This is a genomic window from Chrysiogenes arsenatis DSM 11915 (assembly GCF_000469585.1).
Classification (GTDB): Bacteria; Chrysiogenota; Chrysiogenetes; order Chrysiogenales; family Chrysiogenaceae; genus Chrysiogenes; species Chrysiogenes arsenatis.
This window is the reverse complement of record NZ_AWNK01000007.1, coordinates 288,357-346,027: the sequence shown is the minus strand read 5'-3', so window position 1 is coordinate 346,027 and position 57,671 is coordinate 288,357. Positions and strand designations below refer to the sequence as shown.

At 45.6% G+C, this 57,671-nt stretch carries 46 protein-coding genes and 1 pseudogene (2 of these 47 cut by a window edge); 14 read left to right on the top strand and 33 right to left on the bottom strand.

The window, feature by feature from the left end; all coding sequences use genetic code 11:
* The 5 genes and pseudogenes from P304_RS0107025 to ftsZ form a co-directional block, all read left to right on the top strand.
* Window positions 1-222, top strand: the final stretch of a protein-coding gene (locus tag P304_RS0107025; RefSeq protein WP_027389965.1) for a pyridoxal phosphate-dependent aminotransferase. Its footprint begins 990 nt before the window's first position; the window shows 222 of its 1,212 coding nt (coding positions 991-1,212); the start codon falls outside the window, past its left edge; its stop codon occupies window positions 220-222.
* A gap of 39 nt (window positions 223-261) precedes the next feature.
* On the top strand, window positions 262-1,191 hold the full coding sequence (locus tag P304_RS0107020) for a D-alanine--D-alanine ligase family protein (protein ID WP_034764487.1): 930 nt from the start codon (window positions 262-264) through the stop codon (window positions 1,189-1,191).
* Window positions 1,181-1,930: a cell division protein FtsQ/DivIB gene (locus P304_RS0107015; protein ID WP_027389963.1), complete on the top strand. Its 750-nt coding sequence runs from the start codon at window positions 1,181-1,183 to the stop codon at window positions 1,928-1,930. Before P304_RS0107020 ends, P304_RS0107015 begins: the two co-directional genes overlap by 11 nt.
* Window positions 1,911-3,167, top strand: coding sequence for a cell division protein FtsA (gene ftsA, locus P304_RS0107010; RefSeq protein WP_027389962.1), 1,257 nt, complete (start codon window positions 1,911-1,913; stop codon window positions 3,165-3,167). Before P304_RS0107015 ends, ftsA begins: the two co-directional genes overlap by 20 nt.
* Window positions 3,168-3,191: 24 nt before the next feature.
* A pseudogene (gene ftsZ, locus P304_RS0107005) lies at window positions 3,192-4,295 on the top strand (cell division protein FtsZ); the annotation flags it as partial.
* 412 nt (window positions 4,296-4,707) lie between these two features.
* Here ftsZ and P304_RS0107000 read toward each other — a convergent pair.
* The 4 genes from P304_RS0107000 to P304_RS0106985 form a co-directional block, all read right to left on the bottom strand.
* On the bottom strand, window positions 4,708-6,024 hold the full coding sequence (locus tag P304_RS0107000; RefSeq protein ID WP_027389960.1) for a hypothetical protein: 1,317 nt from the start codon (window positions 6,022-6,024) through the stop codon (window positions 4,708-4,710).
* Between the two features lie 10 nt (window positions 6,025-6,034).
* A complete protein-coding gene (locus tag P304_RS0106995) occupies window positions 6,035-6,922 on the bottom strand; it encodes a tyrosine-type recombinase/integrase (protein ID WP_027389959.1) in 888 nt (295 codons plus the stop codon).
* Between the two features lie 93 nt (window positions 6,923-7,015).
* On the bottom strand, window positions 7,016-8,830 hold the full coding sequence (locus P304_RS0106990) for a methyl-accepting chemotaxis protein (RefSeq protein ID WP_027389958.1): 1,815 nt from the start codon (window positions 8,828-8,830) through the stop codon (window positions 7,016-7,018).
* Window positions 8,831-8,981: 151 nt separating this feature from the next.
* Window positions 8,982-10,067: an AI-2E family transporter gene (locus P304_RS0106985; RefSeq protein ID WP_027389957.1), complete on the bottom strand. Its 1,086-nt coding sequence runs from the start codon at window positions 10,065-10,067 to the stop codon at window positions 8,982-8,984.
* A gap of 190 nt (window positions 10,068-10,257) precedes the next feature.
* Here P304_RS0106985 and P304_RS0106980 point away from each other — a divergent pair, with 190 nt between their 5' ends.
* From P304_RS0106980 to P304_RS0106945, 8 genes are all read left to right on the top strand, one after another.
* Entirely contained in the window at window positions 10,258-11,103 is an 846-nt protein-coding gene (locus tag P304_RS0106980; RefSeq protein ID WP_027389956.1) for a hypothetical protein, read from the top strand.
* Complete coding sequence (locus P304_RS0106975; RefSeq protein WP_027389955.1) at window positions 11,100-13,004, top strand: secretin N-terminal domain-containing protein; 1,905 nt, start codon at window positions 11,100-11,102, stop codon at window positions 13,002-13,004. The genes P304_RS0106980 and P304_RS0106975 overlap by 4 nt, the downstream gene beginning before the upstream one ends.
* Complete coding sequence (locus P304_RS14515; protein WP_051321496.1) at window positions 13,005-14,453, top strand: GspE/PulE family protein; 1,449 nt, start codon at window positions 13,005-13,007, stop codon at window positions 14,451-14,453.
* 2 nt (window positions 14,454-14,455) lie between these two features.
* Window positions 14,456-15,667, top strand: coding sequence for a type II secretion system F family protein (locus P304_RS0106965; protein WP_027389954.1), 1,212 nt, complete (start codon window positions 14,456-14,458; stop codon window positions 15,665-15,667).
* A gap of 39 nt (window positions 15,668-15,706) precedes the next feature.
* Window positions 15,707-17,011 (top strand): ATP-binding protein, encoded by a 1,305-nt coding sequence (locus P304_RS0106960; RefSeq protein ID WP_084417600.1) that lies wholly within the window; start codon window positions 15,707-15,709, stop codon window positions 17,009-17,011.
* Entirely contained in the window at window positions 17,008-18,321 is a 1,314-nt protein-coding gene (locus P304_RS0106955; RefSeq protein WP_027389952.1) for a sigma-54-dependent transcriptional regulator, read from the top strand. The genes P304_RS0106960 and P304_RS0106955 overlap by 4 nt, the downstream gene beginning before the upstream one ends.
* A gap of 99 nt (window positions 18,322-18,420) precedes the next feature.
* Window positions 18,421-19,416 carry a tetratricopeptide repeat protein gene (locus P304_RS16155; protein WP_051321495.1) on the top strand — a complete coding sequence of 332 codons (996 nt, stop codon included), beginning with the start codon at window positions 18,421-18,423 and terminating at the stop codon, window positions 19,414-19,416.
* Window positions 19,355-20,506, top strand: a complete 1,152-nt coding sequence (locus P304_RS0106945) for a coproporphyrinogen-III oxidase family protein (protein ID WP_330216753.1) — start codon at window positions 19,355-19,357, stop codon at window positions 20,504-20,506. The genes P304_RS16155 and P304_RS0106945 overlap by 62 nt, the downstream gene beginning before the upstream one ends.
* Before the next feature lie 16 nt (window positions 20,507-20,522).
* On the opposite strand, the gene P304_RS16150 is transcribed toward P304_RS0106945, so the two are convergent.
* The 22 genes from P304_RS16150 to gatC all read right to left on the bottom strand — a co-directional run bounded on the left by P304_RS16150 (window position 20,523) and on the right by gatC (window position 42,868).
* Window positions 20,523-22,073 carry a hypothetical protein gene (locus tag P304_RS16150; protein WP_027389950.1) on the bottom strand — a complete coding sequence of 517 codons (1,551 nt, stop codon included), beginning with the start codon at window positions 22,071-22,073 and terminating at the stop codon, window positions 20,523-20,525.
* Between the two features lie 10 nt (window positions 22,074-22,083).
* The gene (locus P304_RS0106935; protein ID WP_027389949.1) at window positions 22,084-22,542 is read right to left on the bottom strand and encodes a hypothetical protein; all 459 of its coding nucleotides are present in this window, start codon (window positions 22,540-22,542) and stop codon (window positions 22,084-22,086) included.
* 1 nt (window position 22,543) lies between these two features.
* A complete protein-coding gene (locus P304_RS0106930; RefSeq protein ID WP_027389948.1) occupies window positions 22,544-23,329 on the bottom strand; it encodes a hypothetical protein in 786 nt (261 codons plus the stop codon).
* Between the two features lie 33 nt (window positions 23,330-23,362).
* Window positions 23,363-23,677 (bottom strand): hypothetical protein, encoded by a 315-nt coding sequence (locus P304_RS0106925; protein ID WP_027389947.1) that lies wholly within the window; start codon window positions 23,675-23,677, stop codon window positions 23,363-23,365.
* Between the two features lie 25 nt (window positions 23,678-23,702).
* Entirely contained in the window at window positions 23,703-24,545 is an 843-nt protein-coding gene (locus P304_RS0106920; RefSeq protein WP_027389946.1) for a CheR family methyltransferase, read from the bottom strand.
* The gene (locus P304_RS0106915) at window positions 24,542-25,978 is read right to left on the bottom strand and encodes a HEAT repeat domain-containing protein (protein ID WP_027389945.1); all 1,437 of its coding nucleotides are present in this window, start codon (window positions 25,976-25,978) and stop codon (window positions 24,542-24,544) included. Before P304_RS0106915 ends, P304_RS0106920 begins: the two co-directional genes overlap by 4 nt.
* Window positions 25,979-25,989: 11 nt before the next feature.
* Complete coding sequence (locus P304_RS0106910) at window positions 25,990-26,316, bottom strand: STAS domain-containing protein (RefSeq protein ID WP_027389944.1); 327 nt, start codon at window positions 26,314-26,316, stop codon at window positions 25,990-25,992.
* A 41-nt stretch (window positions 26,317-26,357) separates the two neighbouring features.
* Window positions 26,358-27,953 (bottom strand): SpoIIE family protein phosphatase, encoded by a 1,596-nt coding sequence (locus P304_RS14500; protein WP_051321494.1) that lies wholly within the window; start codon window positions 27,951-27,953, stop codon window positions 26,358-26,360.
* A gap of 305 nt (window positions 27,954-28,258) precedes the next feature.
* Window positions 28,259-28,552, bottom strand: coding sequence for a hypothetical protein (locus tag P304_RS0106900; protein WP_027389943.1), 294 nt, complete (start codon window positions 28,550-28,552; stop codon window positions 28,259-28,261).
* A gap of 15 nt (window positions 28,553-28,567) precedes the next feature.
* On the bottom strand, window positions 28,568-29,014 hold the full coding sequence (gene fliS / locus P304_RS14495) for a flagellar export chaperone FliS (RefSeq protein WP_034764481.1): 447 nt from the start codon (window positions 29,012-29,014) through the stop codon (window positions 28,568-28,570).
* A gap of 56 nt (window positions 29,015-29,070) precedes the next feature.
* On the bottom strand, window positions 29,071-31,770 hold the full coding sequence (gene fliD, locus P304_RS0106890; protein WP_027389942.1) for a flagellar filament capping protein FliD: 2,700 nt from the start codon (window positions 31,768-31,770) through the stop codon (window positions 29,071-29,073).
* 144 nt (window positions 31,771-31,914) lie between these two features.
* The gene (locus P304_RS14490; RefSeq protein WP_034764478.1) at window positions 31,915-33,549 is read right to left on the bottom strand and encodes a 30S ribosomal protein S1; all 1,635 of its coding nucleotides are present in this window, start codon (window positions 33,547-33,549) and stop codon (window positions 31,915-31,917) included.
* A 70-nt stretch (window positions 33,550-33,619) separates the two neighbouring features.
* A complete protein-coding gene (locus P304_RS0106880) occupies window positions 33,620-34,471 on the bottom strand; it encodes a 4-hydroxy-3-methylbut-2-enyl diphosphate reductase (RefSeq protein WP_027389941.1) in 852 nt (283 codons plus the stop codon).
* Complete coding sequence (cmk, locus tag P304_RS0106875; RefSeq protein ID WP_027389940.1) at window positions 34,472-35,158, bottom strand: (d)CMP kinase; 687 nt, start codon at window positions 35,156-35,158, stop codon at window positions 34,472-34,474.
* Between the two features lie 3 nt (window positions 35,159-35,161).
* The gene (gene aroA, locus P304_RS0106870; RefSeq protein WP_034764474.1) at window positions 35,162-36,436 is read right to left on the bottom strand and encodes a 3-phosphoshikimate 1-carboxyvinyltransferase; all 1,275 of its coding nucleotides are present in this window, start codon (window positions 36,434-36,436) and stop codon (window positions 35,162-35,164) included.
* 19 nt (window positions 36,437-36,455) lie between these two features.
* Entirely contained in the window at window positions 36,456-37,352 is an 897-nt protein-coding gene (locus P304_RS14485) for a prephenate dehydrogenase (RefSeq protein WP_051321493.1), read from the bottom strand.
* A gap of 37 nt (window positions 37,353-37,389) precedes the next feature.
* Complete coding sequence (hisC, locus tag P304_RS0106860; RefSeq protein ID WP_027389938.1) at window positions 37,390-38,493, bottom strand: histidinol-phosphate transaminase; 1,104 nt, start codon at window positions 38,491-38,493, stop codon at window positions 37,390-37,392.
* A 2-nt stretch (window positions 38,494-38,495) separates the two neighbouring features.
* Entirely contained in the window at window positions 38,496-39,593 is a 1,098-nt protein-coding gene (pheA, locus tag P304_RS0106855) for a prephenate dehydratase (RefSeq protein ID WP_027389937.1), read from the bottom strand.
* 108 nt (window positions 39,594-39,701) lie between these two features.
* On the bottom strand, window positions 39,702-39,890 hold the full coding sequence (locus P304_RS0106850; RefSeq protein WP_027389936.1) for a hypothetical protein: 189 nt from the start codon (window positions 39,888-39,890) through the stop codon (window positions 39,702-39,704).
* An 80-nt stretch (window positions 39,891-39,970) separates the two neighbouring features.
* Window positions 39,971-41,080, bottom strand: a complete 1,110-nt coding sequence (gene uppS, locus P304_RS0106845; RefSeq protein WP_051321491.1) for a polyprenyl diphosphate synthase — start codon at window positions 41,078-41,080, stop codon at window positions 39,971-39,973.
* On the bottom strand, window positions 41,081-42,541 hold the full coding sequence (gene gatA, locus P304_RS0106840) for an Asp-tRNA(Asn)/Glu-tRNA(Gln) amidotransferase subunit GatA (RefSeq protein ID WP_027389934.1): 1,461 nt from the start codon (window positions 42,539-42,541) through the stop codon (window positions 41,081-41,083). It abuts the gene before it with no gap.
* Window positions 42,542-42,580: 39 nt separating this feature from the next.
* Window positions 42,581-42,868, bottom strand: coding sequence for an Asp-tRNA(Asn)/Glu-tRNA(Gln) amidotransferase subunit GatC (gene gatC / locus P304_RS0106835; protein WP_027389933.1), 288 nt, complete (start codon window positions 42,866-42,868; stop codon window positions 42,581-42,583).
* An 89-nt stretch (window positions 42,869-42,957) separates the two neighbouring features.
* Here gatC and P304_RS0106830 point away from each other — a divergent pair, with 89 nt between their 5' ends.
* On the top strand, window positions 42,958-43,878 hold the full coding sequence (locus P304_RS0106830) for a PhoH family protein (RefSeq protein WP_034764470.1): 921 nt from the start codon (window positions 42,958-42,960) through the stop codon (window positions 43,876-43,878).
* Between the two features lie 157 nt (window positions 43,879-44,035).
* Here the strand turns inward: P304_RS0106830 and P304_RS16145 are convergent, their stop codons facing one another.
* The 7 genes from P304_RS16145 to P304_RS14455 form a co-directional block, all read right to left on the bottom strand.
* Window positions 44,036-45,958 (bottom strand): hybrid sensor histidine kinase/response regulator, encoded by a 1,923-nt coding sequence (locus P304_RS16145; protein WP_051321490.1) that lies wholly within the window; start codon window positions 45,956-45,958, stop codon window positions 44,036-44,038.
* Window positions 45,959-46,054: 96 nt separating this feature from the next.
* Complete coding sequence (locus tag P304_RS14475; protein ID WP_051321489.1) at window positions 46,055-47,704, bottom strand: PAS domain-containing hybrid sensor histidine kinase/response regulator; 1,650 nt, start codon at window positions 47,702-47,704, stop codon at window positions 46,055-46,057.
* Between the two features lie 20 nt (window positions 47,705-47,724).
* Complete coding sequence (locus tag P304_RS0106815; RefSeq protein ID WP_027389931.1) at window positions 47,725-48,897, bottom strand: hybrid sensor histidine kinase/response regulator; 1,173 nt, start codon at window positions 48,895-48,897, stop codon at window positions 47,725-47,727.
* Window positions 48,898-48,928: 31 nt separating this feature from the next.
* The gene (locus P304_RS16140; protein ID WP_051321488.1) at window positions 48,929-51,553 is read right to left on the bottom strand and encodes a hybrid sensor histidine kinase/response regulator; all 2,625 of its coding nucleotides are present in this window, start codon (window positions 51,551-51,553) and stop codon (window positions 48,929-48,931) included.
* Entirely contained in the window at window positions 51,550-52,392 is an 843-nt protein-coding gene (locus P304_RS14465) for a sensor histidine kinase (protein ID WP_051321487.1), read from the bottom strand. Before P304_RS14465 ends, P304_RS16140 begins: the two co-directional genes overlap by 4 nt.
* Complete coding sequence (locus P304_RS16135; RefSeq protein WP_051321486.1) at window positions 52,389-55,931, bottom strand: hybrid sensor histidine kinase/response regulator; 3,543 nt, start codon at window positions 55,929-55,931, stop codon at window positions 52,389-52,391. Before P304_RS16135 ends, P304_RS14465 begins: the two co-directional genes overlap by 4 nt.
* On the bottom strand, window positions 55,907-57,671 hold the 3' portion of the coding sequence (locus P304_RS14455; RefSeq protein ID WP_051321485.1) for a putative bifunctional diguanylate cyclase/phosphodiesterase. 44 nt of this gene lie beyond the right edge of the window; 1,765 of the gene's 1,809 nt are visible here — the last part of the coding sequence; its start codon lies off the right edge, out of view; the stop codon is at window positions 55,907-55,909. The genes P304_RS16135 and P304_RS14455 overlap by 25 nt, the downstream gene beginning before the upstream one ends.

Below are 57,671 nucleotides of genomic sequence, written 5' to 3'. Positions count from 1 at the left end.
CTCTATATTTTCCCGTCGATTGATTTGCGTCGTTTCCGCTTTAAAAACGATGAAGACTTCTGCTATCGTTTCCTGAGCGACAAAAAAGTTCTCCTTGTTATGGGACGCGGCTTTAACTATCTGAGTGAACGTCACTTCCGCGTGGTCTTCTTACCGCAAGTTGACATGATTCACGATGCGATGGATCGCTTGGAAAGTTTCCTACAAGAGAATTTAGTGTAAGATGTATTTTTTGCGTATTCAATGCACGGAGGTTAAGTAATGTCAGTTCCTTCGGAAGTGACGGTTGGGCTGCTGATGGGTGGTAATTCTCATGAGCGTGAGGTTTCATTGCGAAGCGGTGCGGGTATTGCCCAGGCGCTACGCGAGTATAACTACCGAGTCATTGAGCTTGATCCGTCAGACCCGTTTTTTTCCAGTAAGTTAGAATCCATTGATATTGCTTATAACACTCTGCACGGTTCAATTGGTGAAAACGGCGTTATTCAAGGGTATTTCGATATGCTGGGCATCCCCTACACTGGCACTGGTGTGATGGGGAGTGGCGTGTCGATGGACAAGGATATTTCAAAAAAAGTTGCGATCGGCTGTGGCATGTCAACGCCCAATTATTTTGTATATTACCAAGAACAAAGGGATTGTCATGCTCTGCCGAACACGTCACCGCTGGGATATCCAGTCGTTGTAAAAGCGGCGTGTCAGGGTTCGAGTATCGGTGTTGAAATAGTTGAAAATGACGCACAGTTTCAGCGCGCAATGGATATTTGCTTTGAACTTGACAGGAAAGTACTTGTAGAAGCATATGTTAAAGGATATGAGGTGACGGTGGGCTTTATTGGGAGAACCGCCTTGCCTCCTGTTGGCATTGTTCCGCATGAGCGGTTTTATAATTATGAAGCGAAATATTCACAAGGAAAAACGCAATACGATGTTCCCGCGCAGATTTCCTCAGAATTATGTTGCAGTATTCAGGGTCAATCTCAGAAACTGCGCCGCGCACTCGATCTTCAGGGGTGTTTTCGCGTCGATTTTATTATCGTCGATGAAGTTGCCTATTTTCTGGAGATCAATACAAATCCGGGTATGACCGCAACAAGCTTAATTCCGAAAGCTGCAGGGTTGGCAGGAATAAGCTACGCCGAACTTGTACACCGTAACATACTGGAAACATTGAATAAACGTGGATGTTAAGCGTCAAATTATTACTGGAATTATTGCAACATTCTTTTTTGGTGTCTTTGGGTTTGGTTTTTATTGGTTTTACTACCAAAGTGCCATTTTTGATCTCCGCGCGGTTGAGTTAAAAAACAACCATTTTGTTGACGAAGAAACTATTGCTTCGCTATTTACAAAATATGCCGGACAAGATATCCTTTCGCTCGATATCAATACTGTTGCTCAAGAGGTATCGCAAATTCCGTGGGTTAAGAGTGTAGCCATCTACCGTAAGTACACTGGAGTGCTGCGGGTGGTTTTAACGGAATTTAGACCGGGGTACAAGTTGCGCAATGATCACGGTGACGTGTATTATGTATCCTCTGATGGGTACGTAATGGAATTGCTCAACAACCGACTTGAACAAAAGCTGCAATATGACAACATACAGCTTCCTGTTATTCACTCAACGTACCAGCAGTTGTCATTCCGCGATATTGTTACGCAGACCCCGTTGCTCTATTCCATTGCACAACACCTTAATGAGCAACTTCTCAGTATTTACAATCTGCTTATAGATAAAAGCGGCATTGTTCTTGCTAATGATTGGCAGAGGGTTTATCTTGGTGATCAAAAATTCCCCGATAAGGTTCGCACATTGAAACATTTGGCAAATAACGTTCTTACTCCCTATCAGCGCTATAGAGTTTATTTAGAAAACGGTGTCGTTTATATTCAAGAAGGTGTGGTGGATGATGCCAAGAGAAATCGCTGAAAACACAAACATTATCGTTGGACTTGACATTGGCACCACCAAAGTATGTGTTGTAATCGCACAGGTTCGCTCCGACAATTCCATCAATGTAATTGGCACTGGAAGAGCTGAATCAAAAGGGATTCGCAAAGGTGTCGTAGTCAACATTGACCTAACCGTAGAGGCTATCCGTAAAGCCGTTAACGAAGCTGAACTTATGGCTGGTGTGACGGTTCGTGATGTTTTTGTAAGCATTGGCGGTTCGCATATTAAAGGGACAAATTCACGTGGTGTTATTGCCATTAAGAATCGTGAAGTGCGTGAAGAAGATGTCGTTCGCGTCATCGAATCAGCTAAGGCCGTTGATATACCGCTTGACCGTCAGATCCTCCATGTGCTTCCACAGGAATATATCGTTGATGGACAAGACTCAATTAAAAAACCAATGGGGATGAGTGGTGTCCGCCTTGAGGTTGAAGTTCATATCGTTACGGCATCACGTAGTTCTGTCGAAAACCTCGTAAAAAGTTGCAACCGAGCAGGCTTAAATATCTCTGGAATTGTGCTCAGTCAATTGGCTACCTCTCACTCCGTACTCTCTTCTGACGAAAAGGATCTTGGCGTAGCGGTCATAGATATTGGTGGCGGCACGACAGATATGGCAATTTTTGTTGAAGGGAGCATTTGGCATACGTGTAATATTCCCTTTGGCGGGATCAACATAACAAATGATATCACGATCGCTCTTCGAACCCCGCAAAAAGATGCTGAAAATATAAAGATTAAACACGGAAGTGCGTATACTTGTGACGAGCTTTCAAGCGAAATTGTCGAAGTGCCCGGTGTTGGAGGAAGAGATCCGCGAAGGCTTTCGAAGTATGTATTGAGCCAGATAATCGGACCTCGTGCGAATGAAATTTTTAGCGCTGTCAATAAAGAGATTCAAAACGCGGGTTTTGAGGATTTGATTGCCAGTGGTATTGTAATAACGGGTGGCGCTTGCAAAATGGAAGGTAGTCAGAAAGCGGCGTCAAAAGTGTTTGGCACTGAAGTCCGTATCGGCTCACCAACTAACTTTGGTGGCCTTGTTGACGTAGTAAGTGATCTTGAATATGCTACTGCGGTTGGACTGGTGCTCTACGCATGGTCGGAAAATTCTTCTTTTTATGCGGAAAATACTTCCAAAAGAGAAGAGCCTTCGCGACCTGGCCAAAGTGTTACGGGGAAGTTAAAGAAGCTATTTGGTGAGTTTTTCTAGTAACGTATACTCTCGGGGGAAACCATGACGTTAATTTTACCTGATGAAGAAGAGTTCAGCTCGCCAGGGGCTCGTATAAAAGTTATTGGTGTTGGTGGAGCTGGCGGTAATGCGGTGAACAACATGATTGATGCTCGACTCGAAGGAGTAGAGTTCGTTGTTGCCAATACCGATCAAAGGGCGCTTGGAATTGCAAAAGCGCCCGTCAAACTGCAAATTGGGTCAAAACTCACTCGTGGACTTGGCGCCGGCGCAAATCCTGAAGTTGGTAAAAAAGCAGCAGAAGAGGATATGGAGCGCATTCGCGAAGCGCTTGCTGGTGCCGACATGGTTTTTGTAACCCTTGGTTTGGGTGGCGGAACCGGAACTGGCGCAGCGCCAGTTATTGCTAAAATTGCAAAAGAACTTGGGGCTTTGACCATTGCTGTGGCAACTATGCCTTTTTCGTTTGAAGGCCGTCGTCGCCTGCAAGTCGCGCAAAAAGGGTATATGGAAATATCTGAATGGGCTGACAGTATTATTGCCATACCGAATCAACGCTTGTTTGAAGTATGCGATAAGAATATGAAAGTCACTGAAGCCTATCTCATGGCTGACGATGTGCTCAAGCAAGCCGTACAGGGGATTTCAGACTCGATTAACGTGGTTGGACAAGTTAATATCGACTTTGCTGACGTTCGCACGGTTATGGCCAACTCTGGCCTTGCCCTTATGGGAACTGGCGAAGCCGAAGGGGACAATAGAGCGGTCGAAGCTGCCCGTAAAGCTATTTCTAGTCCTCTCTTGAATGATATTAAGATTGCTGGCGCGAAAAAAGTCCTCTTAAACATTACGAGCAGTATGGACATCACGATGGTTGAACTGCAAGCTGTTACAAAGTTAGTAACTGAAGCGGCCGGAGATGCAGATGTGATATACGGCAATGTCTTCAATCCCGACTTACAGGATCGCATTAAAGTAACAGTTGTCGCTACTGGTTTCGAACTCCCACCTGAAAGTGGCATCCCTGGATACGTGAAAAACCATGCGAAAGAGCCTGAGGTTGCTGCCTCTACGCCAGCGCCAAGTACTCCTCGCGTTACGCGCATTGCTCCAGAGGCGCCTGCAGCTGTAGCAACTGCTCCAGCGCAGATGCCACCGACCAGTCAGGATGATGTGATGCCAAAAGCACAAAATACTTCTACTGAAATGCCGCAACATGCTGCTAAAAAATCAGTTACAGATGACTTCTCGCGGTCACTTTTTTCCGATGATGAAGGGCAAAACAACAGACAACCATTCGCAAGCTCTAATGACACAATGATTATTGATGATGTCACCCCTCTACGCACAACAGCATCGGCTCGCTCTCACGAAAATGGTGATGCAAACCGTGATCATAAACCAAAAATGAGTTCAGAATTTATCTCCATTAAAGAGATTCGTAAAAATCAAAGCACCGATATTAAAAATATCCATAGAATGCTTGGCGGTTCGGAAGAACACGATTATTACGACATTCCAACTTTTCTTCGAAATCAAGTAGATTAAAAAANTTTTTTTATTTCAACGTCAATGAGTTCAGTGCTGCATATCCTGCACAAACGCCACCCTCATTTTCTGTTGCTGGTTTTGTGCGAACTAAGTAACCAGCGATATCTGTGTTGATTGCTCCATGCATGGCATGCGTCAGTGTATACCAACCAATTTCACTGGCGCAAGGCACGGGAGGCTGTACTTTATTGTTTATAACTAATTGTGCATTATGCAACTCAGGATGTATTCGCTCCATTGCCACGTACGTTGAAAAATCTATTGATGGATCATTCAGTAAAGACGAAATAGCAGTACCAAAAAAATTATTTCCCCCACCTTCACGCTGTGGTTTTACAACAAAATTATCAGGGTGCCGAAAAACTTTTTCATAGGCATCCTTGTTGTCAAGGGGGCGAGTGTACACTGAAGTGGCGGCAAGATATTCTCGACTTTGATTACAGCTCAAGTGTGATTGCAATATGGACTCGTCGGTCAATACGGCCTGAATCACTTTCATGCCAGCGAGTTGATATTGCATGTCAGGAATTTTAATAGCATCAGAATTCTCTAGAAGAATTCTCCCCTGAATAGCCTCTTCACTCTGATAATCTTCCGGCGCATATCCAGCACGAAAATATGCTACGCCTACATGGAAGTTATTATAATACATATGTCCATGACGAAGAATGCCATACCTGCCGATATCTTCAAGGGTCGCCCGCACCGCACGTATTCCCGCTTGCCTAAAAAGTAATTTTTCGATAGCAAGCTGATCAAAAATATTTCTCTCATTGGGCTGAACAACCATAAGCAAGACGCTATTCGGAAAAGCATAATACTGAAACATATCGAGAAAGCACTGTGTAATTTCTTTTGCAATAGGATTTTCAAGAGGAAGACGCGATATCGCTTTCGTTGACTCGAGAAATGTATGAAAATTTACCATGCATTCAGACATCATGGGAAAGCTTACCGAGACCGTATTGAATTCTACCTGCTTCGGAGTGCCAGATGATGCAATAAAAAAATCATTTCTCCCAATTGCTTGTCGATAAGGCTGTGCATTCTCGGGGGAGCTGCGCAAGATACGCAACAGCACATTAATGAAAGGATCGTTCAGTAAAAGTGGCTCAAGATATTTCTCAAGGAATGCCTGAGGCAATGTCATAAGCAAATCGGCGTAAATTTGCGAGCTGTTTTTCATTGTATCTATGTTCAATTGAGAAACTAAATATGGATCAAGCACGATTGGCATGTGGGAAAGTTGGTCGTGCGTATCATACTTGAGTAATCCGTAGGTTATTGCCATATCAACCAATGGTGCATGGTCTGAGTGAGTCATCATAGTACTCCTATTCGTCAAGCAATTGAATTGTATCACGCAAAGATTCCGGAGAAACATGCGTATAGATTTGTGTCATCTTTACATCTGAATGTCCAAGTAGGTGCTGAATTTCAATCAATTGCGCTCTTTTTCGAACAAGATTTGTTGCGAACGTATGGCGCAATACGTGCGCCCCGCACTTGCGTTGTTCATTGCATTGTAGCGCTTTCAGTTCTTTTGAAACGAGATGCCAAATAATACGAGGGTTCATCGGCTTGCCACCTTTTTGCGAAAAAAACCATTCTGATGATATTTTTGCCATCCAGGGCAGCCAAAACTGCTCAAGTATTGTAACAAGGGTTTTGGGCAGCGGAATTACCTGTTGCTTGCCTCCTTTACGAGTAATCGTAATGGAAGAAGTTGTTTGCGAATAGTGCATTCTCGTCAACGTACAAAGCTCAGACGTTCGTATCCCTGTATATATGAACATGGCGATTATCGCTCGATTCCGGTCATTGGTGAAGTTTCTTTTGGTCTGCACCAGCATTTCGCGCAAGGTACTTTGTTCCGATACATCAAGACAGTGTGGCAAGTGATCTCTTCTTGACTGCTTGGGAAATAATAACTTTTCGGTCGGGTTTTTCTCCATTATTTGTTCTGTATGCAAAAAAGAATAGAATGATTTCAAAATTGCCAAAATAGTCGCATAAGTCGGCTTTTTTAAGTTCCCTGCTCGAGCGTACATATACGATCTTAAATCAATATGTGAAACGGAACTATATGCCAGTTTTTCTGAATCCAGATACGTGAAGTACTTCCGCAATTCGAACTGGTATTTTTCGATTGTTGGTGACGAGCACCCTTTTTCAAAACGTAAATAATTGGTGAAATTTTTTACGATCGTGACGTGCGACATGGTTACTCCATATTTGTAATGAAATAATCTATTTCATTACAAATATCATAAAAGCTAAAGAAACGGGTAGCAAAAAGCTACCCGTAATCAAATTTATTTAGAAATGAGCTGTAATCCTTTAGGCTTTGTACGGCCGGTGGTGCCGCCCAATTTATCGAGTAATTTCTGATCGAGATCAGGGCGCATTTGCTTCAGCGCGTTAACGCCAAAACCTCCACGTGCGACCCCCCAATGTTTTCCGTTCACGAAAATCGGGAACGAAACGTCCGTTAACACTTCGCCGGTATCTCGAATATAGGTTTGTTGTAAAATCCCTTTATCGTTCCGTGCACTTTGCTTTTCCATATCGGTCGTGAAGAAAATTCTCCGTGAGCGGTTATTCACGATATCAACATCTGGATTACCAGTCAGCGGCTTATTGTACTTGTCATTGTGCACAATATTGAGGCCATCACGGTTGATGATAATCAAGTATGCCATGGTTGCCTCATCAAATAATTCGCGCTGGATAGACGCAAACCCCTGCTCTAAAAGTTCCGTGAAAGGGGCGATATGTTTTGCGGGATTAACATTGGGCATTTTGCGGTATTCTGTCGAAAACAATTGGCTTTGTGATAGCTTGCCTGAATTGAGATACTCCTCCATTAAAGCGGTCGCATCATGTGATACTTCACGCACTTTTCTCCTGACTCCACTGGAGAAATCTGGGGTGTCAAAGCTTGAGGTCATTGCTAAAAGTTCTTCATTGGAAATGGTTAACATTCTTGTTTGTTCAGCAAAATCCATACTTAAATCGCGCAGCGATTCCGATTTATGCGAGATAACATCGAGTCTCTTGTAAATATCCCGCACGGTAGCAGACTGCTCTTCTACCGCAGAAGATATTGAGAGGGTACTTTCTGAAATCGAACTATTTAAATTGCCCATATTCTGGATAATTGAATTGATTTCGTTCACCGACTCTTGTGAGCTTACCACGGCATGTTGCGAGTTTGCTGTCGATTTTGCAGCCTGAAGCGATCCTTCACGGATAAGTCGGAGATTTTCAGAGATACCTGATGTTGCTTGCGTGGTTTTTTCGGCTAGTTTGCGAACTTCATCGGCAACGACAGCAAATCCACGTCCATGTTCTCCTGCACGTGCGGCTTCAATAGCAGCATTGAGCGCCAGTAAGTTGGTTTGCTCTGCAATTTCATTGATAGTGACGATAACATCGCCAATCTTCGCAGCAGATTGACTCAGTTCGTTAAGAGTTTTCACCGATTCATCGACCGACTTCGCAATTCCAGCCATTGCACCTACCACTGTTTTCGAATGACCAACAGCATTTTTTGAATAATTATCAGCTTCTTCGGTATTGCGCTGAAGATTGGCTATACTACGAGTGATATCCTGTACTGTCTGACTTAACTCTTCTGCAGCGCGGGCAACCGCGAGACTTTCTTGAGCGGTATCTTCGTTCGCGCTGACCGATTCTTCCGCACTCTTTGATAAACGGGCTGAAGCAATGGCCGTAATAACACTATGATCATTGATTTGCCCGATAACTTCGCGCAACTTACCATACATCAATTCGAGTGAACGCCATGGAAGAGCCCAGTAAGAGGAGGGAGCAGGAGCCCATGGTTTGCATAAATCACCATTATCTACAATTGGTCTAACTTGCTGGTTAAGGCACGCCATTGGGTAATCAACTCTTGATATCCACAGAACCATAATCCCGCCAAGCATCCCAGCGCAGGCAATTCCAAAACAGACGAGAGCTAGGAAAAAATTGTCGTGATAGAAATATCCTGAAAGCGGGTAAAAAATAACTCCGCAGAGAATTGAGAGCGCAAAGGGAAGAATTTGCCCAAGGGAACGGGTGTCGCCTGCATCCTTACCAAACAAAATGGCTAATTTTTTCATACTCTACCTCGCTACAATCTTTTTTCGGCTCAATCTGACCACCATTCTAGTCCATTATCCATAGAGATAAAACTATTATTTTACATTTCCAAACAGCATTCGAAATGACAATAGGTTCTTATAGTGACATAACGCAGGATTGATAATGATATCAATTATGAATAATATGAGAAGACTCCCGCAGAAGCACTTTCCTATCAGGCCAAGCCCGTATAATTGCTTGGACTAGTGTTGCCAAGGGAATAGAAAAGAAAATTCCCCAGAATCCCCATACCCCTCCAAACACTAATATGGCCACAATAATTGCTATAGGATGAATGTTGACCATTTCCGAAAAAAGTAATGGAACGAGGATGTTACCATCAAGGAACTGAATGATGGCGTAAGCAATCATGATGTAGAAAAACTGATCCCCAATCCCCCATTGGAAATATGCGATAAACGCAATTGGAAACGTTACTACCGTGGCGCCAACATATGGCACAAGCACGGAAAATCCTACCAGCAAGGAAAGAAGCATGGTGAAGTTTAAGCCAAGAAACTTAAACGTCACAAATGTAACTACCCACACAATAAAAATTTCTGTTGCTTTTCCACGGATATAGCTGGCAATTTTACTATTGACATCTTCCCATACCCCATTCAAGAGCGATCTTTCGTAAGGTAAGAAGCGGGTAAACCAAACGATAAGATTGTTTTTATCTTTCAACATAAAGAAAATCATTAAGGGCACCAATACAAGGTAAACAAGGAAAGCAATTGCTCCTGTAACCGATGCAAGTGATAAAGATACAATATGTTGGCTAATATTTCCAAATTCAGCAATGGTAGTTTCGATCAAGGAACGAACTTGTTGCGGACTGATAAATTCTGGGTACTTTTCAGGAAGACTAAGTAAGACGCTTTGTAAAGAAAGCACCATAGTAGGTAACTCACGCGCCAGTTGTGTAAGTTGGCGTGTCGCGACAGGAACAACAGTAAAAACAAACAACCCAATAAAACCCATAAAGAAAATAAATACGGTCACCACACCGAAATTCCGAGGCACCTTAAATCTCTGCAGGAAAGTAATTATACCGTCGAGTAGATACGCTAACACTAATGCGGCAAAGAATGGCATTAACAGATTTCCCAAAAAAATAACGATACTAAATCCTATGACTAGAGAAATGGTCAAGATCGCAACTTGGGGATTTGAAAAATGATCTTCGTACCAACTTCGCACTACTTTTAACATGGCGTTCCTTCTGCAAAACTTCTCTGCAAGGACGTTCATCCTTGTCGTTGTGCGCACGAATAATACATGGTTTCAAAAACGAATCCAAGGAGATAAACTGGCTGCCCATAGGCCATGAATGTAATTGCGAAAAAAACTGTATTTGTGTATTGTTTCTCCCTATGAGTACTGAAAGAAAAGGAAAACGCGTGTGAACCGATCAAAGAAACTTATTCATATCCTTATTTTTTATCTCGCTATCCCCTATTCAATTTCCTTGGTTATCGCCGAAGGTACCAATATTTATTTCCTTCAAAATACCCAATTCACTTCCGCCTCAAGTCAGCATTCATTTTCGTCTACTCAACCATTTTTAATGCCAGATGGTTTTCTTCGCATCAACCCAATGTCGCTTGCCTCTGCTCCACTAGTAACTGCAATAACACCCAATGCAGAAGAAGTTGCTGCTCAGGAAGCTGCCATAGCAACACCTGTTGCGCCGAAAGTTCCAATCACCTTGTTGGGAATTATTTGGCAAGCACCACCGAAAGAATCGTTTTTCTTTGCTGAACGGGGTGGCCACGTTGGCTATTACAAACACGGCGACTCGATTGATGGCCAAACAGTTGACCTTATCACCCCTGAAAACGTCCATTTTACTGGCGGTTTAATTCTTGAACCTTTCGAAAGCAAGGTCGAGCAATCGGTATCACAAGGCGCTGCAACAGACCAGGAAGTCACCTTTAATCGTGGACGCGCTCAGATCGAGCTGGCAGAAGCCCGAGCCATGATCAGCAATCCTAATTTATTGATGAGCAAAGTTGCTATACACCCGAGTAACGCAGGTGGATATTTTGTAAATTGGGTTGACCGCAGATCCGTCTTTGGGGCTGTGCTACAGAAAGGTGACATTATTAAACGTGTGAATGGAGTAGAGGTGACAACGCCACGCGATCTTTTCTTGATTCTTGAATCACTCGACAAACGGAATTTCTTTTCCATTGACATAGAGCGCGAAAAACAACGACAGACGGTCGTAATAGAGGTGAAACGATGAAGTGTTTTGTTTTAAGAAATTTGGCTAAGTGTGTTGTTGTTTCTTTGATTGTTTTTGGAATTGCATGGCAGACCGCATCAGCGAATACAAAGTTAAACTTCAATCAGGTTGACATTAAAGAGTTTATTAAATTCGCTGCCGACTATGCAGGGTTAAACCTTGTTTATAATGTTGATAATGTTAAAGGAAAAATAACCGTCTACTCTCCTGGTGATGCCAGCCGTGAAGATGTCTTACAAATCCTCGATACTATCCTTGAAATATATGGGTATGCCGCCGCACGCGATGGGAATATGCTGATTCTTACTGCAAATACAGAAGCCCCGCGCTATGCCGGTGCTGCCGTTGGCGCTATTGAAGAGGCAAGCGGTACACAAGTAATGTTCTTACGCACGACGTACCTCGCGATTGCAGATGTGGTGAATCTTATCAAGCCAATTGTATCGGCACGTGCTTATATTGCCCCTATCCCCAACCGGAACATGATGATGATCGTGGATAACACCACCAATGTCATGCGCGTGAAATCGTTGCTCGCTAAGCTCGACAATTTTGCCGATGATAACCGATTTGAAACACTTTCCCCCCAGCACTATTCATCCTTTGATATGGCAGAACGCCTGAAATTGCTTTTCCCCAAAGCCGGCATTAAAGACGCTGTTATTATGCCATTGCGTGAAGAAAATCGCCTCTACATATACGGTTCTGCTCAGGAAGTTGCCACCTTAAAGCGGTTGAGCGCACAAATGGATCAAGCATTTATTCAGCGTTCGAATGGGGTGTATGTAACGCCGTTAAAATTTGCCAATTCTGAAGAGGTGGTAAAAGTTTTAACGGCTGTTTTCAAAGAACTTACGAGTGCAGGGAAACCAGTAAATTTCACTGCCGACCTTGCCATTAACGCTGTGGTAGTCAATTGCGAACAAACAGATTATGACAATATCCGCCAAGTAATTGAAAAACTCGATCAACCGCAAAAGCAAGTTTATATTGAAGCCCTTGTTATCGAAACCAGCGTTACGCACTCTGATGCCTTTGGTGTTTCATGGACCGCTGGTGGTGGGGATAACAATAATGTTGCGCTGGGAAGCTCGAACATGTCAGGGGCTGGCGTATCGTCATCCGCTTTTGCTACCGAGCTTATGTCTGGCAAAATACCTTCTGTGCCTGCTGGACTCAGCCTCGGCTTTATTGGTAACTCTATAACCTATCAGGGGTTTACTTTCCCAACCATTACAGCCTTAGTGAATGCCTTAAAAACGAAGAGCTATATTAACATCCTTTCAAATCCAAAAATATTGACCATCAATAATCAGGAAGCAGAAATATTTGTCGGGGAAAACCGTCCATATGTAACCAGTGAAAAATTTGACAGCAACAATAATCCTATTCAAACGTATGAATATAAAGATGTCGGTATTCGTCTTCGTGTAAAACCACAAATCAGCCAAGATGGCATGGTAAAGCACAATATTTATCAGGAAATTATCAAAGTTGCGGCTCAGTCAGCCTCATCAACGCAACCAATTACGCTGAAACGTTCGACCAACACCAACGTTATGGTACCTGATGCTAACACAATTGTGATCAGCGGCTTGATTGATAACGATACAAATACTGTCAAACAGGAAGTCCCCTGCCTCGTAGATCTACCAGTGCTCGGATATGCGTTTCGTAACACGAGCGGATCGACGGACAAGAAAAATCTTCTCGTATTTGTTACGCCCTATATTGTTAATACGGCATATGATTCAGATATTGTTACCAAAACGATGCTCGATCGCTATGACGACTTCTATCAAAAAATTTATCAGGATGTTTTTGAAATCACTCCGGAGATCTATAAAGAACGTAACATTGTCAACCCTGCGACTGAGTTCCTGAATAACGAGTCGCGCTAAATGTCTCAGGAAGCACACTTTCACATTCCAAATACCGCTATCTGCGCTGGACGCAATGCAAAAGGGCAACCTATTATTTTTGTGGCAACAGAAGAAGATCGCCATAAAGGCGAGTTTGCAGCGTTTGCTTTACGCGAGGCCGTAGATGTTCAAGTGGTCGGCTATGAAAAGCTCTCTACCTTTGAGTCGCGTATTCTTAATGAAGCTGGCGTCGGGCAGGAAAACGTACTTTCAGCGATTGAGGAAATTGATGACTTTGAAGAAGCAGAAAATCTTCTGGAATCGTCTCAAGATGATGCTCCAGTCATTCATTGGGTTGCTTCGGCTATTTCCCGGGCGTTATCACGTGGTTCAAGTGATATTCATATCGAACCATATGAAAAGTTTTCAAAGTTGCGCTTTCGTATAGACGGTGTTTTACATGACGTGGCAACGCTTCCCAAAAAAGCGCACCAACCAGTTATTACTCGCATAAAGGTTTTGGCAGCGCTAAATGTTGCGGAAAGCCGCCTACCACAAGATGGCCGCATGCGTGTAAAAATGGGGAATAACCATACGGATCTTCGAATTTCAACCATCCCGTCATCATTTGGTGAACGTGTTGTTTTACGCTTACTCGAAGGAGCTGGAACTGATCTGACACTTGAGCATGTCGGTTTTACTGGTTCGCAAAAAGAACGCTTTCAACGAGCCATTTTCCAGCCGAATGGTATTATTCTCGTCACAGGTCCGACCGGTTCAGGAAAAACCACCACTCTGTATGCTGCGCTGCGTGAACTAAAAAGTCCAGAACGCAACATTTTGACGATTGAAGATCCGGTTGAATATCGAATTGAAGGCATTTCACAGGTTCAGGTGAACCCAAAAATTGGCCTTACATTCGCGAATGGTTTGCGCTCTTTCTTGCGTCAAGATCCTGATGTCATTATGGTCGGTGAAATCCGCGACTTGGAAACGGCAACCGTTGCCATCCAAGCGTCGCTTACCGGTCACCTTGTCATGGCAACACTGCATACAAATTCATCAGTTGGTGTTGTCACACGTTTAGCCGATATGGGTGTCGAAAAATATTTAATTGCTTCAACCCTCGTAGCGTCATTAGCACAACGTCTGGTTCGCCGACTCTGTCCGCATTGTCAAGTTCCAGCACAGCTTTTTGGCAAAGAGCGCGAGTTGGTCATGAGTTATGGGTTAGATCCTGAGCTATTTAAAGAATCTTCTGGCTGTGAAGAGTGCATGCAGACAGGGTATCGCGGCCGAATAGGCATTTATGAATTGTTTGTGCCGGGTACCGAAGATAAAAGCATTATGAGTCGTACAGATGACGAAGCAACTTTGCTGCAACATGCGGTAGCCAATGGGTTAGTCACGTTAATGGTTGACGGTTTGCAAAAAGCGGCTCAGGGTATTACATCGGTTAAAGAGATTTTACGGGTTACATCGGAGTAAACATGTCTTTATATCGGTATACCGCATTTGATACCAACGGCAAAGCAACTAAAGGACGTATTGAAGCGGAAAGCGAAACGCACGCGATACGAAAGCTTAAATCGAGCGGATTATTTCTCGAAACGATTGCAGAAGCGCGTGGTTCTTCGTTATTACGCAAGCAGTTTGGTTCCCATCGCGGATTAAAAAAAGCACTCCCATTGAGCTTTACACAGTTGGCTTCATTGGTTGCGAGTAATATGCCTTTAGTCGATGCCCTTGACGCACTGGCTGCTTCTGAACCAAATCAAACGCTTTCTGGTGTATTTGCCAATATATCGTCGGGTATTCGTGGCGGTTCAACCTTTTCTGATACGCTTGGGCACTATCCTCATATTTTTGACGACACCATTGTATCGTTAATCCGTGCTGCGGAAAGCTCAGGTAACCTTGAATCGGTACTCAACTCATTAGCCGAAACAATGAACCGTCGTCGTGAAGTAAATGCCAAGCTCCTTTCCGCGCTCGCCTATCCTTCAGCTGTGTTTATGGTTGGAATTGCCGTTGTCGTGTTCATGTTAACGTCTGTAGTGCCGATGGTTACTCAAGTATTTGAAGGGGCGAAAGCCACGTTGCCGATGATCACGCAAATTGTCCTTGCTGCAAGTGATTTCTTGGCCGCGTATGGGATATTGCTCTTCTTTGTCATCGTTGCCGGAACGACTCTTTTTGTGTTTCTTTACAAGAAAAATCTTAGCTGGCAGCGCTGGGTTGCTAAAATCTTGCTCCGTCTTCCGATCATCGGTAATTTACTTGTTAAAACCATTCTTGCCCGGTTTGGCAATACGCTTTCTTCTATGCTCAGTGGAGGAGTTCCTCTTGTGCGCGCTTTGGAACAATCTGCCGCAGTGTCGGGAAATATTTATGTGCAAGAAAAAATCATTGAAGTAGCACAACGAGTTGTTCAGGGGATGAATGTCGATGCCGCACTCAAAAATGCTGCGGTTTTCCCTGATCTTTTTGTCAATATGGTGGGAACTGGTCGAAAAGCCGGAAATTTACCAGATATGATCCATAGGGTTGCAATTATTTATCAAATGGAAGCTATGCGCGTCATAGATGCTTTTCTGGCTATTATCGAGCCACTTATGATTCTCTTAATTGGGACTCTCGTTGCCGTTATTATGGCCGCTACTCTCTTGCCAATTTTTGAACTGAATACACTCATACGTTAATAATAACTATTAGCTGATTATAGCTATGCGAGCGAGCCGATGAACCTTTTTCTTCGAAAAATAAAAATTATTCTTCTCTTAGCTATTATATTGAATGCTTCAGCGGTAGTAATTCATGGTGTGTCGGCATACCGGAGCGTGGACGCTTTTAGAAGTAGCATGATAGGTCTTGGCAGGACGATTATCCATTCGTTTGAAAGTGGCAATCGAGTTTTTCGTGTGTACTCGCAACACTCTATGGAGAGTATGCGGATTTTCCTGCAAGACCTTTCGAGGCAGGAAAGCATTCGTAATTTTATCATTTTTGACCGCAACGGAAAAGTGCTCTTGTCACTTGGAACCATTGATCAAGCCTATTTGATGGTAAATCAAAATCGCGAAGAGCTTGTGGTTGAAACAGAAGACTTGTTCTATTTTTACAAGCCATTCAATCCGATTGTGCCACTTGTTTCTCCTTCTCGCGAGTCAGACAACATCTGGCGCATGCATCCCCGTTTTCACTTTGAAGGCGACGTACCAGTGCAGGAACTCACTATTTTACTGGTACTTGATAAAAGCAACCTAAACGTCCTCAAGCACAAGCAACTTTTTAATATGTTTCAAATGATTGCTGTGCAAATTATTTTACTTATCACCTTTTACTACAGTATTAAGCTTATTAAATTGTACCAAATTAGTCAGGAAAGACTTCGTCGTGCTGAAAAAGACGCCGAATTGGGAAGTTTTTCAAATATTCTGGCTCATGAAATCCGTAACCCTTTAAGTGCGATGTCAGGCTTGATCCGTTTTGCCATTAAAAAAACACCCGATGGTCAGGTGCAAGAGGTCTTAGAAAATGCCCTGAATGAGACCGGCCGACTGAATAAAATCGTTGAAGACTTCATGGCATATGGAAAAGATATCCCACTTGAAACCAAATCGGTCAATCCAGCAGAATTAGCTCAAAGAGCCGCTCAGATTGTCTATTACGATATGCAAAGCAAAAACATCACTCTGCAAACTCACTTTGCCAATGTGGTATCTGACCGTCAAATAGACCCTGAAAAACTCCTTCAAGTTCTTGTAAATTTGTTACTTAATAGCATTCAAGGTTCGCCTGAAGGGGCTCCTATTGAGTTGCGCGTTACCGAACGGGAAATTCTTATTATAAATCAGATCCCTGAGGGTACACAAATCGACAAAAATAAAATTTTTGAACCTTTTTACACGACCAAGTCGCAAGGATCAGGGTTAGGTCTCGCAATTAGTAAGAAAATCATTGAACAGCACGGATTTACGCTTGGGGTACACTCAGTAAATCCTTTTTCTATTGCAATATGTTTTGAACCTCAGGAGCGCTCATGAAACGAATACTTATAGTTGATGATGAAAAAACGCACCGTTATATGTTGCGGATTCACCTTGAAGATGCTGGCTATACCGTAGAAGAGGCTATACATGGTGAAGACGCTCTCTCAATCATTGCACAGCAACCGTTTGATGCCATCTTACTTGATGTTCAAATGGACGTGATGGATGGGTTGACGTTCCTTGGCGCGCTACGCAAAACAGGCGATATTACGCCAGTTATTATCATTACGGCGTACTCAACTGTCAAAACAGCTGTTTCAGCCATGAAACTTGGTGCAACAGATTTTTTAGGCAAACCAGTCGACTCTGATGAGCTTTTAAAAGTACTGCAGCGTATTCTAAAAAAGGGTTTCACTAAGGCAGAAGTCTCTGTAGTTTCTTCATATACCTTTCACGGTGTATGGTCCCCTTCAGGATTAGGCAAAGTGCTTTCTTTGCTAGAAATGGTTGCCCCTACTGATGCTTCTGTCTTAGTCCTTGGAGAATCGGGAACTGGTAAAGAGATTATTGCTCAGTCTATCCACGAAAATTCGCCGCGGGCGAAAGGGAATTTTCTTGCGGTTAACTGCGCCGCCCTAAACGAAAACCTTATCGAATCCGAATTATTTGGCCATGAAAAAGGTGCTTTTACCGGTGCTGCCGCCCGCAAACAAGGAAAATTCGAACAAGCCAGTGGAGGGACTCTGCTCCTTGATGAAGTGGGTGAGCTTCCGCCTGCTGCACAAGCAAAGTTGTTACGAGCGATTCAGGAAAGAGTTATTGAAAGAGTGGGTGGCACTCAAAGTGTTCACGTCGATGTGCGCATAATTGCCGCAACCAATAGAGACCTCAAAAAAATGGTCGAAGACGGATCATTTCGAGAAGATCTTTTTTTTCGCCTGAATGTTTTTCCCGTTGAGATTCCACCACTTCGCGAACGTCGCGAAGAGTTGCCTCTGCTTATTTCGTTCTTCATAGAAAAATATGCGGCGCGGTTTGGCAAGCTGATTCAAGGATACTCAGATAGCTTTCTGACAAAACTAAAGTCGTACTCTTTCCCGGGAAACATCAGAGAATTAGAAAACATAGTGGAACGTGCCATCATTCTGTGCCGCACACAAATGCTTGATGTCACACACCTCCCTGAGCTGGCTTCTCACGCCATGCAAAGCGGTCAAAAAACTGTTTCGATAAAAGATAACGAAAAAAACCTTATTATTGAGGCCTTGCGAAAAACCGATGGGAATAAATCAAAAGCAGCTGAATTACTCGGTATTGCACGTCGAACCTTGCACTATAAAATCCGCGAATATGGTTTAGAGTAATTTTCCCTGCATATTGTGCAATTTTATTATATAGTCCAAAGAGCATTTGTAACAGAGTTTTACTTATGATAATGAAAAATACACTTTATGGAGGTTTGCATGACACTACATGCGATGACCCGCCTTACCATGGTTCTTTTACTCGCTGCAACATTGCAAGGTTGCATGGTGCCATTTGGAGAGGGTCAAACGGTCGATCAGCAACGGCAGCAAGTCCTGAATGAGACAGCACCTGTGGGAGTTCAACTTGAACACCTTCGCATGGATAATGCAAACTTACATGCACTGAATCAAGCGCTTGCGCGTGACTTAATGGCGCTACGTCAGCAAGTCAATAACAATACCGTAAATTTAGATTATCTACGCAATGTACTCGGCACCATGCAATCTGAGATGCAAGGCGCGCCGTCCGCTTCATCTCGTTCCACTTCCACACAAACATCCCGTCCAGCACCGTCTGCTGCACCATCAAAGTCCGTTCCTCCAGCAACGGCAGCAGTAAAGCCAGCGGCACCTCTGCCATCTGCGGGTGTTCGTCCCCCGGCAATTACGTCGCCGTCATCAACTCCTCTTTCTCCTTCTTCTCCGACCTCTGCTACTGACACTGGATTGCCCTCTGCACTTAGCCCAGAAGGTACTACCGCTGACAAAGCTATGCTACCGAATGAAGCACCGATTACCACGCCTTCACGGGATACATTTTCTGATATGAGTGGTGAACCGACTGCATTATATAACCAAGCATTAACGTACTACCGTGCTAACGATCCACAGCGCGCCTTAATCGCTTTTGATCAGGTATATCGCAATTTCCCTCAATCTTCGCTCGCCGATAATTCACTTTATTGGGCTGGTGAAATTTACTATGCTCAGAAAGATTATACGACAGCGTATGACTATTTTGACAAAGTAACCCGCAATTATCCGACAGGGAATAAAGTGTCTGATAGTTATCTTAAAAAAGGATACTCGTTAGAGATGATGGGTAAACGCAGCGAAGCTATCGATATTTTGATGTATACCGTCGATTCCTTTGCTGGTACACCTTCAGCGACTTTGGCACGAAAAAAGCTCGAAGAACTTGCTGCCCAGTAAAGTAACCGCATCGTGGGGGATATACATACATATCCCCTTTTGCCAATCCAAATGTGGGTATTGTAGTTTTTATTCTGAAGTACCCTCTGATCAGACCATCGTCCCTTTTGTGCAAGCACTCATACAACAAATCTCCGCGACTGAATTTGTTCCTCCCCCAAATGCGCCGTATTCACTTTATTTTGGTGGAGGTACGCCATCTCTCCTGTCTACTCAGCAAATACAACAGTTAGTTGGGCTCGTGACGGCGAAGATTGGATTTCCCCCCATTGAAGTAACTTTAGAATGCAATCCAAACCTGACACACGATCAAATGGTGCGATTGCAGGATGCTGGAATCAACCGCATCAGCGTCGGCATACAGACAACGAACGTTGACCTTTTAAGGCGGATTGATAGGTGTTGCGAGAGTAAAAATATTGACGAGGTACTGCTCACGGCACAAGGCCGTGGCATGAATGTTTCTGTAGATTTTATCACTGGAATACCAGGGGCAAATACAGACCAAACGATTCGTGATATTTCATACTACACGTTTGTTGACCATATTTCGCTCTATGTGCTGACGCTGAGCGAAACGCATCAACTAAGCCTTTCAATAGATGAAGATTTTCAAGTTGAATGTTTCAACCGAGCCGCAGAGTATCTCCAACAAAACGGTTTTACGTGGTACGAAATTTCTAATTTCGCCAAAGCTGGCAAAGAAAGCTTCCATAATTCACTCTATTGGCGTGCTGCCACTATCTATGCTTTTGGTCCAGGTGCGTGCGGTAAAGGGGCAAAAACGCGTTATCGCAACCAAGCCAACCTATCAGGGTACATTGCTGCAAATGGGCTTTTGCCACTCGATATCGACGAATTTCTTTCGCCAGTGGATATACGGTACGAAGCGCTCATATTGCCACTCCGCACCTCTACCGGAATAACGCCCGTTGAGATCGCACAACAGCCAGTGGCAACACAGAACCAAATCGCCGCATTGCTCACGCAAGGTGTTCTCTTGCGCCAGTCAGATGACTCCGTCATCATCGCGCCACAGTATTGGCTCCTGTATAACGAGATTATCTACCGCCTAACTGATAATAGATAAATTTCGTGCGCAGCACTTACTCGTCAGATGTAGTATTGCGCAATCCCCGCATTGCTTCGAGAAGCACTAAATTTTCATCAAATTCAGCATACAAATGGCCATCAGCAAGCACGCAACGCATTTGCACTTCTTTGCCTGTTTCTTGCTTGATGGTTAGCGCTAAGAGAGGGGCTGTTTTTTCGAGTAGTTTATGCGTATTCGGTTGCTGTGAAAAAAGGGCAATTTGCATAGCATCCCGCGCCAAAAATATATTGGCTTTTACCTCACCAAGTTGCGTCATATTTACATATATAGAAAGGATGTCACTGTCCAATTCGGGTGAATTTTTCCCACGTTTTCGATAACGAATTTTTATTTGTCGAATTTCTTTATCAGTTGGAAGTGGTATGTCGATCAAAAAAATTCCATTTTCTTTAAGAACAAGATTTGCCACTTGCTCTTTCGTAAGAAAGTTAATTTTGCGCGTTAGCGCCCCCATGATTTGTTCACTTTCAGAAAATTTCCTCACCAACTTCATCAACTTAATTTTGAGATCATCTTCAATCCCCTTTTCACCAGTAAACAGCCGCCGCTCCATGAAAAGACCACTATTAGCAATAACGTGCTGAAGATTTTTCCAGTCTAACTTACTTGAAATAATAGCGCTCTCTGGAGAAGCCGCGCGTTGAGTGGCAGTTGCCTCACGTGCTAAAGCACTGAGATCGAGAATGGCCTGCTCTAAAGGGCGTCCAATAATCGTTAATATCTCCGTAGCAAGTGGAAGCATTGGCATGGTCACTTGAGTAGGTGTATGTAGCGAATTTATAATCAGCGGTGGAGACGCTGGAACAATTGGTGATATAGGTGCTTGAGCCGTTGGCACTTGAGTTGCTGGTGTTTGAACTGTAGGTGCTTGAACCGTTGGCGCTTGAGTTGCGGGTGCTTGAACTGTAGGTGCTTGAGGCGTTGGCGTTTGAGCAGCTGGTGTTTGAATTGTAGGAGCTTGAGCCGTTGGCGTTTGAACAGCTGGTGCAGGAACTGTAGGAGTTTGAAGCGTTGGCGCTTGAACAGCTGGTGCAGGAACTGTAGGTGGTTGAGCCGTAGGAGTCTGAGCAGCTGGTGCAGAAACTGTAGGTGCTTGAACGGTAGGAGTTTGAGCAATTGGAGCTTGAGGCGTTGGAACCTGAATAGTTGGTGCTTGAGATACAGATGTTTGAAACAGTGGCAGAGTAAGTGTTGTTGGCAGCGGAAGTGGTTGACGAATCACAGAAGCATTTGTGTCAAAAAAAGGGGGTAACGCCGTCATGTGCGGTTTATGCATAAGATTTTGAGGTACTGTCGTCGTTTGAGGAAGTAATTTAAGTACCAGTTGCGGTGTGGTGCTTTGCACTTCAACCATATACCGGCCAGGAGCAAGGGTGGTTTCGCTGCTCGCTACCATCTCTTTTCCGCCCAAAATTACAGCAAGCTGATTGCCACCCTGGTGTGCCCTTACCTGGATTTCAAACCGCGACCCAGCTCGAAGTTCACCAACCTTGAGATCACTGGATACAAGCTCTACTTGCTTGATGAGTGGGGAAATATCCACAATAGCTCGGTTATACCGTTATTTTATTTTGTGAAAGTATTTTGCAAAGTAATGATATTTCACTGACTGGTTTGCCAAGTTTTTCGGCAATCTCTTTCGAGGTAAATCCTTTTTCGAGATAGAACAGAACATCTGATCTGATGTCTTTTTCCTGCTCTTTACTACCTGTCTGCTTATGCTGGTCATAGTTGGCAATTAAATCTTCAAGCTCACGTTTCCGTTTATCAATAAGATTTAGCAATTCTTTGAGAATAAACTCTTCACGTTTAATTTCTTCTGTCAGTGTTAGTGAAGAGTCGTCTGCACGTTGTACCAATGTTTCTAATGAATTATTCAGCATCTCCAGCTCGTACACTGAATGACCGCCAAGGCTATTCCGAATGCGGCGCACGACCACAAGGAGATACAGAGTTATACCAATCAAAAAAATACATGTTAAGGCTAAAAACAATAAAAGCAGCTCGTACACGTTAACGATTCCTTTGCGCTTTTAATATGGTACGTTGCCGCTCAAATATAAACTTAATCAACTCTTCACGGTCTTCTTCCTGCATAAAACTGAAGATGATCCCTATCTTTCCTGCAGGCATCATTTCGCCTTTTCCTAGTGCATAAAATTCACGGTAAGGGTAAACAGGAAGGCTGCATTTAACGAGATAGAATTCACCTTCTACCGCATCAGAAGTTACTAAATAACCACCTCCAACTATCGACGTTACCGTATTTTTATTTAACTCCATTGGGGTCGTATCTTTTGATTCGATAATACGCAGAATGCGATCGAGCTTATAGTTGATGTCGCCAAGAAATTTAAGGAGTGCCGCAGGGATATCATCATTGTTCTCAAGGTATTTTGGAACAAGCGTCTGCACAGGAGCATGCTTGGCAAAGGTTTTACGTATAGCAAAATACTCAGCTTTCTCCAAAGTACGATATGGTATTTCGAGTCGATCTTCGATAGAGGCATATTCATGCCGAACCAACGATGCTTCGTCAATTTTAATCCCAAATACTTGCTCTTTTAATTTACCGGCAATATGGCCATTTGTGACGTGAAAGAGGCTGTGAGAAAACCAGTTTACCGATACAACATAGTCATCACGGGAAGAAAGAGCGCTAAAATCAACATGAGGATATGAATCAAGCGTAACGATAGCAATAGAGTCAGAATACTTTGTTACAACCGCACTTGTCCACACATCAAACCCTTGACGATCACGCAACTTGATTTCGAGGACTTGTCCTATTTTTAACATAACAACCTTCATATTTGATTAGTAAGGAAAAGGCTAAGCAAGGAAATCGATATGACCCGTTGGGGCACGATTTCCTTTAGTATCTTCGTCTTTATCATGTTGTTTCTTTTTATTACGATTTGATGATTCTTGCTTTTCGCGCCCCTCACGATCGTCAACTTCTTTATCACCTGTTTCTTCGATAGATTTGACTGTTTCCATCATTTCTTTTTGTTTTTGCTGCACGGCATCAGCCACAATCTTCTCGGCAGTTTGCTGCTGGCGATTATCCATCGCGTCCTGCAACTTTTCCACCATGTTGATTTTACCAATAATATTGATGTGTGCAATAGGGCCAAGTGGGTTCATCGGGGCACCTCACAAAACAAAACCATTACTTTTTCGTATAGACAACACCTTCTCCGAAATTGCTCATCCGAAACGCTTCGCTGATACCATAGAGTGTTTCAGAATGCCCAATGTACAAGTATCCTTTAGGCTGTAACGCCTTCTGAAAACTGTCTATAACTTTTTGTTTAGACTCTTTATCGAAATAAATAAGTACGTTACGACAAAATATAATGTCAATATTTTTATAACGCGACATATCCAAAGGATTTAATAAGTTTGCCCGTTCAATGCGCACCGGCAGACGGATATCACTATTCACTTGATACTCTAAACCTTGCGAGACAAAATGGCGCATATATTTGGCATCTGTACTACGGAATGAAATTTTGCGATATTTTGCTTCACGCGCTTTTTCAACCGCATTGGCACTTAAGTCAGTCCCGACAATTTCCAACTTATATCCGGCAGGGAGAACGCCACTCTCCTTGATCAAAATACTCATACTATAGGGCTCTTCTCCAGTTGAGCAGGCCGCTGACCAGATCCGTAGAGTGCGGTCAGTTTTCGTTTTTAGCACTTCTGGTATGCCAACCTGAATCATATGACGAAGCTGGCCTGGCTCACGAAAAAAATAGGTTTCATTGATAGTGAGAAGGTTCATGACCTCTACGAGCTCATCGTCTCTTTTACGGTCATACTTAAGGAAGTAATAGTAGTCTTTAAATGTCGAAAAGTTAAGCTGCTTCAGCCTTTTGGAAAGTCTATTTTCTATAATATATCGCTTGTGGTCTTGAAAAAGTATTCCGCTGTATTCATACACCATATCGCGAAAAAGCTTAAATTCTTCATCCGAGAGTTTTATAACTTGTGCACCAAGTAAATTCATGGCTCACTCCGTGCAATTTCAACTAATACACGACTGATCTCACAACGAACAATGTCTTCTTTTTCTTCCGCAAGCAAAAGACGCAAATCTGACTCAAGAATATACAGCTTTAGTTGGGCGATGATTTGTAATGCGGCATAGCGAACAATCCAGCGTACGTCCGAAAGAGCTCGCAAAACGAACTCGATAGTTTTCGGGTGATTTATGCTTGCAATCCCCCACAGTGCTTCTTTACGAATATCTTCGTTCGGTTCTTCAAACGCCTCAATAAAATATGTCTCTGCCTCTGTCGCTTTAAGTTCACGAAGCGCCCACAGTGAGGCAATTCGGACATTTTCATATTCTGTCGAGGTAAATGCATTGATTAAAAATGGAATTGCGGCAGGATTGCCAATCTGCCCAAGAGCTTTGGCGGCGAAAAATGCGACCCACATATTTTCATCCGATAACCCTTGACTGAGAGGCTCGACAGAGTTTGGTGCTTTAATCCGTCCAAGGCTGGCGGCAGCAGCTTCACGCACCATCATATTTTGATCACGCAATGCTTCAATGATCACGGGTGCAGAATGTTGTGCGCGCATCCATCCGAGTGCCTGTACGCTACACATCCGTACCCATGAGTCGCTATCTTGGGTTAAGCGTTCAATGTCACCTAATGCTGCGTGATGCGAAATCATCCCCAATGAATGAGCGGCAACACCACGAACCCGCGGCGAATCATCACGCAGCGACTGGCAAAGTGCGTGAATAGCGGGTTCGGATCCAATGATTCCAAGAGAGCGACCAGCCGTTTCGGCAACTTCACTGACACTATCTTTTAACGATTGCGCCAGAGCTGGAACGGCTTGCTCATCCATAAGTAGTCCGAGCGAAAAAGCCGCACTCTGCCGTACGTCAGAAGATTCATCATGCAAAAGCAAATGACTGATAGTACTTACCGAAGCAGTATCGTCTAGGTGACCAAGGGTAACAATGGCACCGGCACGAATAAGCTCATTCTCAGAAAGCAGAGCTTGGTGGAGTTGTGGCAAAACAGAATTTTCCATTTTGACCAGCGCTTCAATTGCTTCATCCCGATTATCAGCGCTTTGAAAGAGATCGATGTATTGTTCAACGGTATTACTATTGCTCGCCCCTTCAATCGTAAAGAGCTCATTAAGACGAGCATGCATAAAGAATTCTCTTACTTCAACAGGGAGTGAACGAACCACTATCTTCAACGAATGCGGTCGTGTTTTTTTGTAGAGTTCAATCAGCATTGAGATGCCAGAACTGTTAATGTAGTGCACTTCAGTAAAATCTAAAACAATGCTTTCAAGTTCGGCGTCAATTTGAAAAACAGCACTGTTCAGTTCGCGACCTAATTCAGCGGTAAAATCTCCTGAAAGCGTAAAAACAGACTGATTTTCTTCTTTTTTCACCGAAATAGACATACCTGATTATCCTAAAAAGAGGTAAGAGCTTGTGACTCTGTTGTGTGTATCGAAAAAACGCGCGTAAGGTTGGTAAATTCAAACATCTCGCAAATATCTTCTGGAAGATTCGATATCTTCAATTTAAAGTTGCTTTTATTGCAATACTTTACAATATCGATCAGTTCTCTCAGTCCAGCACTGTTCATATAGCTGACATCTTGAAAATTCAAGAGTACATTTTTCCCATCATTGCCGAGTGCACTGCGAATAGCGCTGTTTAATTTTTTACCCGCAGTTGCTTCGATATCACCGCTCAGACTGAAAATGATAACACCATTTTTTACACTCTTGTTCATACATCACTCCTTCTTTATTTCGTATTCGAGAACTCCGCGACTCACACGTTAACGTTAACCTTCACCACAACCATTGTCATATCGTCATCAAAAGGGACTCCATCCGCAAAGCGTTTTACTTCACTCACCATTTTATCCATGATTTCTTGAGCCCCCTTTGATGCATCTTCGCGCAAAATCGCTTCTACACGATCATACCCAAATTGTTCCCGATCTCGATTCATCGCTTCTACCAGTCCATCAGTATATAAAAGCAATATATCGCCAGGCTCAAAATGAAAGGATCCTTCCTCGTATCCACCGATATCAAAAGCCCCAAGAAAGAACCCTTTACTTGTATATTTTTCAAAACTATTCGAAGCAAGACGATAATGTATGAGTGGATTATGTCCGGCTGATGAATAACGGGCACTCAGTGACTCTTTTTCCAGAATAATATAGAACATTGTGACAAAGTCATTTGTGTAAATATTCTCACAAAGCATAGAGTTGACTTTATCTAAGGCTTCCGCTGGGCTTGGTTCGTCCATCGCCAATGAACGTTGAATTACGCGCGTCATGGCCATAATAACGGCTGCCGGTAGCCCATGACCACTAACATCGGCAACAAGAATGCCTATATCGCCATTTGACATCTCTAGGAAGTCGTAGTAATCCCCCCCCGCTTGCGTTGCTGGGGTATAAAACGTCGCCATATCAAAACGATCATCATCTGGCAATACGGTTGGCAGTAAGCTGTGTTGCAGTTCGCCTACTTGACGCAGTTCTTCGTCAATATGTTGTTGGGCTATCTCAAGCTGTTCATTCGTAGCAGTCAATTGAGCCTGTTGATTCTTGATCATTGTTAAAAGATTTTTTTCTTTTGTAGTATCACGTAGTGATTCGATCAATCCTGTAGCAGTGCGTGTAAATTGCACCGTAATATTTTTTTCTTCTTTGGTATGTGGATCAACAATTTGCCGCGCCGAAACGTTCTTGGAGATATGTTCAGGCAACATAGGGCAATCAGGGCAAGGGGTTGAGCGTTGATACGCCAGTGTATAGCATGGAGGATATGATTCCCCTTCTATAGAGCTTCCTAGAACAGTAATAAGCATTTGATTGGCCAATTCCACGCGATAACTTTTGTCGACAACCATGATTCCTTCACGGATACCGTTAATAACATTCGTGAGAAATTCCTGTTTTTTTTCTACTTCTTTTTTGCGCAAATTCAGGACGACGTTCTTTGCCTTCATCTCTTTGGCTTGTGACGTAATCGTGTTGATAAGACTTTTTTCTTTTGTTTGGTCACTATTGCTCATGAGGAAATACTCCTCATTCAAGGCGCTGTAGCGACAAACAAGATTACGCTGAAATGAGCGATAATCGACATATTTAACATCACGCACTTGCGCCATATCAGCCGCATACATAGCTTCAATCGGGCAATCATCACATTTAGTAAGTTTATTGAAAAGTATATAGTGGCAGGTTTTTTGAGCGAGTTCACGCGGTTTCATGTTGAAAATACGCGAAGCTTTTTTGTTCGCATATACTATTTTAAAACCGGAACGACGTATAATGAATATACCTTCTTCTATGGTATCAAACGCTGATCGAAAGAGGTCTAGCCAGGTGTTCTCGGTACTCTGCATCAATGCGACTCCAGATAATCCAGGCAGTAAGAGCATGCAAGCGCACTTATCATACTCATAGAGTGTGTGAATATACTACTCTTACGGTGATGATGCAAAAGAATTGAATAAAAAAATGGAGTAAGATGATGATCTTACTCCATTTACAGAAACATGAGCACAAAAATGGACTCCATAATCACCTCGTCAGAAGATAAAATGCTGACTTGGCTGGAGAAAAGGAAAGACAAGTGGCATCCATGCACACCAAGACCTTGAACAGTCTTATTCAGCTTTCTGCTTCCCTGCAGCCTGAATTCATTTTTTTACAAGAGCTTACCGAGTGATGACCCGTTTGCATCCTTGTAGGCATCGAGTGCCTTTTGTGAATTTCCAACCATATCCCGAATAGTATCTTTCAGGAGCGTTTTCGCAATTTCTACATCACGAATCGAGCTCATTCCGGAAAGTCGGTTTTCAATGGTTACTTCATCCCTGAGCTGCTTACTTTTTTCTGCGGCGTCACTCTTGCCACTTTCCCGAGCCGCCCCCCTGGAATCCTCCGGGAGCTTCACTGGAGAGCGCTTGACATACCCACCGCCAAGTGCATCGACATTCATTGTCTTCCTCCTTGATTAAAGCGATATGTTAAGTTTTTTCGGAGCTGTCTCGCCACCGTTTTGAACCGGAGGCACGGCATTTTCCCCGTCAACCTTACCACCAACAATCTGCTGCCATGCGACTCGAAGATCGCCAAGCATACCAATTACCTCAGTAATTTTATCCTTATCCTTGTCCTTGTTCCCCTGAATCAAATGCCAGATCATAAATTCATACAATCGAAGGAGATTTTGGGCGACTTCGCCCGCATCCATATTTAACGAGTTCATCAACTCTGCGATGATATTCTCGGCTCGCATGATGTTTTCGTGCGCCGCACCAATATCTTTTTTCTCAATAGCCACAATAGACTGATTCAGAAAGCGTATTGCTCCATCGTATAAAAGTATGATCAATCTTCCTTGTGAAGCGCCTTGAATTTCATTGCGCTTATATGCACCATAGGGATCTTTTACAGACATAGCAACCTCGATTTAGAGTTTATCATCATACAAGAATTTCTGACTTTATCAAGCGTTTACCCACTTGGTAGTCCCGCAAAGCTTAACAGTGCAGATGATTGTGACTGCAGTTCAGACATCCGTTTCTCCAGCGCTGCATACTGACGCTTCAGTGATGCTTCATAGGCATCAAGACGTTTTTTTTCACGAGTGATATTTTTTGTTAACGAGTCAGCATCGCGACTCATAAGCCCACCAACGCGGAGTTTATTATTCAAAACACCATCGGTGAATACATAACCTTCGATCATATCCTGCATTTTACGTGCAATACCGTAGGAATCTCCATTGTCATCTACACGGCTGAAAAGATTAAATACTTCCTCTTCGTTTTCAGCAATGGCTGCCATAAAGACACCATTATTTTGCAAAGCAGCTTTAATTTCCTCTTCATCCGTCGAATCAAGTAATAACATCCCCTTCATAAGCACTTTATAATCATTACGGCCAGCCAGCGTAATGCCAATATCTCCAAGGCTTTTTACCGTTGAACCGGCATCGCCATAATACCCTGTCACAAGCCGCTTCATATTGGCCGAAAGACCCTTCATCTCAGAGCTTTTGCGGAGTGTCTCCTGCATGTTAAACGAACGGTATTTCTCTTCATACTGATCTTGCTGACTGAAGGTCATGCTTTGAACCGATTCAGCATCAAGTGGCTTCAGATATTTTCTATCGTCATCACTTAAACGGAACGGGTTTATGTACTCCATAGCTTTATTGTAGAGCGCAATAAATTTTGCGATTCTGTCAACGGTATTGTCGGTGTTGCCTGCAACCGTAATAGATTCGGTCGACGCGGTCACCCCTTTTAGGGTCAAATCAATACCACCCGGTAGTTTTTCGATTTCGTTGGTGTTTTTCACATATACAACACCATCATACTGAAAAACAGCATCCTGACCTTTCGTACCAATTTCCTGTACCGTCGTAGTTGGATTGCTAAAATTAGCTGCTAAATTGGCAAACCCAAGAAAGTTACTCGTATCATTGGCAGAACCGATCTGAATCTTACTGGCATTGGTTGTGTTTTTTCCCAATTCGCTCGAGAGATGTAGCTTATTCGAGTTAACATCAAAACTTGCTGTTACACCAGCACCAGAATTATTTATTTTCCGAATGACATCATTTATTGAATCGTATTTATTGTCGACATAGATACTTACTCCGTTTATAGTAAAAATACCTTTGCCGAATCCTAGCCCAGTAACCGTTGGATCAACCGCACTAGGGCTACTTCCCGCCGTTGTTTGGGCACCGGAAACTGCTGTTAGACCGGCCATTGTGAGAAAATTAGACGTATCTGTCGAATCACCTACTGTCACGGATGAAGCACCAGGTGTGTTGGAAGTGAGCAGGAACCTGCCATTCGTCGCGTCATACGAAGCCGTTACTCCAGCGCCAGAGCCATTAATCGCTGCCAGTAGCTCCTGGACGGTGGGATTCGGATCATCACTGGGATCATTCGGGTCAGGATCTTTCAGTAATTCAATCTTCACTCCGTTGACAGTGAAAAATCCTTTGATTTTATTACTATCGTAGTTCGTAAACCCCGCTGTTGAAAGCGACTTAGTGGTATCAATGGTTCCAATATTTGTAGCACCCTTTACCGTCGTACTGGTCGTTTCGCCAAAACGCATGCCACTATTGGTTATAATGCGTAAACTTCCGTCTTGGATAGTACTTCCAGATGCAACTGCAAAGGTGAAGTCCCCTCCCATCAACCCCTCTGCACTTGATCCCATCGTTGTTCGCAGTGCAGTGTAGGCGGTGGCAGAGGCGGAAACTACTTCCACAAAGGTGTTTTTCTCGATAGCAGTAACCGTTTTTGCAGTTCCGCCGAGTCCAAAACCAAGGGCATTCGCTGCACTGCCACCATCTACAGTAAGCGTTTCGCCTATAGCGACTTCAGTATTGTAAATCGTTAAGTAATCGTCGCTACTTGTCCAGTCGTTAGCAGAGTTACCGACAGCAATATACCGGATATCTTGCGTGCCACGTTGTGCATTTACCGCAGCATTGATTGACTTATCAAGATAATTGGCAACTGAAGTCAATGTACTGGAAGCACTGAAGGCCTGATCAAATGTAACCGCAACCTGAGTACCGTTCACGGTTACATTCAGGGTTTCACCTATAGTGATCGATCCACCAAACATCCCTTCGGCACCTTCTACATCAGCACCCGATACCGCCTTCATGACTGGTTTATTATCAAGGGAAAGGGTATTTTTTGCGGTAGCGAACGAAGTGCCTCCGGCAGAGATTGTTTGAATGGCAATATCGTGTTTCCCTTCCAGCATACCGGGATAACTCGTAGAAACACCGGTAATGTTGGAAGTATTTGGCACTACAGCAGCGGATATTGACGCACGGGTATAAAAACTCGACGCGGTTGCGCCTTTCGCTAGTTGGTTCACTTCGAGCGTGTGCGATATTTTCGGCGCATCAGGTGCGGCTTTTGCCGAAGCCATGCTATTATTGCTTAGAGTAACGTCACGATTATAAAACGTGGACTGCAAGCGAAGGTCGAGCAATTGTGAGCGGAGCGTCATAAGATCATTACTCACCGTTTGAAACGCCTGCCGTTGCAAGTCGAGCAATTCTTTTTGATCCAGCATTCTATTGAGCCGCTTGCCGCGAGCTTCTACTTGAATTTTAATCATGCTGGAAGTATCCAGACCGCTGGATAACCCAGTGAAATTTATACTTGACATGATTTCTTCTCCTTCCGCTCGCACAGTAGCTGACTCTTCTTTATACGTCTCGGATATTTCATTTCAAGACTTAAGCGTTTTTTTGCAAAAACAGATAATAAAAAAGCAGGAGCAAAACTCCTGCTTTTTTGAAGAAACATGCTGTTAGTCAGTACTTTCGTCCACAAAATTCTCATTTTGCTTCATGCTGAGACCGATGCGGCGATCTTCTTTACTTAACTTGATCACTTGTGCTTCGACCTGCTGACCAATAGAAAGCACGTCACTTGGACGCTCAATGCGGTTCATAGAAATTTCTGAAACATGCAACAAGCCCTCAACCCCATCCTCTAGCTTTACAAAGGCACCAAAATCAGTGAGGTTAACAACTTCACCGCTGACCATCGCGCCAATCGGGTAGCGATTTTCCACCAGCTCCCAAGGATTTGATTGCAATTGTTTCAACCCAAGGCTTAAACGCTCTTTGACTCTGTCAAAGGCCAGCACTTTTGCCTCTACATGGTCGCCAACTTTTACCACTTCAGAAGGGTGGTTGTTGCGCGTCCATGACATGTCGGAAATATGAATCAACCCATCAATTCCCTCTTCAAGGCCAAGGAAAGCACCGAAATCTGTAATATTCTTAATTTTGCCAGAAACGGTAGTTCCAATCGGATACTTCTCACCGACAACATCCCAAGGGTTCGGTGTTACACCACGCAAACTGAGTGATAAACGACGATTCTCTGGGTCAATGGCGAGGAGTCGCACTTCAACCGAATCGCCTATTGCCAATACCTGTGACGGCGAACGGACACGGCTCGTCCAGCTCATTTCACTGATATGGATCAACCCTTCAATGCCACACTCAATTTCAACAAAGGCGCCATAATCGACAAAACTGACGACCTTGCCTTTTACTATACTTCCAGGTTGGTAGCGCTCGCTTACCTTTAACCAAGGATCTTCAGTTTTTTGCTTATATCCAAGCGAAACCCGCTCGGCAGAACGATTGAAGTCGAGCACAACAACTTCAACCGAATCACCTTCTTTAAACATAGCGGAAGGATGCGACACGCGTCCCCACGATATATCTGTAATGTGTAGCAAGCCGTCAATGCCGCCGAGGTCAACAAAAACACCATATTCAGTAATGTTTTTCACCTTACCAGTGATCAATTCACCGACTTTTATTTTGTCGATAATTTGTGATTTTAGCTTCTCTTTGGTCTCTTCCAGAAAAGCTCGGCGCGATACCACAACATTGTGACGCTTCGGAGAAAGGTTAATAATTTTGAACATATCCGTCAGGCCGACATACTTCGCCATTTCTTCTGGTGTTTCACGAATTTGACGGATATCCGCTTGCGAAATAGGCAAAAATGCCTTAACTCCCTTAATGTCTACATTAAACCCACGGTTGACAACACCAGAAATAGTCCCTTCAAATGGCTCACCCTGTTCAAAACCAGCGACGAGCGTATCCCATCCTTTGCGCTGGTCAGCCTTTTGCTTGCTGACTCGGATAAACCCGTTATTTCCCTCGGTTCGACCTGTATTAAAAACATCGAGCTTACTACCTGCTTGCAATGCATCAAACTCAGCACCATCCATCTCTTCACGGCTGAGGATGCCTTCTACTTTTTCTCCAATGTCGAGCAGAACTTCATTGTCATTTTTCTGCACAACCGTCGCTTCTACAATTCGCCCAGACTCTTCGCGTTGACGGAAATCCTGCTCCAGCATGGCAGCAAAATCTTCACCCGCTTCTTCATGTGGTTTGTAATCGTTGTCCATCATTGACGTCCTCCTCACAAAATTGCATTGTCTCTATCTTTAAACAGTAACGCTTTACTGTTTGAAAGTAAACCTATTGACCAATAGCCTGAACCCACGCAACAACTTTGTTAATTTCGCTCTCAGGAGTACTTGCGCCGGCGGTAATTCCAGCACGTGTTTTTCCTGTGAACCAAGCAGCATCTAACTCGTGCACCGTTTCTACATGATAAGTAGATGGTTGAATCTCTTGGCAGATAGCCGCTAAACGCGTCGTGTTGGCAGATTTTTTCCCACCAACAATAATTACAATATCGCTCTGTTGCGCGAGCCTGATAGCTTCCTGCTGACGAACTCCCGTTGCATCGCAAATCGTATTAAAGCTCCGAATCTCACAATTATTTTTTTCACCAAGAATCGCTAACAGTGCGGAGAACTGTCGCGTTTCTTGGGTTGTTTGTGCCAATAGCGCAACCTTACGTCCTAACCGTATATCGCGAATTTTCTCCGGTTCATCGATAACAAAAACCCGACCATTCGTAACATAGGCACAAATACCTATAACTTCGGGGTGATCTGCTTCGCCAAGCACAACAATATCATAACCTTCATCATCCATTTGTGCGACAATTGAATGAATTTTTTTCACAAAAGGGCATGTTGCGTCAACCAACGCTAAATTTCGTGCGTTTGCTGACTCATAGATCTGTGGACCAACACCGTGAGAACGGATAATCACCATACCCGTATCGGTAGGGATCTCCTCCAGATTTTGCGCGACCGCAATACCCGCAGCTTCAAGCTCCTGTACCACCTGTGGATTATGAATAATTGGCCCGAGAGTTCGCACCACTCCACTGTACTTTTCTCCTGAGTCAAACGCTACCTGAATAGCGCGCTTTACCCCAAAACAAAAACCAGCATGTTTGCCGACTTCAAGTTTCATTTAGTGCTCCTGACGGCACAGAATGCTGTCGATATGTTCCGCGATAAGCTTGGTTACGCCATCAATATCATAGTTGGTCGTATCAATGACAATCGCGTCGGCCACCTGAATCAAGGGTGAAAATTCACGATGGCAATCATCGTAGTCACGCTGTTGAATATCGCGTAAAACATCGTCAAAAGTAACCGATACCCCTTGTTGCTGAAGCTCCTCAAAACGCCTTTGGGCGCGTGTTTCCGGCGAAGCATCCATGAAAAATTTTAATTCAGCATCAGGAATGACGACTGACCCAATATCACGCCCATCCATCACCACACTTTTTGCTTGCGCCAACTGACGTTGCATTTCGACGAGCGCGCTACGGATTTCTGGAACTTGTGCGACCAAAGAGGTCACTCTGGCATTGTCAGGCATCCGAATTTCTTGCGTTACGTCGACGCCGTTCAAAAGCACCCGTTGTTGATTTTCTTCCCAGCGAAATTCAATCGAAAGATTTTCCATAGCCGCCGTATATTCGATAGTCTGCATCTCGATACCCATTTGTCGCACGCGCAACGCAACACAACGATACATGGCACCCGTATCGATATACGTAAAGCCATACTGCTTTGCGATCCGTTTGCCGACGGTACTTTTCCCAGATCCACCAGGCCCGTCAAGTGCTATGCGAACAGGTTTCTCTTGCACGTATTACCCCTTGCTCTGAAGTGATTGCATGAGAGTTTCAAAATTGGGAAACGAAACCGAAATACACTCAGTATCACGCACCCGAATAGCATGCGGATGAAGCAACTTAAAGAGGAGCGCACTCATCCCAATGCGATGGTCGCCATAGGCATCTAACTGGATAGTGCCCGAAGGCTTCCAATCTGGATTCCCATGAATAGCAAAACCATCCTCGCGTTCCTCGCACTGTACACCCAGTGCTTGCAAATTCGACAACGTGGTTTTGATACGATCCGTTTCCTTGACCCGCAGCTCCTGTGCATCGCGCACGACTGACGTTCCACGTGCAAAACTCATGGCTACCGCTAACGCAGGTATTTCGTCGATTAAACGAGGAATCAATGAACCGCCAATTTCGACAGCTTGTAACTGATCAGTATAGCGAACTTCAAGGTCGGCCACTGGTTCACCGCACACATCGCGCGTATTACGCAAAACCACCGCCGCATTCATGGCATGGAGCGCTTCGATAACGCCCGTACGGCTGGGATTAACTCCGACATTTTCGATGGTGATAGAACTCCCTGGAGTGACCGTCGCCGCAACCAGAAAGAACGCCGCCGAGCTGATATCGCCCGGAACCGTGATGTTGGCCGGACGAAACTCCGCGCCACCGGTGATGGAACACGTGTTGCCCACGACCTCGACCGGAACGCCGTAGAAAGGTAACATCCGCTCCGTGTGATCGCGTGACTTTTCCGGTTCAGTAATCACCGTTGTCCCTTTCGCAAAAGCCCCAGCGAGAAGGAGCGCACTTTTTACCTGCGCAGACGCCACTTGCGTCGTAAAAGTTTGTCCAACCAATGCTCCGCCACGGATAGAAAGCGGCAGCAACTTTCCTCCCTCTCTTCCATCAATATGAGCCCCCATTTGACGCAGTGGCGCAACCACACGCATCATCGGACGTTTACGCAAGTATTGATCACCAGTAATGGCACAGAAAAACGGCAGACCTGAAAGAATCCCCAGCATCAAACGTGTCGTCGTGCCGCTATTGCCAAAATCAAGAAAATCCTTCGGCTCATGTAAGGCATGCGAACCGGGTGAATGAATAACGAGTTTTTTTTCAAATTTCTCCACCGTTACACCCATCGCTTCAAACGCGGCTACCGTGGAAAGGTTATCATCGCCCATCAACGGGTTTTCGATGACAGAAGTCCCTTTTGCCAAAGACGAAAACATAATCGCACGATGCGTGATGGATTTATCCGATGCCACAGAAATAGAGCCTTGGAGCATAACGCTGACCTCGCTTCGTTCACACAGTAGTTTTTTGTCTCTCAGCCATATTCTTGACGATTTGATCGCGATATTCCCGCGCATGGCGAAAGGTTGCGAGCAAATACGCCTCATCGTGCTGTTCAATTGCTTGACGAATGCCGCCTAAAGTCTCTTCAAAAGCGTCAAGAGCGTGAAGAATTTCCGTACGGTTCGTTAGCGCAATATCGCTCCACATCACTTCATCACTCGAAGCGATGCGGGTAAAATCGCGAAAGCCAGCACCGGGATAGTGCCCAAGCTTAATGCCCGAACAGCTTTCCATCGTCCGCAATGCATTGACGAGCGCATATGCCACCACATGGGGCAGGTGACTGACGGCCGCGAAAATCGTATCATGCTCCGCCGTATCCATGACTTCACTCTGACCGCCAATGACCAGAATAAGCTGTTCCATCAACGCAATATCAGACGCGTATGCCTCGCGATCAAACGGGCAGATAATGAACTTTTTTCCCTGGAAAAGGGTGCTTTGTGCCGCATGTATCCCGCTCCGTTCCCCCCCAGCAATCGGATGAGCAGGGAGGTACCGGAAAGATATTCCTTGATTCAATGCCCAAGCCAGTTCGCCTTTGACACTGCCAAAATCGACTACCAAAGCCGTCGGTGGCAATATGACATTCAATTGAGCGAAAATTTTCGACATAGAACGCACCGGCGTAGCGACAAAGACAACTTCGCAACTCGCCAGTACGGAACCACTGCCCATTTCCACCGCTTCGTCGATATACCCATACATTAACGCTTCTCGGAGCGCTTCGGCATTGCTGTCAACACCAACAACGCACGCCGCTAAACCATGACTTTTTAGGGCAGCCGCAAAGGAACCGCCAATTAACCCAAGTCCGATTACTGCGCACCGTTGTAATTGAACCATTATTGCACGCTAGCTACCACAAAAAATGACAGAACCATTACAACCGCCCAAGTGTGCGTAACACCTGCTCGAATTTCGTCAGAAAAGTTTTATTCTCCGCCGCCGTTCCGATTGTCACGCGGATATAGTCACGAATCATTGGATGCGGAATATGGCGCACAATCACCCCTTCACGCAATAATCCCTGGAAAACATCGGCCCCGTTGCCCCGCGCATCAATCAGGATAAAATTGGCTTGCGATGGAACCCAACTAATACCAAGTTCTCGCAAATGGTTGGTAATGCAATTCATCCCAGCGCTATTGCCGTTGAGCGTCACCGCAAGGAACTCATCATCATCCAGCGCTGCTTCTGCCGCTGTTTGCGCCAGTAAGTTTACGTTAAACGGTTGACGTACCCGATTTAGGTAATCAGCCACTTGTGGCGAGCTGACACTGTACCCAATGCGGTAACCACTCAGGCCATACGCTTTAGAAAATGTACGCAGCACAATCACATTTTCATGCGTGGCGACAAGATCAATAACCGATTGACACTCAGGCTCCGTCGCATATTCAATATACGCCTCATCGACAGCTATGATGATATGTTGCGGGGTGCCAAGAATAATTTTTTCCAAATCTGCCCGTGGAATATAATTCCCAACTGGGTTATTGGGTGTCGTCAAAAAAATCACTTTCGTCTGCGGTTGAATGGCGGCCAGTAAATCATCTGGATTCATTTCAAAAGTATCTTTGCGCAGCGGGACGCCACGAAAGTCACGATCTGCCGCTTTGGCGATAATCGGGTACACCGCAAACGATGGGTCAAAGTAGAGCACCTCTTCGCCAGGTTGGACAAACGTGCGAATCAACAATTCAATAATTTCATTGGAACCATTACCGAAAACAAGTGAGTTTTCGGCAACACCAAGGTATTTCGCTAACTTTTGTTTGAGATAAAAACAACCGCCTTCAGGATAGCGATTCGCATTGCTCAATAAAGCGGTAACGGCTTGCAACGCTTTTGGTGATGTGCCAAATGGGTTTTCATTCGATGCAAGCTTGATGCACTCTTTGACGCCAAGTTCACGTTCCACTTCTTTAATGGGTTTTCCAGGTTGATACGGAATAAGCTCTTCAATGTTTTTGCTGACGCGCACAACTAACCTCTTTCTCTCGTACGGATGCTTTTGGGATATGACCCAAGAACTTTCAGGAAAATACTTTTCATTTCAAGCTCACGTAACGCCGTGTGGACGTTTTCGTCTTCCAAATGCCCTTCAAAATCAACGTGGAACAAATATTCCCACGTCTTAATTTTTGACGGGCGCGATTCAATTTTCGTCAGGTTAATGCTGTTATCGCTTAAAATGCGTAGTGCACCATGAAGTTGACCAACCGCATGATTGAGCGCAAACACGATGCTCGTCTTATCATTCCCCGACTTTCGGGCTTTATTATTACCAACGATAATAAAGCGGGTGAAGTTATTCGGATTATCCTCAATTTTTTTGACAATAGGTGTCATTTGGTAATGCTTGCCCGCAAGCTCGGAGCAAATTGCCGCAGCATCCTCGTGTTCACTAGCAAGTTGTGCTGCTCGCGAGGTGCTCGTGATATCAATAAGCTCAACCTTGGGAAGATTCATTTCGAGCCATTGGCGGCATTGCGCAATAGCGTGAGGATGAGAATAAACACGGCGCACGAGCTCGATTTTTCCACTTGTGCTCATCAGATGATGTGTTATGCCCATCTCAATTTCAGCGCAAATAGCGAGATTGGTATCGACCAGCGAATCAAGCGTGTAGTTGACAACCCCCTCAGTAGAGTTCTCAATTGGCACAACACCATAATGGGCATGGCCACGTTCAACTTGACCAAATACATCGCGAATGGTCGGTGAAGGGGAATAACGCGCACTTTGCCCGAAATGCTCCATACTCGCAACATGGGTAAATGTTGCTTCAGGGCCAAGAAAGGCAATGGTGAGGGGTTGTTCTAAATTCAGGCAGGCAGATATAATCTCGCGAAACACCGCCCGTATGGCATCATCAGGCATCGGCCCTTCATTCGCTTTCAGGAGGCGCGTGTAAATCTGCTTCTCCCGAGATGGGACATAAAACTCGGCAGCCGGACCAGACTTATACTTACCAACCTCGACCGCTTGCTGTGCCCGAAGGTTCAGCAGCTGCAAGACTTGATCATCTATCTTGTCAATATTGCTGCGCAACTCATCTAATTTCGCATGTTCTGTTTTCACAAAAGTACCCGACCGACAAAGTTTAATGACGGATAATAGTTTCAGAACAAGCGAATTGCAATCAAAAAGTGTCTCATTTTCGCAACAAGCAGCATATCACCGATGGGGTCAAGCGGATCGGCTCTGTTTCGCGTTCAACTCCAACCACTGCTCTAAAAGAACAAAGGCGTCATCATGAGAAACCGGTTTTTTGTTTTGAAAAAAAATACTAATCGCCTGCAGTGCATCTTCTGGCGGGGTGTTTTCGGGTAATTGATTGACCAAACTTACAAGCTGTTCTTTCCATGCTGGAATCATGCAGCCACTCCCATTCGACAATTTTTACTGTCTTATAGTTTCGGCGTATTCATGGAAAAACTTGACCGTTTCTTGCGTCCTTATCCGAATCGAATGGCTGTTTCACGGCCAAATCTGCGCTCACGCGAACGATAGACGTCAAGAGCTTCGTCAAAATGTTGCGGGGTAAAATCCGGCCAAAGGATGGGCGTAAAATACAACTCGCTGTACGCCGACTGGTAGGTAAGAAAGTTACTCAAGCGACATTCACCACTGGTGCGAATGACAAAATCACACTCTTTTAATTCAGGGAAATAGAGATGATCAAGTAAGGTCTGATGGGTTATCTCTTCGGGTAACAGTTGATTATTTTGGATCTTTTTCCCGATTAACTGCATAGCATCAATAATTTCGGTTTGGCCGCCGTATGAAACCGCCAAGACCAATGTCATTCCTGTATTCCCACGTGTTGCTTCGATAGTTACGCGTAAAAGCTCTTGGACATCTTCATTGAAATCGTCAATACGGCCAATCGGGTAAAAACGGATATTATTTTCCATCATTGTTGTGCGCTCACTCAATAGATATTGCTTGAGCGCGAGATTGAGGAAAGCCACCTCCTTCGGGTCGCGCTGCCAATTTTCGGTACTGAACGCATAGAGCGTCAGGTATCGTATTCCTTTCCGTGCGGCATGCTGAATAAGTGTTTTCGCTACTTCAAGTCCCTGCCGATGCCCTTCCGTCCGTTCAACCCCTTTTTGCTGCGCCCACCTGCCGTTACCATCCATGATGATCCCGATATGACGAGGAAGCACCGGCTTTGATGCTTCCAGTTTTGGCACTTCATTCTGATACAACAGCTCTATTTCCCGCATCAGTGAATTGATATGATTTTTCGACGCAACCTTCACGCTCCTCTCAGAAACCACCACTTCGCTGATTTCTGGCGTGCTATTTTGCGAAGATTTCAGCACATACACCACGAGCGAGCTGGGACAGTACTCTTCGATCTGGCGGAAGATCTTAAAACCATTCATTTCCGACATGGCATAGTTAATAATCAGCACTTTCGCTTTGGCAAACTCAGGTCTGCGCGCCGCATGAAACAGTTCTTGCGGCGACGAATACGGTGTGCAGGGGATCGATTTCCCCCTACACAGAAATTGGACATGGTTGATAAAATAGAAGTCATCGTCCAGTACAATGACCATTTACCACTCCAAAGAGTTTTTTGCGGGTGTGATCTCAAATTTCACGTGGCGCTCAATCGCGGAGGCCAGCGACAAAAGTTTCTCTTCCTGGAGTAAATCAGCATACAGCTGAACACCGATTGGCAACCCCTGACTATCACACCCACACGGCAGACTTATTCCCGGAATACCCGCCAAGTTGCAAGAAATCGTAAAAATATCCTCAAGATACATCTCTAATGGATTGGCACTGCGCGCGCCACTCGCAAAGGCCGTTCCAGGTACTGTCGGCGTGAGAATGGCATCAACCTGCTTGAAAGCTTCCTGGAAATCCCGCGCAATCAGTGTGCGAACCCTCTGCGCTTTGCGGTAGTACGCATCATAGTAGCCACTCGAAAGCACATACGTTCCCAGCATAATCCGCCGCTTCACTTCATCGCCAAACCCTTCGGAACGGCTATTGAAATACATCTCTTTCAAGCCACCCGGCAGATCAGAACGGTGCGTGTAGCGCACCCCATCAAATCGTGCCAGATTCGAACTCGCCTCCGCAGTAGCAATAACATAGTACGTTGCAATCGCATATTGCGTATGCGGCAGCGATATTTCCTCTACCTTTACCCCTTGCTGGCGCAAAAGTTCCACGCTCTGCATCACCGCCGCGCGGACATCAGGCTGAATGCCGTCGATAAAATACTCACGCGGCAAACCAACCGTCATTCCCGCCACATCACGACCAATTGCCGCGCGATAACTCGGTTTTGCAAACGTAATGCTGGTTGAATCGCGCACATCACTCCCGGCAATCGCATCGAGCAGAATCGCCGCATCTTCCGTAGAATTTGCCAGCGGGCCAATCTGATCTAAGCTGGACGCAAACGCCACTAATCCATACCGAGAAACAATACCGTACGTTGGCTTCAATCCGACCACGCCACAAAACGACGCGGGTTGGCGGATCGAACCGCCCGTGTCACTGCCAAGCGCAATTGGAGCGCATCCCGCCGCGACCGCTGCCGCAGAACCTCCGGAAGAACCACCCGCTACGCGCGTACTATCCCAAGGGTTTTTGGCTTTCATTCGGAGCGCCGTTTCATTCGACGACCCCATTGCAAATTCATCCATCGTTGTTTTGCCCAGCATAACCGCACCCGCAGCCTTGAGCTGCTCAATCACGGTTGCATCGTAGACACTCTGATGATTTTCGAGCATCTTAGACGAACACGTCGTCGGCAAACCACGGACATTGATGTTATCCTTAATCGCAACCGGTATGCCCAGTAGTGGTGAACGTTCGCCACCCGCGATTCTTTTATCAGCCTCAGCCGCCTCTTCCAGCGCCGCAGGGTTAAAACAATTATACATTTCGAGGGTATCGTTCATTGATGTAGCACGTTGCAGGTACTGGTTCGTAAGTGAAACGCTGGTGAGCTGACCAGCATCAAGAGCCTGACGCAACGCAGTAAGCGAATACTCAGTCATGAAAACTCCTTGCAGGATAAAATGGGGAAAAATTCAGTATTATTCGATAACCGGAGGAACGCGGAAGTGATCTAAAGCGTGCGCAGGGGCATTGCAAACCACCGCCGCCATCGCCAATGAAGGGGTGACAACATCGTCGCGCATCACATTACCACAGCTCAGCGCTTGTATCGTCGGTTCAATCCCTTCGGTATCCAACCCTTGCAAAGTCTCCACATAGTCAAGAATGGCGTTCAAATCCTGACGATATTTTTCTATTTCTGTCTCAGACAGTGAGAGGCGCGACAGTGTTGCAATATGGCAAACTTCTTTGTTCGTGATACGCATGACACGGACTCCATAAAATTTTTTTCAGTATCGCAAAGGTATGCTATGATGTAAAGGTCTAACAGCGAACAAAACCGATCAACAGTAGGATGCACGTGACACAACAAGAACTCCACTTTGACCCGCAATTATCCACCTCTATCCTTGGCCCACAAGACAGTTACCTCCGCGCCGTTGAGCGCAACTGCAACGTACGAATTGTTGGCAACGGTAGCTCACTCCAAATTAACGGGAACCGTGAAACTGACGTTCAAGAAGCCGCTGCCCTTTTTCAACAAATTGGCGAACGGCTCTTACGCGGCGAATCAATCAACGCTGAACACATCGGGTCACTTCAACACTGTACGCCGGAAGTTGTGCGGGCAGGCCGCAAATCAATTATCCCGCGTAATCCATCACAAAAAAAGTATTTACACGCTCTGCGCACCCGCGAAATATCGTTCGGCATTGGGCCAGCGGGTACGGGGAAAACCTACTTGGCGATTGCCTGCGCGGTTGAAGCACTGCTCGCCGGAACCGTGGAACGGATTATTTTAACCCGCCCCGCCGTAGAGGCTGGCGAAAAACTCGGCTACCTCCCCGGTGACCTTACCGAAAAAGTCGATCCCTACATGCGCCCTGTCTATGATGCTTTGCACGAAATGTTGGGTGTGGAAAAAGTTGAAAAGCTCCTTTTGCGCAAAACTATCGAAATTGCTCCCATTGCCTTTATGCGCGGCAGAACCCTTTCAGGTGCTTTTATAGTACTGGATGAAGCGCAGAACTGCACCCGTGAGCAGATGAAAATGTTCTTGACCCGCTTTGGCCTCGCGTCGCGCATGTCAATCAATGGCGACATATCACAAATCGACCTGCCACCACGTGTTCCCAGCGGCCTGATTCACGCGGCACAAGTTCTGGCTAATGTCGCGGAAATATCATTTACCTATTTCACCGCGCGTGACGTTGTGCGTCACCCATTGGTAGAAAAAATTGTGCAAAGTTATGAAATCGCCGAGCGGGATAGTTGAGTGAGCTGAAAAAGTAACCATGAAGTAAACCTGTCATCTCGAACGAAGTGAGAGATCTTGCCTTCTCACTTGGGATTTCTCTTCGCTGCCGCTCGTTCGAAATGACCGATCTGTGTTTATCTGTAGGGCGAATAAGCAGCACGCATCCGCCGATGATCTACGACAACCACTGGCTCAGCACAGTATGAAGTTCATCAATGTTGATCGGCTTGCCAATATGGGCATTCATCCCAGCCTGAAGTGCTTTTTGCTTATCTTCAATCATCGCCGCAGCCGTTAAGGCAATAATAGGAACATGCGGATTCTGTGATCGAATGAGTCGCGCAGCTTCGTAGCCATCCATAATTGGCATTTGAATGTCCATTAAAATAATATCGAAATTCCCGTGCTTGGCTAACTCCACCGCCTCCGCACCATTACTCGCCAACGTTGTCCGTATTCCAATGCGCCGCAGCTGTTCACGCGCTACTTCTTGGTTGATAGCATTGTCTTCCGCCAAAAGAACATGCCCCGCCAGTGGGGTTGTATGCGGTTTGTGTTTCGTGTCACTCAGCAGTTGAGCCTGTTGTGCCGAGCACATTTGCAGCGGAAGATCGAAGCTGAAGGTCGAACCCACTCCCAACGTGCTATTGATCCGTATCTGGCTTCCCCCCATCGCCGAAACCAGTTTTTGGCTGATAATTAAACCCAGTCCAGTTCCGCCATATTCGCGTGATGTTGACGTATCTGCCTGACTGAACGCTCGGAAGAGTCGTTGTTGCTGCGCTTCGGATATGCCAACTCCCGTGTCGTTAATGGAAAAACGGAGCAACTCTCTGTTATTTTCATGACTGAGCAGCGCAACGTGGAGCGCGACAGAGCCACTTTCCGTAAATTTCAGCGCATTCCCAAGTAAATTCGTGAGCACCTGACGCAACCGAAGATCATCACCCAGATAGGTATTGGCTAACCCCGCTTCGGCCTCAAGCGAAAGGGTAATCCCTTTCTGCTCTGCAAGCTGGTAAAACAGGCTTTGCAGCTGATCGATCAGCACACACAGCGAAAAGGGGTGCGTATCAATGTGCAATTCACCTGCTTCAATTTTTGAAAAATCAAGAATATTATTCAGAATCCCTAAGAGCAAACGACCAGAGCTGTAAATTTTTTCGGTTTTATCGCGCCCTTTACCAGGCGGTAATTCTTGCAACGCCAATTCGCTCAATCCCAAAATCGCATTCATTGGGGTGCGAATTTCATGCGACATGTTCGCTAAAAACTCGCTTTTTGCTCGGCTTGCATTATCTGCAACCTGTTTGGCATACTGCAAATGTTGCTGATATGAAGCATTTTCGCGAATCCGTTTCTGGATGGTGCGGTAGGTGAACGATAAGAAAATCAGGCCGACAAAGAAAATAGCACTGTGCGAAACAATCAAGAACGAAGAGGCCTCTTTTTCCATAGCATAGTATGGTTCCAGCGGAACACTGACACTGATTCCACCACGTATCTGGCCAACCTCATACCCCTGATGAAGGTGACACTTGAGACACCCAACTTCGGTTACCATTGGTCGCATATAGCGCATATATGGGAGTTGATTTATATGGGAAATCTCCGCTACTTCAGCAACACCAGCATCAAACTGGAGTAACGCACTCCGTTGCCACTCATCAGGAGTATTGATTGGATTCAATGGTTTGAGACTGGTGATACTCCCCATAATAGTATCGGCGGAGCTCATGTCTTGTAACATCTGACGGAGCATATACGCCGGATTCATTAGGGTTAGCTCCACACCCCATGGAGTGGTAATATCACGGTTTTCGATATGAGTAAGGTACGGGTTTGGTGGTGTTTTTTCTGTGGCAGGAACATACACGCCGCCATGGGCTGTAGCCCAATACCGGAAGGCTAAATCTTTATTAAAATTGGCCTCAGCAACCATTTCGGCAATTTTATGTGTTGTAACCCGTTGATTATGGAGATTCCATACGTATGAACCACCAATAAGGAAGCACCACAGCACAACAATTACAATGAATCTCCGGCGTACCGTTTCTTCATCTTTTATTGCGAAAGTTATTTCGTTACCCTTTTCCATGCAACACCTTACTGTGCCTTGCGGTTATAGAGGGTTATTCGGCAATGCAATCATTGCCAACAAGTAATTAGTGAACAAATGCACTTGTAGCACATCTTAATGTGACTCATCAACTTTCTTTTCATTATCAGCGGCAAGCGATGCTAACGGTAACCACTGAGCCAGTGTAGCGTATAACTCCGCCGCATGAACCGGTTTACCAAGATGAGCATTCATACCAGCTTCTACTGTTTTTTGACGATCTTCAACCAGAGCTGCGGCAGTAAGCGCAAGAATCGGGATTGCAGTATCTACCTCGCGAATGCGCCGTGTTGCCTCGTAACCATCCATAACTGGCATTTGAATATCCATCAAAATGGCATCAAAACTCCCCAAAGAATGGGCAGCCACCGCCTCCGCACCATTGTTCACGATTGTAACACGAATCCCCATCCGGCGCAGTTGTTCGCGCGAAACCTCTTGGTTGATGGGATTATCTTCAGCCAATAATACATGACCGGATAACCGTTGGTGTTTTTCGAGAGTTACCTTCGTGTGAGCCATGCCTTGCCGCAACGTCTCCTTGGTACAAAATAGCAGTGGCACATCAAAATAAAACGTCGATCCCTTATTTAACTCACTTCGGATGCGGATATCGCTTCCACCCATCGCCCAGACCAAGCGCTGACTGATAATCAACCCCAGCCCTGTTCCGCCATATTCGCGAGTGGTTGAAGTGTCAGCTTGACTGAATGCTTTAAAAAGGCGCGTTTGTTGCGTTGCCGAAATACCAATACCGCTGTCGTGAATCGCAAAAGAAATCCAGCGTATATTTTGATCAATCCGCAAACAATGAACGTGAACGCGCACCTCTCCATGGGAAGTGAATTTAATGGCGTTGCTTATCAGGTTACTGAGCACTTGGCGCAACCGCATATCGTCGCCGATATATGAGGAGTCAAGATGTGTATCAACCTCGAACGCCAAATGGAGTGCTTTCTCATGTGCCATTGGCGCAAAAAGCCCTTGCAACTGCTCCAGTAGCGCACGTAAAGAAAAGGGGCGTGGATCAAGCGTGAGTTCTCCCGCTTCAATTTTTGACAAATCAAGAATATCATTCAGGATACCCAGTAGGGCGAGGCCAGAGTGGTAGATTTTTCCCAATTGTTCGCGACATTTTCCGGCGGGAGCCTCGCGCAATGCCAGTTCACTTAAACCAAGAATAGCGTTCATCGGCGTACGGATTTCGTGACTCATATTGGATAAAAATTCACTTTTCGCTGTATTCGCCGCCTCAGCAGCGATCGCCAGTTCATTTGCCCGTTGCAGTGCTGCTTGTAATTGATCATTCGTTTCGTGAAGAGCCAGCTCCGCTTCTTTACGTTTTTGGATATTGGCATGGGTACCAACCACGCGCAATGGTTGGCCGGCGGCATCACGCGACACAACTTTTCCTTGTCCTTGCACCCACAACCAACGCGCTTCCGACGTCTGGTACCGAAATTCAACGGTAAAGTCGGCACCACACAAGAGCTGCCGCTGAACTTCAGCTTCAACATGAGGTACGTCATCTGGATGGATCATCGTTTTCCAGTCACTATAATGCATCACGTGACTGAAACACGAATAGCCAAGCATGTCCCAGCAATTACGATCCCACGTTATGGCATCGTCTTGCACATTCCATTCCCACACCCCTAAGCCGGTAGCGGTAATAGCAAGGCGGTACAGCTCATCGCTGGTCATTTCGTCGTCAAAAATATCCATCATATTTCCTTACTGAAGGCTTAGCGCGGCAGGGTAAGTGTAAATTCCGCGCCTCCATCAATATTGGCTGCTGTAATCGTACCGTTCATCTTTTCAATGATTTTGCGCGCCAAGGAAAGACCGATACCAGTTCCCTTTTTTCCTTTGGTCGACACAAACGGCTCAAATATCCCGTTTGGCAGCAAGTGATTCGGAATGCCTCCGGCATTATCGCAAATAAGCAGCCGATATTCTGTATCTGTTGTCTGTACCGCTATTGTAATCGTGCGTTGCGCAGGAGTATTTTCAAGCAAGGCATCGCGTGCATTATTGAGTATATTTAGGATGACCTGCTTAAACTCACTGGGAAACCCTTGAATGATAACAGGCATCTCCTGTAAAAAGTTTACTTCTATGTACGATCGCATCATTTGCCCTTTAAGCAACTCCATCACCTCGCACACCGCTTTGGTAAGATCGAACGCCACACATTCGGTTGAAGGTTTAAAAAACTCCTGAAAGTCTTGCACCGTTTGCGCCATAAACTGCACCTGACGGACAAGCATATCGTGTAGTTCGCGCACCCGATCTTCGTCAAGCTCTTGCAGCTCAAAACTCTCTAAAAGCTCATCCGCTGCGATGCCTATAATATTCAGCGGTTGTTTCCACTGATGCGCAATCGCCCCCATCATATTCCCTAAATCAGCCATTTTTGATTGCTGAATCAATACTTGCTGTTCGATTTCCCGTTCATGAACGAGAGCCGAACGCGCCGCCATTTCTTCAGCCACACGGTTCTGCAATTCTTCGTTAAATTGCGATAAGCGGAGTTCTTGAAAATGCAGACGAACTTGCGTTTTGATACGGGCACGAACTAACGAGGCGCGAAACGGCTTGACAATGTAGTCGACCGCCCCCATAGACAGTCCCATCTCTTCGTCGTTGTCATCGTTTTTTCCTGTTACAAAAATTACCGGAATACCATTTGTTTGCGGATTCCCCTTTAGACGCCGTAAAACTTCATACCCATTCATCACCGGCATAATTATATCCAGCAAAATACAATCTGGAATATGCATCTGCGCCATGGATAGCGCCGTATTGCCATCGGTGGCGACTAAGATATGATATTCGTCTTTGAGTGCCGTTGCCAGAATTTCCACATTGGTCGGCATATCATCGACAATGAGAATTTTGGGTTTTTCTTTGTTCATCCCTCTTCCCCTTTCACTCCCCTGCTCTCCTCTACGTATCACCACCTGACGAAAGATCCCCGAGTAGTTTATCGATCAAGGTGGCCGCATCCTGATACCGGAAATTACGCAGTGCACACTCAATCGCGGGCCAGTTTTGCAGCCGTAGATGGTTGGGTAGAGCACTTGCAAGCGGCTCCCATTCTTCGGCCGAAATCCATTCACCCTGAAGCGCCTGCGCACAGATTTTTTGGAGCACGCATGTCACATATTCCACATCAACAGCACGTTCGTCAATTTCATTTTTGACGCGCTGATCGCCTGAGATGAGCCAGAGATCTATGTCTTGGTGGATTTGCTTCATGCCTTGGTAAAGCGCATCAAGCAAACACGCGTCAATGGCTTGCTGGCTGTTTGCCATAGCGTCGACACGAGCCGCAAGCTCAGCGAGCGTATCAAGGGAAAGATTCGCCGCTGCCCCTTTTAGTGTATGCGCAAAAGTGTGCAAGTCATTGCGTTGGGCGCCAGTCAATTCAGCGCCGTATACGAGAAACTGGTGCATTTGAGGAACAAAAGTACCCTGTAACATCCGGTTAAAATCAGCAAGCAAGTTGCGGTGGAGCTGCGTATTCCCCCCCAGCCTCGCAATGGCACGATCAACATTCAGCTTTGCAAATTCAGTGTTCTGGCAGGTGAAAGAGAGTGGCGGAGTGGTGCTGTTGATAGCTTTCTTGGCTTCCGACTGTGGCAACCACTGCGCCAGCAATGCGTAGAGTTCACCAAAATGGATTGGCTTACTCAGATGAGCACTCATCCCAACGCGCAACGCTTTTCGACGATCCTCGATCATCGCGGCCGCCGTCAGGGCAATGATCGGAATTTTGGGATGACCCAACCGGATGTTCCGTGTCGCTTCGTACCCATCCATAACTGGCATTTGAATATCCATCAAAATCGCGTCAAAATGTTCCCGTTCAACCATCGCAACCGCTTCTAATCCATTATTTGCTATGGAGAACGTGACACCCAGTAAACGCAATTGTTCACTGGCCACCTCTTGGTTAATCTGGTTATCTTCAACCAGAAGCACATGACCGCTCAATTTCGACGTGGGGAAGTCGATGACGACGGGACTACTCACTGGTGGCAATGGGGAAAAGGTTTCCGCACATACGCGAAGCGGCAGTACAAACGAAAATGTCGAGCCAACATTCGGGGTACTGACAATAGTAATATCTGTCCCCTCCATCGCCCAAACCAGACGCTGGCTGATAATGAGCCCTAACCCCGTACCGCCATAGTCGCGCGTGGTCGATGTATCTGCTTGACTGAAGGCCGTAAATAATCGAGCACGTTGTTCTTCTGATATCCCAATTCCGGTATCGCTGATAGCAATTTGTAACCATACCGTCGTTTGATCGCGTCGCACCTCGTGGACGGACACACGGACTTCACCGTAATGCGTGAACTTTAACGCATTGCCAATAAGATTCGTCAACACTTGGCGCAAGCGCTGCTCATCACCGATAAACGCTTGGTCAAGCGACTCACCAATGTCTATGGTAAAATGAAGCCCTTTTTCCTTAATAGTATGTTCGTAGAGGCTTTTCAGGTTGTCAATCAAGGCACAAAAATGAAACGCATACGGATCAATTTTCAGCATCCCCGCCTCAATTTTAGAAAAGTCGAGAATATCGTTCAGAATTCCCAACAAAAGCAGGCCGGATCGGTAGATTTTTCCAAGTTTTTCGCGATACACCCCTTGGGGGGCTTCACGCAAGGCTAATTCACTCATCCCCAGAATGGCATTCATCGGAGTACGAATCTCGTGAGACATATTCGCCAGAAAATCGCTCTTCGCCTTATTCGCCGCTTCGGCATTTTCACGGGCAGCAATCAGGGCTGCTTCAACCCTCATGCGATCCGTAACATCACGCACAAAGGCAATAACTCCCAGTTGAGGTTCATATGTGGCACTAATTTCGACAGTAATAGTACGCCCGTCTTTCGTGACATCAACCGCTTCAAAGCGCATTCGTCCGGCATCTATAATACTTTGCATCCGCTCTCGTATCTGTTCAGGCTTTAAAGATGGGTGCTTTACAATAGCCAGCGACTCTCCAAGAAGTTCCTCGCGAGTATATCCCGTCATATCGCAGTAGGCTTGGTTGACATCGAGAAAGATTCCATTTTGATCCAAAATAGCGAAACCATCCAGTGTCGTGCTGAGGATAGAATGGTAACAGCGGAGTTGATCGGCCAATTCCTGTTCGGTAACGGAAAGACGCCGACTCATTCCAACTTCATGCAAAACATGGTTGACGACATGCGGCAAACGATGCAAGAAATCGGTATTTTTAACAAGATAATCATACGCACCACGCTTCATCATATCCACTGCTACCTGTTCATCGCCAGCGCCCGTGATGACAATAAATGGAGGGAAGGCTATATGCTGTTCCTTCAGGGAATCGATAAAATGAATACCCGTCATATCTGGTAATGAATGGTCGAGCAGCATGAGCAATGCGCTCTCGACGCCGTGACGCTGTAACCATTCCAAAGCGCTACGACCATCAGTCAATATACATGGGGTGAGCCCTATGGACATCATAGCCTCCGCTTCAAGCGTGGCCATCCCCAAGTCGTCTTCAATAACCAGAATAGTGCCGCTCATATCCCCCCCTGCGGTGTTTGTTGAATTTCGACAAAAAAGCGGCTCCCGGCATTTTCCCTAGATTCGACCCAGATACGGCTGCGATGACGGTCGAGGATGCGACGCACGAGCGACAAACCGATTCCATCCCCCCCTTGAGCATGGCGAGGGTTGAGTTGGTGAAAAGGGAGCCAAATTTTCGCGTGATGTTCCTTGGCAATACCTATCCCATTGTCAGCAACGACATACAGTGCACCATTTTCGGTCACCGATCCCGAGAGCGTAATCACCAGTGGACGTTCTGGCGAACGATACTTCATGGCGTTATCGAGTAAGTTCGTAAATACCTGATTGATTTGACCGATATCGCCATAACACGTTGGTAACGGATCAACCGTGATGCGAGCCGCCGCTGCTTCCAGTTGAATGGTCATGGCATTGATAATTTGTTGAACCATCTCGTTCACATCTATCGTCTGTTTTTGAAGTTGCGTACGACCAGCGCGCGATATACGCAGCAATCCATTGATCAATGAATCCATTTTTCGCGTGCTTGATTGTATAAACGTATGCGCTGTCGGGATCTCTTCATGCAACATCGATGCAAGGTCGGCACGTACCGCATCCGGCACATCGGAACACGCAAGGCGATTCAGCAGAAACCCCATCAATTTCTCCTGTCGCTGGCTAAACCTATGAATATTGACCAGCGGAGAACGTAAATCGTGCGAAGCAATGGCAATGATATTTTCTAGTTCTTCATTCTTCAGCACCAATTCGGCATTGGTCGCGAGCAATTCTTCTATTTTTTGTTGCAACATCGCAGGCGAGTCGATGGTGCCGTACGGAAATGCGCTCATAGAGTTCCCCCTTGCGCTGCCCCACTGGCCGAGGTTTGTATCGCCAGCAAAAGCGTATCTATCAGTGTATGCGCTTCTTGATAGGCAACATTGCGCAGCGCCCGTTCGATATCACTCCAATACTGTTGACGAATAGCATGGGGAAGTAGCTTCCCAACTGGTTCCCAAAAGGTCGACTCAACCCATTCGCCACGTGCCACTTGATCGCGGATCGTCTCCAGTAAAGGGATAGCACGTTCAAGATCAACACTGCTTTCGTCGTCTTCCACAGTTGGTTGCTGTTGAGCTTCCAGCCACTGTACGATGGCGTCTTGCGCCTGCCTGACGCTGGAGTAGAGCGTTTCTACTATGTGAGGTTCAGGTGATTCGCCACGCTTGAGTATGGTATTTGCTTCAAAAGAGGCGCGCGCCAGCTCCTCCAGTGCTAAGTTACCGGCAATCCCCTTCAGGGTGTGGGCAAAAGCTTCCAGCGTCTTGCATTGTTCCATCGTTAAAGCATTTCGTGATTGAAATAATGGCTCTAATTGTGGCAGAAATGTTTCGCGCAGCTGCTCGCCAAAGGCGCCAATGAGGCGCTGATACAGGGCTCTATTTCCCCCCAACCGCTCGACACCCAGCGCCACATTCATACCGACAACGTCATCATCGTTCGTGACGTGTGCCTTTTGGATTGCGGCAGACTTTCCGTCATTTGGCTGCGTCTCTTGAGGCAACCAGCGCGCCAGAGTGGCGCGCAACGTCTGCGCATTGATAGGTTTCCCTAAATGATCATTCATTCCGACCTGTAAAACTTTTTGTTTGTCTTCGATCATGGCGGCAGCGGTCAGGGCGATAATCGGCACATCGGGGTGTGTTCGGCGAATGTGTCTCGTGGCTTCATACCCGTCCATTTCCGGCATCTGAATATCCATTAAGATGGCGTCAAAGTGGTTTTCATTGACCATATCAAGAGCTTCTACTCCATTATTTGCCACACGAACGCTCACGCCGATACTGTGTAATTGCTCCAAAGCAACCTCTTGATTAATGGGGTTATCCTCTACCAGCAAAACGTGTCCACAAAGCGGAAAGAACGGTGCCGAATCGACTACCGTTTTACTCATCAGCAATTGTCGTTCTTGTTCAGGGCGGCAGGCCTGAAAGGGGAGTGCAAAACGGAACGTCGATCCCATCCCCAGCGTACTTTCGACCGTTATCCCATCGCCACCCATCGCCAACACAAGCCGTTGACAGATAACTAACCCCAACCCAGTGCCACCGTAATCGCGCATAGTAGAGGTGTCGGCTTGGCTGAAGGCCTGAAAGAGACGACTCTGTTGCTCCTCGGAAATACCGATACCGGTGTCACGAATCGCAAAAGCAAGCCAGCAGACATGGCCTTCTTGACGAATGCGGGTAATTTTTGTGCGCACTTCACCCTGATCGGTAAATTTTATCGCGTTGCCGATAAGATTCATTAAAATCTGCTGCAGCCGCAAATCATCGCCAATATATGCCGTATCCAGTGGAATAGAGGTTTCAAAGGCTAAATGGAGCGATTTTTCGTAGGCGGATTGTGTAAAGAGATTCCGCATTTGACTCAGCACACCGTCCAGATAAAAAGGGCGTGGATCAAGCTCAAGCTTTCCCGCTTCCACTTTCGAAAAATCGAGGATATCGTTCAAAATCCCAAGCAGTAAACGGCCAGAACTCAGAATTCTTTCTAACCGTTCACGCCCTTTGCCAGGGGGCGATTCGGCCAATGCGAGTTCGCTCAACCCTAAAATGGCATTCATCGGAGTGCGGATTTCATGCGACATATTGGCGAGAAATTCGCTTTTGGCTTTATTGGCCAATTCAGCTTCTTCTTTCGCTTGTTGTAACGCAATCGTCCGCTCCTGAACGTGCTGTTCCAGTTCCTGATTCGATTGGCGCGAAAGAAAGAGTTGCCGCGCGAGCGATTCCGCCATTTCGCGGGAATTTTTAATCAGTGTATCTACTTCGCGGATCGTTGTTACTGGCCAATGGACAGTGGTTTCACCACGAAAAAAACGTTCTGGTAAACTCTTGGTCAGTGCCCCAAGCTCTTCAATCGCAACAAGAATACGGCGACTGATACCTTCGGCGATAAGCACGATCAACAGTAAGAAAAGAAACAAAAAGAGAAGTCGTTCGGTATATTTCGCATTTAACGCCTCCTGATGAGGTGCGACGGGTGCTTCCAGCCAAAGAATCCACTCTTGATGGTTCCCTATCGCAATTTGGGTTGCATAGTACGAAGAACGCCACCGTTCCATAATAGAGCTGAACCGTTTCGCTTCAGGGATCCACTGCCACAGATTTTCGCTGATTTGCGTCATCCCATCGGGCGAACGCTCCCGATACCGTTCCCCTTCTTTTTGGGTAACGCAACACGTGGCAATAATTACCCCGGCTTTATCAACCAGAGTAAAGAGCGATTGAATGCTTTGCGTTTCGTTATTGGTTTCTAAAAAACGGCGGATACTTGATGTATCGAGCAGGCCGGCAATATAGCCAGCAAACTCCCCATCTTTAATGATTGGTGCGAGCTGCATGATATCGGGTGGATGACCCGCTCCGCCCGCGTGCGAATGGAGTGCCCCAGAAAGCATCGAGTTTTGATCCTTTTGCAATGTGGCAAAGTAGGGGCGATGGGCATAATTTTTCCCGATATATGGCTCACCGTCATGATCATTCAATGGCGAATAGGCGATAGCGGTCGCTTGACTATCAAACAATCCCATGCGGATAAAGGCTGGTTCTATCTGGCGAAATTGTTCGAAATAGCGTTGCATCCGTTCGGGAGTGTGCGTCAACGACGCGTTCGCGAGGAACTCGACTATTTTCTGTTTACTTTGAAGCCAAACGGAAATACTGAGCGCCATTCGTTGGCCAGAATTGGTCAGGTCACGTTGTATATGCTGGTCTATAGTCTGGAAATCATTTTTCGCTTCAAAACTCAGATACGCCAACGATGGGATGAGGACGAAGAGCACAAGAATATGAAAAAAAAGTTCGCGCAATGCCACCCCTTCGGGGCAACGGGTAAGGAGCATGGCTCCACGACAGAGAAACCATGCCAGTAACGCATTGACAATGCCGTTGATCGCCTGTTTGAGCATGATCAAGTAGGTGGTGGTCAGCGGAATCTGCATGATGATGTGATAGAAAAAATAGACTAGCGGAATGCCAATGCAAACCCAATACAGCACGTTAGCCATGACTAATGGCCGTCGACTCCGTTGCATAATCCACATGGTACACGCCACTTCAGCGGTCATAATCACGATGGCGTAGGGGTGTTTCCAAAGCACAAAAGTCATGGTGCTGATGACCAATGCTGCAACCAAACCATACCGTGCGCCAAGGGCTTTCCACGCTAAAAATGCGAAAATACTCCCAAAAATCAGATCGACATTAAAAAACAGGGTAAACTTGAACCAATTTCCCGCCAGACCACACAACACGAAGATGACAAACAAGCCAATTTTATTCTTCAATGTTATGTGGCACATTACACCCGATGTTGCATCAGCCATTCCTGCTCCCATACTTCTGCTGGCTCTGGTTTGCCAAAATAGTATCCCTGATATAAAATCGGCGACGCGCACCGTTTCGCTAAAAATTCAACCTGTTCCAGCGTCTCCACCCCTTCGGCGACCACTTGCAGCCCAAGGCGATCAGCAACCGCCAGAATCGCTTCCACCAGCGCAGCATCATCTGAATCAACTGGCGCATCCTGTATGAAAATTTTATCAATTTTTAACTCGCGTACTGGAAGTTGTTTCAGGTACGCCAATGACGAATAGCCCGTGCCAAAGTCATCGATGGAAAATCCTACTCCCATGGTCGAGATTTCTTTCATTTTCGCTGAAGTTTCTTCGAGGTTGTCGATAAACAGCCCTTCAGTCACTTCCAGAGTGATGAGTGCCGGATTTACCCCACTCAGACCAACCAGAGTTTTAAACCACATTACAAAATAGTGTTGCCGAAAGTGGCGCGGACTCAGGTTAATGGAAAGGTGGAGTGGTGATCCAGAAGCGGCACAATGGGAGATGATTTGCAAGGCTTCTTCAAAAATCCACTCGCTTAACGTCACAATCAGGTCTGTTTGTTCGGCCACCGGGATAAACAGCGATGGGGCAATCATGCCACGTTCGGGGTGACGCCAGCGCACCAGCGCTTCGGCACTCATCATTTTTCCATCGGCGTGAACTTTGGGCTGTAAATAGACGGAAAGCTGACCATTGCGGATGGCACTGCGCAGCTCTTTTTCAATCCAAAAATTTTCGGCATAACTATCTTTCATGTCCGAAGCAAAAAACACACACTGATTGCCACCAAATTTCTTGGCATGGTGCAACGCAATATTGGCACGGCTCAAGATATTTTCTGGTGTAAGGTCTGACGGGTCAGGGAAAAGGGCAATACCGATACTGACGGTAACCGAAACCGATTCTATTTCTAAACCAAAAGGGGCGGTACACGTTTCGTACATCACTTTGGTGTAGTGTTCGATATTTTGCTGAGCTTGTTGTGGGCTTATTGAGCTATTGAACGTGATTAACGAAGCAAATTCGTCGGCTGCGATGCGCGAGAGGTGCGCGTTTTCAATATGTTCAATAGCGGCATTGACACGCTTTGCCAAAGCGCACAGAAGCATATCGCCGATATATTCGCCACGCACCGCGTTCACAACCTTAAATCGGTCAATATTAATCAGAATGATCGCTCCCAAGCGGTCATTCTCCTTTAAGTCCCACAGGCGGAGCATAAATTGTGCCCGATTCGGTATTCCGGTCAGTGAATCGTAAAAGGCGAGCTGATGAATCCGCTGTTCTGACTCTTTTCGTTCCGTAATGTCCTGTTTTATGGCGAGGTAGCCGATGAGTTTGCGGCGCTCGTCAAAAATTGGCGAGAGTGCCACCAACTCGGTATATTCGCTGCCATCTTTGCGCACGTTCACAAATTCCCCGCGCCAGGTATTCCCTTTTTGGAGCGTTGCCCACATATCACGGTACATGGCGATATCAGTTTTCCCCGAGCGGAATATGCGTGGATTTTTCCCTATGACTTCGGCGGTAGTATAGCCAGTGGTTTTCAGAAACGTGTTATTCACAAAGACGATATTGCGATCAACATCGGTAATAATAACGCTATTAGGGCTTTGTTCAACGGCAAGGCTGAGTTTGCGAATCTCTTCGTAGGATGCTTCCAACTGCTGCTGAACGGCACGGATTTTTTGGTTATGTCGCACTAAACCAAAGATCACCAAAAGC

Coding starts and splice junctions, on each gene's coding strand:
- P304_RS0107020 (WP_034764487.1), top strand. CDS start 262: ATGTCAGTTCCTTCGGAAGTGACGGTTGGGCTGCTGATGGGTGGTAAT.
- ftsA (WP_027389962.1), top strand. CDS start 1,911: ATGCCAAGAGAAATCGCTGAAAACACAAACATTATCGTTGGACTTGAC.
- P304_RS0107000 (WP_027389960.1), bottom strand. CDS start 6,024: ATGACTCACTCAGACCATGCACCATTGGTTGATATGGCAATAACCTAC.
- P304_RS0106995 (WP_027389959.1), bottom strand. CDS start 6,922: ATGTCGCACGTCACGATCGTAAAAAATTTCACCAATTATTTACGTTTT.
- P304_RS0106990 (WP_027389958.1), bottom strand. CDS start 8,830: ATGAAAAAATTAGCCATTTTGTTTGGTAAGGATGCAGGCGACACCCGT.
- P304_RS0106985 (WP_027389957.1), bottom strand. CDS start 10,067: ATGTTAAAAGTAGTGCGAAGTTGGTACGAAGATCATTTTTCAAATCCC.
- P304_RS0106975 (WP_027389955.1), top strand. CDS start 11,100: ATGAAGTGTTTTGTTTTAAGAAATTTGGCTAAGTGTGTTGTTGTTTCT.
- P304_RS14515 (WP_051321496.1), top strand. CDS start 13,005: ATGTCTCAGGAAGCACACTTTCACATTCCAAATACCGCTATCTGCGCT.
- P304_RS0106965 (WP_027389954.1), top strand. CDS start 14,456: ATGTCTTTATATCGGTATACCGCATTTGATACCAACGGCAAAGCAACT.
- P304_RS0106960 (WP_084417600.1), top strand. CDS start 15,707: ATGAACCTTTTTCTTCGAAAAATAAAAATTATTCTTCTCTTAGCTATT.
- P304_RS0106955 (WP_027389952.1), top strand. CDS start 17,008: ATGAAACGAATACTTATAGTTGATGATGAAAAAACGCACCGTTATATG.
- P304_RS16155 (WP_051321495.1), top strand. CDS start 18,421: ATGACACTACATGCGATGACCCGCCTTACCATGGTTCTTTTACTCGCT.
- P304_RS0106930 (WP_027389948.1), bottom strand. CDS start 23,329: ATGTTAAAAATAGGACAAGTCCTCGAAATCAAGTTGCGTGATCGTCAA.
- P304_RS0106925 (WP_027389947.1), bottom strand. CDS start 23,677: ATGAACCCACTTGGCCCTATTGCACACATCAATATTATTGGTAAAATC.
- P304_RS0106920 (WP_027389946.1), bottom strand. CDS start 24,545: ATGAATTTACTTGGTGCACAAGTTATAAAACTCTCGGATGAAGAATTT.
- P304_RS0106915 (WP_027389945.1), bottom strand. CDS start 25,978: ATGTCTATTTCGGTGAAAAAAGAAGAAAATCAGTCTGTTTTTACGCTT.
- P304_RS0106910 (WP_027389944.1), bottom strand. CDS start 26,316: ATGAACAAGAGTGTAAAAAATGGTGTTATCATTTTCAGTCTGAGCGGT.
- P304_RS14500 (WP_051321494.1), bottom strand. CDS start 27,953: ATGCAGAGTACCGAGAACACCTGGCTAGACCTCTTTCGATCAGCGTTT.
- P304_RS0106900 (WP_027389943.1), bottom strand. CDS start 28,552: ATGAATGTCGATGCACTTGGCGGTGGGTATGTCAAGCGCTCTCCAGTG.
- fliS (WP_034764481.1), bottom strand. CDS start 29,014: ATGTCTGTAAAAGATCCCTATGGTGCATATAAGCGCAATGAAATTCAA.
- fliD (WP_027389942.1), bottom strand. CDS start 31,770: ATGTCAAGTATAAATTTCACTGGGTTATCCAGCGGTCTGGATACTTCC.
- P304_RS14490 (WP_034764478.1), bottom strand. CDS start 33,549: ATGATGGACAACGATTACAAACCACATGAAGAAGCGGGTGAAGATTTT.
- P304_RS0106880 (WP_027389941.1), bottom strand. CDS start 34,471: ATGAAACTTGAAGTCGGCAAACATGCTGGTTTTTGTTTTGGGGTAAAG.
- aroA (WP_034764474.1), bottom strand. CDS start 36,436: ATGCTCCAAGGCTCTATTTCTGTGGCATCGGATAAATCCATCACGCAT.
- P304_RS14485 (WP_051321493.1), bottom strand. CDS start 37,352: ATGGTTCAATTACAACGGTGCGCAGTAATCGGACTTGGGTTAATTGGC.
- P304_RS0106850 (WP_027389936.1), bottom strand. CDS start 39,890: ATGATTCCAGCATGGAAAGAACAGCTTGTAAGTTTGGTCAATCAATTA.
- uppS (WP_051321491.1), bottom strand. CDS start 41,080: ATGGTCATTGTACTGGACGATGACTTCTATTTTATCAACCATGTCCAA.
- gatA (WP_027389934.1), bottom strand. CDS start 42,541: ATGACTGAGTATTCGCTTACTGCGTTGCGTCAGGCTCTTGATGCTGGT.
- gatC (WP_027389933.1), bottom strand. CDS start 42,868: ATGCGTATCACGAACAAAGAAGTTTGCCATATTGCAACACTGTCGCGC.
- P304_RS0106830 (WP_034764470.1), top strand. CDS start 42,958: ATGCACGTGACACAACAAGAACTCCACTTTGACCCGCAATTATCCACC.
- P304_RS16145 (WP_051321490.1), bottom strand. CDS start 45,958: ATGGAAAAGGGTAACGAAATAACTTTCGCAATAAAAGATGAAGAAACG.
- P304_RS14475 (WP_051321489.1), bottom strand. CDS start 47,704: ATGGATATTTTTGACGACGAAATGACCAGCGATGAGCTGTACCGCCTT.
- P304_RS0106815 (WP_027389931.1), bottom strand. CDS start 48,897: ATGAACAAAGAAAAACCCAAAATTCTCATTGTCGATGATATGCCGACC.
- P304_RS16140 (WP_051321488.1), bottom strand. CDS start 51,553: ATGAGCGGCACTATTCTGGTTATTGAAGACGACTTGGGGATGGCCACG.
- P304_RS14465 (WP_051321487.1), bottom strand. CDS start 52,392: ATGAGCGCATTTCCGTACGGCACCATCGACTCGCCTGCGATGTTGCAA.
- P304_RS16135 (WP_051321486.1), bottom strand. CDS start 55,931: ATGGCTGATGCAACATCGGGTGTAATGTGCCACATAACATTGAAGAAT.